At 64.1% G+C, this 55,754-nt stretch carries 55 protein-coding genes and 1 tRNA gene (2 of these 56 running past the window's edge); 33 read left to right on the plus strand and 23 right to left on the minus strand.

Annotated features, from left to right (window positions below; translation table 11 throughout):
• Positions 1-299: the end of a ComEC/Rec2 family competence protein gene (locus tag HJO_RS03450; protein ID WP_162173764.1), read on the plus strand. It extends 1,654 nt beyond the left edge of the window; 299 of the gene's 1,953 nt are visible here — the last part of the coding sequence; its start codon lies off the left edge, out of view; its stop codon occupies positions 297-299.
• On the opposite strand, the gene lexA is transcribed toward HJO_RS03450, so the two are convergent.
• The 7 genes from lexA to HJO_RS03485 form a co-directional block, all read right to left on the minus strand.
• Positions 296-979 (minus strand): transcriptional repressor LexA, encoded by a 684-nt coding sequence (gene lexA / locus HJO_RS03455; RefSeq protein ID WP_035613514.1) that lies wholly within the window; start codon positions 977-979, stop codon positions 296-298. The two genes, HJO_RS03450 and lexA, sit on opposite strands and share 4 nt — an antisense overlap.
• Before the next feature lie 62 nt (positions 980-1,041).
• Positions 1,042-1,845, minus strand: coding sequence for an indole-3-glycerol phosphate synthase TrpC (gene trpC / locus HJO_RS03460; protein ID WP_035613515.1), 804 nt, complete (start codon positions 1,843-1,845; stop codon positions 1,042-1,044).
• Positions 1,842-2,873 carry an anthranilate phosphoribosyltransferase gene (trpD, locus tag HJO_RS03465; protein WP_035613517.1) on the minus strand — a complete coding sequence of 344 codons (1,032 nt, stop codon included), beginning with the start codon at positions 2,871-2,873 and terminating at the stop codon, positions 1,842-1,844. The genes trpC and trpD overlap by 4 nt, the downstream gene beginning before the upstream one ends.
• A 71-nt stretch (positions 2,874-2,944) precedes the next feature.
• A complete protein-coding gene (locus tag HJO_RS03470) occupies positions 2,945-3,706 on the minus strand; it encodes an alpha/beta fold hydrolase (protein ID WP_035613519.1) in 762 nt (253 codons plus the stop codon).
• A gap of 9 nt (positions 3,707-3,715) precedes the next feature.
• Positions 3,716-4,285, minus strand: coding sequence for an anthranilate synthase component II (locus HJO_RS03475; protein ID WP_035613521.1), 570 nt, complete (start codon positions 4,283-4,285; stop codon positions 3,716-3,718).
• Positions 4,282-5,709: an anthranilate synthase component I gene (gene trpE / locus HJO_RS03480; protein WP_051618106.1), complete on the minus strand. Its 1,428-nt coding sequence runs from the start codon at positions 5,707-5,709 to the stop codon at positions 4,282-4,284. The genes HJO_RS03475 and trpE overlap by 4 nt, the downstream gene beginning before the upstream one ends.
• Complete coding sequence (locus HJO_RS03485; protein WP_084141405.1) at positions 5,706-7,619, minus strand: peptidylprolyl isomerase; 1,914 nt, start codon at positions 7,617-7,619, stop codon at positions 5,706-5,708. Before HJO_RS03485 ends, trpE begins: the two co-directional genes overlap by 4 nt.
• 85 nt (positions 7,620-7,704) lie before the next feature.
• On the opposite strand from HJO_RS03485, the gene tpiA reads away from it, so the two are divergent.
• The 3 genes from tpiA (at position 7,705) to HJO_RS03500 (ending at position 10,689) form a co-directional block, all read left to right on the plus strand.
• The gene (gene tpiA, locus HJO_RS03490; protein ID WP_035613526.1) at positions 7,705-8,451 is read left to right on the plus strand and encodes a triose-phosphate isomerase; all 747 of its coding nucleotides are present in this window, start codon (positions 7,705-7,707) and stop codon (positions 8,449-8,451) included.
• A gap of 81 nt (positions 8,452-8,532) precedes the next feature.
• Positions 8,533-8,991 (plus strand): preprotein translocase subunit SecG, encoded by a 459-nt coding sequence (gene secG, locus HJO_RS03495; RefSeq protein WP_035613528.1) that lies wholly within the window; start codon positions 8,533-8,535, stop codon positions 8,989-8,991.
• A gap of 63 nt (positions 8,992-9,054) precedes the next feature.
• Positions 9,055-10,689: a CTP synthase gene (locus HJO_RS03500; protein WP_035613531.1), complete on the plus strand. Its 1,635-nt coding sequence runs from the start codon at positions 9,055-9,057 to the stop codon at positions 10,687-10,689.
• An 87-nt stretch (positions 10,690-10,776) separates the two neighbouring features.
• Here the strand turns inward: HJO_RS03500 and HJO_RS03505 are convergent, their stop codons facing one another.
• Genes HJO_RS03505 through HJO_RS03520 form a run of 4 tightly spaced genes read right to left on the minus strand, consistent with a single transcriptional unit; the run spans position 10,777 to position 15,603 of the window.
• Positions 10,777-12,000: an SAM-dependent methyltransferase gene (locus tag HJO_RS03505; protein WP_035613533.1), complete on the minus strand. Its 1,224-nt coding sequence runs from the start codon at positions 11,998-12,000 to the stop codon at positions 10,777-10,779.
• Positions 11,997-12,803: a DUF1365 domain-containing protein gene (locus HJO_RS03510; RefSeq protein WP_051618108.1), complete on the minus strand. Its 807-nt coding sequence runs from the start codon at positions 12,801-12,803 to the stop codon at positions 11,997-11,999. Before HJO_RS03510 ends, HJO_RS03505 begins: the two co-directional genes overlap by 4 nt.
• Complete coding sequence (locus HJO_RS03515) at positions 12,800-14,116, minus strand: NAD(P)/FAD-dependent oxidoreductase (RefSeq protein WP_035613535.1); 1,317 nt, start codon at positions 14,114-14,116, stop codon at positions 12,800-12,802. The genes HJO_RS03510 and HJO_RS03515 overlap by 4 nt, the downstream gene beginning before the upstream one ends.
• Positions 14,113-15,603 (minus strand): cryptochrome/photolyase family protein, encoded by a 1,491-nt coding sequence (locus tag HJO_RS03520; RefSeq protein ID WP_338390240.1) that lies wholly within the window; start codon positions 15,601-15,603, stop codon positions 14,113-14,115. The genes HJO_RS03515 and HJO_RS03520 overlap by 4 nt, the downstream gene beginning before the upstream one ends.
• 174 nt (positions 15,604-15,777) lie before the next feature.
• Here HJO_RS03520 and rfaE2 point away from each other — a divergent pair, with 174 nt between their 5' ends.
• Positions 15,778-17,244: a D-glycero-beta-D-manno-heptose 1-phosphate adenylyltransferase gene (gene rfaE2, locus HJO_RS03525; RefSeq protein ID WP_035613539.1), complete on the plus strand. Its 1,467-nt coding sequence runs from the start codon at positions 15,778-15,780 to the stop codon at positions 17,242-17,244.
• Positions 17,245-17,250: 6 nt separating this feature from the next.
• Here rfaE2 and hspQ read toward each other — a convergent pair whose 3' ends face one another.
• Positions 17,251-17,703 (minus strand): heat shock protein HspQ, encoded by a 453-nt coding sequence (gene hspQ, locus HJO_RS18090; protein ID WP_084141407.1) that lies wholly within the window; start codon positions 17,701-17,703, stop codon positions 17,251-17,253.
• A gap of 51 nt (positions 17,704-17,754) precedes the next feature.
• Here hspQ and HJO_RS03535 point away from each other — a divergent pair, with 51 nt between their 5' ends.
• The 6 genes from HJO_RS03535 (at position 17,755) to guaB (ending at position 22,818) form a co-directional block, all read left to right on the plus strand.
• Positions 17,755-18,885: a Ppx/GppA phosphatase family protein gene (locus HJO_RS03535; protein WP_035613541.1), complete on the plus strand. Its 1,131-nt coding sequence runs from the start codon at positions 17,755-17,757 to the stop codon at positions 18,883-18,885.
• A complete protein-coding gene (locus HJO_RS03540) occupies positions 18,875-19,579 on the plus strand; it encodes an RlmE family RNA methyltransferase (RefSeq protein WP_035613544.1) in 705 nt (234 codons plus the stop codon). Before HJO_RS03535 ends, HJO_RS03540 begins: the two co-directional genes overlap by 11 nt.
• A 29-nt stretch (positions 19,580-19,608) precedes the next feature.
• A complete protein-coding gene (locus HJO_RS03545) occupies positions 19,609-20,016 on the plus strand; it encodes a GFA family protein (RefSeq protein WP_035613545.1) in 408 nt (135 codons plus the stop codon).
• Positions 20,013-20,426: a hypothetical protein gene (locus HJO_RS03550; protein ID WP_051618110.1), complete on the plus strand. Its 414-nt coding sequence runs from the start codon at positions 20,013-20,015 to the stop codon at positions 20,424-20,426. Before HJO_RS03545 ends, HJO_RS03550 begins: the two co-directional genes overlap by 4 nt.
• 173 nt (positions 20,427-20,599) lie before the next feature.
• Positions 20,600-21,292: a hypothetical protein gene (locus tag HJO_RS03555; RefSeq protein ID WP_156945399.1), complete on the plus strand. Its 693-nt coding sequence runs from the start codon at positions 20,600-20,602 to the stop codon at positions 21,290-21,292.
• A gap of 68 nt (positions 21,293-21,360) precedes the next feature.
• The gene (guaB, locus tag HJO_RS03560; RefSeq protein WP_035613549.1) at positions 21,361-22,818 is read left to right on the plus strand and encodes an IMP dehydrogenase; all 1,458 of its coding nucleotides are present in this window, start codon (positions 21,361-21,363) and stop codon (positions 22,816-22,818) included.
• Between the two features lie 138 nt (positions 22,819-22,956).
• Here the strand turns inward: guaB and HJO_RS03565 are convergent, their stop codons facing one another.
• Positions 22,957-23,562 (minus strand): GNAT family N-acetyltransferase, encoded by a 606-nt coding sequence (locus tag HJO_RS03565; protein WP_035613551.1) that lies wholly within the window; start codon positions 23,560-23,562, stop codon positions 22,957-22,959.
• 9 nt (positions 23,563-23,571) lie between these two features.
• Entirely contained in the window at positions 23,572-23,874 is a 303-nt protein-coding gene (locus tag HJO_RS03570) for a DUF1330 domain-containing protein (RefSeq protein ID WP_035613554.1), read from the minus strand.
• Between the two features lie 122 nt (positions 23,875-23,996).
• Here HJO_RS03570 and HJO_RS03575 point away from each other — a divergent pair, with 122 nt between their 5' ends.
• Positions 23,997-25,313 carry an RsmB/NOP family class I SAM-dependent RNA methyltransferase gene (locus HJO_RS03575; protein ID WP_035613556.1) on the plus strand — a complete coding sequence of 439 codons (1,317 nt, stop codon included), beginning with the start codon at positions 23,997-23,999 and terminating at the stop codon, positions 25,311-25,313.
• On the opposite strand, the gene HJO_RS03580 is transcribed toward HJO_RS03575, so the two are convergent.
• Positions 25,310-25,516 (minus strand): DUF2842 domain-containing protein, encoded by a 207-nt coding sequence (locus tag HJO_RS03580; protein ID WP_035613557.1) that lies wholly within the window; start codon positions 25,514-25,516, stop codon positions 25,310-25,312. The two genes, HJO_RS03575 and HJO_RS03580, sit on opposite strands and share 4 nt — an antisense overlap.
• Before the next feature lie 87 nt (positions 25,517-25,603).
• Between HJO_RS03580 and HJO_RS03585 the strand changes: the two genes are divergently transcribed.
• Positions 25,604-26,674, plus strand: a complete 1,071-nt coding sequence (locus HJO_RS03585; protein WP_035613559.1) for a COX15/CtaA family protein — start codon at positions 25,604-25,606, stop codon at positions 26,672-26,674.
• On the opposite strand, the gene HJO_RS03590 is transcribed toward HJO_RS03585, so the two are convergent.
• Positions 26,626-27,399: a hypothetical protein gene (locus HJO_RS03590; protein ID WP_156945400.1), complete on the minus strand. Its 774-nt coding sequence runs from the start codon at positions 27,397-27,399 to the stop codon at positions 26,626-26,628. The genes HJO_RS03585 and HJO_RS03590 overlap by 49 nt on opposite strands.
• A 230-nt stretch (positions 27,400-27,629) precedes the next feature.
• Between HJO_RS03590 and rplM the strand changes: the two genes are divergently transcribed.
• The 4 genes from rplM to argC all read left to right on the plus strand — a co-directional run bounded on the left by rplM (position 27,630) and on the right by argC (position 31,965).
• Complete coding sequence (rplM, locus tag HJO_RS03595; RefSeq protein WP_035613564.1) at positions 27,630-28,094, plus strand: 50S ribosomal protein L13; 465 nt, start codon at positions 27,630-27,632, stop codon at positions 28,092-28,094.
• Between the two features lie 5 nt (positions 28,095-28,099).
• Positions 28,100-28,585: a 30S ribosomal protein S9 gene (gene rpsI, locus HJO_RS03600; protein ID WP_035613566.1), complete on the plus strand. Its 486-nt coding sequence runs from the start codon at positions 28,100-28,102 to the stop codon at positions 28,583-28,585.
• A gap of 279 nt (positions 28,586-28,864) precedes the next feature.
• The gene (locus HJO_RS03605) at positions 28,865-30,880 is read left to right on the plus strand and encodes an acyltransferase family protein (protein WP_156945401.1); all 2,016 of its coding nucleotides are present in this window, start codon (positions 28,865-28,867) and stop codon (positions 30,878-30,880) included.
• Positions 30,881-31,017: 137 nt separating this feature from the next.
• Complete coding sequence (gene argC / locus HJO_RS03610; RefSeq protein WP_035613568.1) at positions 31,018-31,965, plus strand: N-acetyl-gamma-glutamyl-phosphate reductase; 948 nt, start codon at positions 31,018-31,020, stop codon at positions 31,963-31,965.
• A gap of 10 nt (positions 31,966-31,975) precedes the next feature.
• Here the strand turns inward: argC and HJO_RS03615 are convergent, their stop codons facing one another.
• A complete protein-coding gene (locus HJO_RS03615) occupies positions 31,976-33,805 on the minus strand; it encodes a PHA/PHB synthase family protein (protein ID WP_035613570.1) in 1,830 nt (609 codons plus the stop codon).
• Between the two features lie 71 nt (positions 33,806-33,876).
• On the opposite strand from HJO_RS03615, the gene HJO_RS03620 reads away from it, so the two are divergent.
• The 9 genes from HJO_RS03620 to HJO_RS03660 all read left to right on the plus strand — a co-directional run bounded on the left by HJO_RS03620 (position 33,877) and on the right by HJO_RS03660 (position 44,235).
• The gene (locus HJO_RS03620) at positions 33,877-34,311 is read left to right on the plus strand and encodes a hypothetical protein (protein ID WP_035613572.1); all 435 of its coding nucleotides are present in this window, start codon (positions 33,877-33,879) and stop codon (positions 34,309-34,311) included.
• Positions 34,308-35,516: an LL-diaminopimelate aminotransferase gene (locus HJO_RS03625; RefSeq protein WP_035613573.1), complete on the plus strand. Its 1,209-nt coding sequence runs from the start codon at positions 34,308-34,310 to the stop codon at positions 35,514-35,516. The genes HJO_RS03620 and HJO_RS03625 overlap by 4 nt, the downstream gene beginning before the upstream one ends.
• Before the next feature lie 184 nt (positions 35,517-35,700).
• Complete coding sequence (locus HJO_RS03630) at positions 35,701-37,995, plus strand: nitric-oxide reductase large subunit (RefSeq protein ID WP_035614433.1); 2,295 nt, start codon at positions 35,701-35,703, stop codon at positions 37,993-37,995.
• Between the two features lie 191 nt (positions 37,996-38,186).
• Positions 38,187-39,461 carry a homoserine dehydrogenase gene (locus tag HJO_RS03635; protein WP_241764655.1) on the plus strand — a complete coding sequence of 425 codons (1,275 nt, stop codon included), beginning with the start codon at positions 38,187-38,189 and terminating at the stop codon, positions 39,459-39,461.
• A 55-nt stretch (positions 39,462-39,516) separates the two neighbouring features.
• Positions 39,517-40,470 (plus strand): class II fructose-bisphosphatase, encoded by a 954-nt coding sequence (gene glpX / locus HJO_RS03640; RefSeq protein WP_035613576.1) that lies wholly within the window; start codon positions 39,517-39,519, stop codon positions 40,468-40,470.
• Between the two features lie 69 nt (positions 40,471-40,539).
• Positions 40,540-42,333 carry a single-stranded-DNA-specific exonuclease RecJ gene (gene recJ, locus HJO_RS03645; RefSeq protein ID WP_035613578.1) on the plus strand — a complete coding sequence of 598 codons (1,794 nt, stop codon included), beginning with the start codon at positions 40,540-40,542 and terminating at the stop codon, positions 42,331-42,333.
• Positions 42,334-42,413: 80 nt separating this feature from the next.
• Positions 42,414-42,488, plus strand: a tRNA-Glu gene (locus HJO_RS03650).
• Positions 42,489-42,825: 337 nt separating this feature from the next.
• The gene (locus HJO_RS03655; RefSeq protein WP_035613579.1) at positions 42,826-43,335 is read left to right on the plus strand and encodes a GNAT family N-acetyltransferase; all 510 of its coding nucleotides are present in this window, start codon (positions 42,826-42,828) and stop codon (positions 43,333-43,335) included.
• 30 nt (positions 43,336-43,365) lie between these two features.
• A complete protein-coding gene (locus HJO_RS03660) occupies positions 43,366-44,235 on the plus strand; it encodes a substrate-binding periplasmic protein (protein ID WP_035613582.1) in 870 nt (289 codons plus the stop codon).
• A gap of 3 nt (positions 44,236-44,238) precedes the next feature.
• On the opposite strand, the gene HJO_RS03665 is transcribed toward HJO_RS03660, so the two are convergent.
• Positions 44,239-45,183 (minus strand): NAD(P)-dependent oxidoreductase, encoded by a 945-nt coding sequence (locus HJO_RS03665; protein WP_051618114.1) that lies wholly within the window; start codon positions 45,181-45,183, stop codon positions 44,239-44,241.
• A gap of 352 nt (positions 45,184-45,535) precedes the next feature.
• Between HJO_RS03665 and HJO_RS03670 the strand changes: the two genes are divergently transcribed.
• From HJO_RS03670 to HJO_RS18340, 6 genes are all read left to right on the plus strand, one after another.
• Positions 45,536-46,066: a cold shock domain-containing protein gene (locus HJO_RS03670; RefSeq protein WP_051618116.1), complete on the plus strand. Its 531-nt coding sequence runs from the start codon at positions 45,536-45,538 to the stop codon at positions 46,064-46,066.
• A 57-nt stretch (positions 46,067-46,123) separates the two neighbouring features.
• On the plus strand, positions 46,124-46,579 hold the full coding sequence (locus tag HJO_RS03675) for a DUF192 domain-containing protein (RefSeq protein ID WP_035613588.1): 456 nt from the start codon (positions 46,124-46,126) through the stop codon (positions 46,577-46,579).
• On the plus strand, positions 46,572-47,006 hold the full coding sequence (locus HJO_RS03680; protein WP_035613591.1) for a PaaI family thioesterase: 435 nt from the start codon (positions 46,572-46,574) through the stop codon (positions 47,004-47,006). The genes HJO_RS03675 and HJO_RS03680 overlap by 8 nt, the downstream gene beginning before the upstream one ends.
• Positions 47,007-47,097: 91 nt before the next feature.
• Positions 47,098-48,510, plus strand: a complete 1,413-nt coding sequence (locus HJO_RS03685) for a cytochrome ubiquinol oxidase subunit I (protein ID WP_035613594.1) — start codon at positions 47,098-47,100, stop codon at positions 48,508-48,510.
• A gap of 10 nt (positions 48,511-48,520) precedes the next feature.
• Positions 48,521-49,570 (plus strand): cytochrome d ubiquinol oxidase subunit II, encoded by a 1,050-nt coding sequence (gene cydB / locus HJO_RS03690; RefSeq protein WP_035613597.1) that lies wholly within the window; start codon positions 48,521-48,523, stop codon positions 49,568-49,570.
• Entirely contained in the window at positions 49,563-49,724 is a 162-nt protein-coding gene (locus HJO_RS18340) for a DUF2474 domain-containing protein (protein ID WP_156945402.1), read from the plus strand. The genes cydB and HJO_RS18340 overlap by 8 nt, the downstream gene beginning before the upstream one ends.
• Here HJO_RS18340 and HJO_RS03695 read toward each other — a convergent pair.
• Positions 49,721-50,896, minus strand: coding sequence for an alpha/beta hydrolase family protein (locus HJO_RS03695; protein ID WP_035614436.1), 1,176 nt, complete (start codon positions 50,894-50,896; stop codon positions 49,721-49,723). The two genes, HJO_RS18340 and HJO_RS03695, sit on opposite strands and share 4 nt — an antisense overlap.
• Before the next feature lie 81 nt (positions 50,897-50,977).
• Between HJO_RS03695 and HJO_RS03700 the strand changes: the two genes are divergently transcribed.
• A complete protein-coding gene (locus tag HJO_RS03700; RefSeq protein ID WP_035613600.1) occupies positions 50,978-51,673 on the plus strand; it encodes a VOC family protein in 696 nt (231 codons plus the stop codon).
• On the opposite strand, the gene HJO_RS03705 is transcribed toward HJO_RS03700, so the two are convergent.
• From HJO_RS03705 to HJO_RS03720, 4 genes are all read right to left on the minus strand, one after another.
• A complete protein-coding gene (locus tag HJO_RS03705; protein WP_084141517.1) occupies positions 51,670-52,836 on the minus strand; it encodes a CaiB/BaiF CoA transferase family protein in 1,167 nt (388 codons plus the stop codon). The genes HJO_RS03700 and HJO_RS03705 overlap by 4 nt on opposite strands.
• A 21-nt stretch (positions 52,837-52,857) precedes the next feature.
• Positions 52,858-53,283, minus strand: a complete 426-nt coding sequence (locus HJO_RS03710) for a CC0125/CC1285 family lipoprotein (protein ID WP_035613603.1) — start codon at positions 53,281-53,283, stop codon at positions 52,858-52,860.
• A 33-nt stretch (positions 53,284-53,316) separates the two neighbouring features.
• A complete protein-coding gene (locus HJO_RS03715; RefSeq protein WP_241764656.1) occupies positions 53,317-54,936 on the minus strand; it encodes an acyl-CoA synthetase in 1,620 nt (539 codons plus the stop codon).
• A gap of 99 nt (positions 54,937-55,035) precedes the next feature.
• Positions 55,036-55,754: the 3' portion of an SDR family oxidoreductase gene (locus HJO_RS03720; RefSeq protein ID WP_035613608.1), read on the minus strand. It continues 67 nt past the right edge of the window; only the last 719 of its 786 coding nucleotides appear in the window; the start codon falls outside the window, past its right edge; its stop codon occupies positions 55,036-55,038.

The following is a 55,754-nucleotide window of genomic DNA, read 5'->3' on the forward strand; positions in this document are numbered from 1 at the left end:
ATCTCGACGCCACGGCGTGCAGCGACCAGACTTGCCGGTTCGGGACACAGGTCGGCACCGTGGTGCTCAGCCAATCCGGCGCGGACCAGGTGGCTTGCGAAGCAGGGGTCGTGCTCGTCCTGTCACTGGAAACATCCGGGCCGGCCGAGCGCCGGGATGGCTGCGCACCCATACATGACTGGGCATCGATCCAGGCCGCAGGCGGCTTTACGGCGCATGCAACCGGCAAGACCCTGGAACCGGATCCATCCGTCGGGTGTGTGCGGCGCCCGTGGCGGGGCTGCAGCACGGATTCCTAGTCGTAGCGGCGTACAAGCGCGACCAGCCGTCCCTGGACCTGAACCCGGTCCGGCCCGAAGATGCGCGTCTCATAGGCCGGGTTGGCCGCTTCCAGCGCAACCGATGCGCCCTTGCGGCGCAGGCGTTTCAGGGTCGCTTCCTCGCCGTCGATCAGGGCCACGACAATGTCACCGGTATTCGCCGCTTCGGTGCGGCGCAGGACGACGATATCGCCTTCAAGGATGCCGGCGTCGATCATGGAATCACCCTGGACTTCGAGGGCAAAGTGCTCGTCGCCCTCGCTCAGCCCGTCGGGCGCGTTGACGTGGCCATTATCCTGCTGGATCGCCGAGATGGGAATACCGGCCGCGATCGTCCCGACAAGCGGAATGGTGCGGGCCGAGGGCATGGCGGCCGGCCTGCCGGTCGATACGAGTGACGGCTTGAAGTCCTTCCGCCCGCGCAGGCTCTGCGTCGGAATGGCGGAGTCAGGCAATTTCAGCACTTCAAGGGCCCGGGCCCGATGCGCCAGACGTCGGATGAATCCGCGTTCTTCAAGCGCCGAGATCAGGCGGTGAATACCGGACTTTGACGCAAGATTGAGCGCCTCTTTCATTTCATCAAAGGACGGGGAAACACCGGTATCCTTGATCCGCTCGTTGATGAAAAGCAGCAGCTCTCTCTGTTTACTGGTCAGCACGGGAATATTCCTTCCGTCCGAATCTATGTTCACTTATGTTCTACATGTGTTCATGGTTCGGGTCAATCAACCCGGGCGCGCCTTAACCGGGTCACAGCAGTTTCGCGTCCGGTGTTCACTTTCATCAGGCTTTCACCGATCAGAAAACGCCGCGCCCCCACGTTGCGCAGTCGTTGCACGTGTTCCGGCGTCGATATCCCGCTTTCGGCGATGATGTGGCGGTCGCCCGGAACCAGCGGCGCGAGGCGCTCTGTGGTTGCGAGATCGGTGATCATCCGCTTGAGGTTGCGGTTATTGATACCGATCAGCGGCGATGGCAGTTCCAGGGCGCGCGCCAGTTCGGATTCATCGTGGGTTTCGACCAGGACATCCATGCCGAACCCCGTCGCGCAGTCGGACAATTCCCGGGCCAGCGAGTCGTCGACGGCGGCGAGAATGACGAGGATGCAGTCGGCGCCATAAGCGCGGGCTTCGGCCACCTGGATCGGGTCGACGAGGAAGTCCTTGCGCAGCATCGGAAGGCTGACGGCGTTGCGAATGGCCGTGAAGTCGGCGAGCGACCCGCCAAAGCTCGGCCCATCCGTCAGGACCGAGAGGCATGCTGCGCCACCCGCCTCATATTCGCCGGCGATGGCGACGGGGTCGGCGCCGGGCAGGATTTCTCCCGCAGACGGGCTCTTGCGCTTCAGTTCGCAAATCAGGGCGTTCTCGCCGGTGGCGGCAATCCGGTCCATCGCGGCGGCAAAGCCGCGGACCGGCCCGGCCGCCTCTGCCCGGCGCGTCAGGCTGTCCAGTGTCTCCGCCCGCTTCAGCGCGGCGACTTCGTCATGCTTGTACGCAATGATGTGGTCGAGGGCGGTGGTCATGCCGGGGCCTGTCCGTTCGACAGCGCCACCAGCTGGCGCAGCGTGTCGCGGGCTTTGCCGCTGTCGATCGCCTCGGCGGCCATCGCAACGCCGGTTTTCAGGTCTGCCGCTGTGCCGAAGACGTGCAGGCCGGCTGCCGCATTCAGCAGGACGGCATCCCGGAACGGGCCTTCCTGGCTGTCCAGCAGGTCGGTGATTGCCAGGGCGTTGTCTGCGACACTGCTGCCCTCGAGGCGAGAGAGCGGATGCGTGTCGAGCCCGGCATGGGATGGATGGAATTCGAACTCCCGGATGGTGCCGCCGGCCACCTCGCAGATATGCGTGGTCCCGGCGACGGATATTTCGTCGATTCCGTCGATCCCGTGCACGACCCATGCTTTTTCCGTGCCGAGTGCGGCCAGGGCTTCGGCCATGGGCCGCGTCCATTCCGGGGCGAAGACGCCGAGAACCTGGTATTGCGCGCCTGCCGGATTGGACAGGGGGCCAAGCAGGTTGAATATGGTGCGGATGCCCAGCTTTGCGCGGACCGGCGCAACATGGCGCATGGCGCTGTGATGTGCCCGCGCGAACATGAAGGCGACGCCGGCACCGTCAAGGCAGGCGCGGAACTCGTGCTCGTCGGATTCCAGATTGACCCCGAGTGCTTCGAGCACATCGGCAGACCCCGATTTCGGCGGGACAGACCGGTTGCCGTGCTTGGCGACGCGGCCGCCCGCAGCGGCGATGACAAGGGCGCTGGCAGTCGATGTGTTCAGGCTTTTCCATGTCAGGCCGCCTGTGCCGCACGTGTCGAGGACGGGGCCGTCGACATGCACGGTGCGGGCGTGCTGGCGCATGATGCGCGCACCGGCAACCAGTTCGGCCGCGGTTTCGCCGCGCACGGCAAGGCCGGTGAGAAAGGCGCCGATCTCTTCCGGCGCGGCCTCGCCGGTCAGCAGCAGGTTGAATGCGCCTTCGAGTGTATCGCCGTCCAGCGTCTCGTGCCGGGCAATCGCCTTGATGGCGGCGGTGAGGGCTGTGTCAGTCATGTCTGTGCTTCCGGCTAAAGGCAGACACCGATAGCTGCCTTGGGCGACGGGTTCAATGTGCGAAACCGGCTTCAGTAGCCGAGAAAGGTGATGATCTCGGCCAGGATACGCGGGTCGAGCGCGAGGTCGCGGTGGCTGAGCGTCTCGTCCTCGACGAGGCGCGCGCCGGGCAGGGCGCTGGCCAGGTCACGGATCAGGCCGAGCGGGGAACTGGCGTCGGCGGCCGATCCGACAAACAGGACGGCGCCCTTGTAATCTGCCAGCGCGGCGCGGAAATCGGTCCGCGTCATGTCTGCGCCGGTGCGGGCCCTGTGGAGTTCGAGCGCCCGCGTGATGACCGCGTCGGCATGGCCTTTCTGGCGCTGGTAGTCGGCCCAGTCGAGCAGCGGCGGCGCAATCAGCACCAGATAGGCCGGGTTCGCCCCGTTCGCGATGGCGCGCACGCTGGCTTCACAGCCGAAGGAATGGGCGATGATCGTATCGATCGGGCCTTCCGCGGCGCAGACGTCGGCGACCGAGGTGGCCGCAGTCTCGGGTGTACATGGCTCGATTTTCGATGCGCCGTGGGCGGGCAGGTCCATCATCAGGACGGGCCGCGTATTCTGCAGGAAATCCTGCGCGAAGCGGCGCCAGACGCGATGCGTGTCGTCCCAGCCGTGCACGAACAGCGCGGGCGGACCTTCCCCGGCGCGCCAGACGGGCGTCGTGCCGAAGGCGCCCGGAATGTCGCGGCGGGTGTTGGGCGGCAGGAAGTTCTGGCCGGGTGCGGCGCTGGGGCTCGTCGGCTTCATGTCGGCGAGCAGGGCTCCGGCCGCCGCATCCAGATCGCTCATGGCGGCCTCCTATCCGACCCGCTTCAGGAAGTTCGTCAGCAGGGCATGGCCGTGTTCGGTCTTGATTGATTCCGGGTGGAACTGGACGCCGTATATGGGGCGGGTCTTGTGGTGCAGGGCCATGATCTCGCCGTCGTCGGTGAAGGCGTCGGCGACGAGGCAGTCCGGCAGGTCGGCGTCGCGCACGGAGAGGGAATGGTAGCGGACAACGGCGTAGCGCTCGGGCAGGCCCTCGAACAGGTCGCCGCCGGTCTGGTGAATCTCCGACAGTTTGCCGTGGCGGATTTCCTTCGCCGTGATCACCGCCCCGCCAAAGGCCTGGCCGATGGCCTGGTGGCCGAGACAGACGCCGAGGATGGGCATGTCGTCAGGCGCTGCCTGGATGAGCCCGATGCAGATGCCGGCTTCGGTCGGCGTGCAGGGGCCGGGGGAGAGCAGGAGCGCATCAGGCTTCAGTGCCAGCGCTTCGGCGACCGTCAGCTCGTCGTTACGGATGACCTTCGTGCGGGCGCCAAGGTCTTCAACATAGTGGACGAGGTTCCAGGTAAAGCTGTCATAATTGTCGACGACGAGGATCATTGGTCAAACTCATAGGTGGCGGCGAGTTCGGCAGCGCGCCTGAGGGCGCCCGCCTTGTGAAGGGTCTCGTCGAATTCGGTTTGCTGCACGGAGTCGAGCACGATGCCGCCACCGGCCTGGACATGCAACTGGCCGTCCTTGATGACGGCGGTGCGCAGCGCGATGCAGGTATCGAGGTCGCCGTTCCAGCCGAAATAGCCGACGGCGCCGCCATAGATACCGCGCCGGGCCGATTCCATCTCGTCGATGATCTGCATGGCGCGGATCTTGGGCGCGCCCGACACGGTGCCGGCCGGGAATCCTGCGAACAGGGCATCGACGGCGTCGAGCCCCTCGCGCAGGTCGCCTTCGACATGGCTGACGATATGCATCACGTGGCTGTAGCGCTCGACGATGAAGCTTTCGGTCACTTCGACACTGCCATAAGCGGCGACGCGGCCGACATCATTGCGGCCAAGATCCAGCAGCATCAGGTGTTCGGCCATTTCCTTCGGGTCGGCCAGCAGGTCTTCGGCGCGGCGGGCATCCTCGACCGGATCACCCGAAACGGGGCGCGTCCCGGCAAGCGGCCGGATGGCAACGCGGCCATCGCGCAGGCGGACCAGGATTTCCGGGCTGGAGCCGACGAGGCGCACGGTGCCGAGGTTCATGTGGAACATGAAGGCCGACGGATTAAGACGGCGCAGCGCGCGGTAATAGCTGATGGATTTCAGGGTGAAGGGCGCAGACAGCCGCTGGCTGGGCACGACCTGGAATATGTCGCCTGCCTTGATGTAGTCGCGGCACTTCTCGACAATCTCGAAATAGCGCTCCTTGGTCGTGTTCGACGTCAGCGTGACCTCTGTCGGCTTCTGGTCCTTGGGCGGGACGATGGCCATGCGCTCAAGCCGCGCCTCGACGTCGTCGAGCAGCCCATTGATCTCGGCTTCATTGTCGCCCTGGACGCGGCCGATCAGCAGGATTTCCTGGTAGATGTGATCGAACACGATGACGACGCGCGGGATGACGAGCAGCGCTTCGGGCACGCCGAGCGTATCCTCGCTGGTGATCGCGACCGGTTCGACATGCTGGATCATGTCATAGCCGACATAACCGAACGCGCCGGACGCCATCGGCGGCAAAGGCGTATCGGTCCGGGCCTGTGCCTGCTTCACGAATGCCCGCAGGGCGGCGACAGGCTCGTCGGATGTGCTGAGGATGTCACTGAACGCGGCATCGGCCGCGACTTCGGCAACGCCGTCCTGGATGCGGAACCAGCGCTCCGGCTCCAGCCCGATGAAGGAATACCGGCCCAGGCGTTCGCCGCCGGCGATGGACTCGAACAGGAAACTGCCGGGCGCATCCGTGCCCAGTTTCAGCATGGCGCCGACAGGGGTCTCGATGTCCCCGATGCGCCTGCGGACGATCAGACGGGCAGGCGTCATTGATCGGTTGCGACGGATGCCTTGTAGGCATTCACCGCACCGGCGTTGACCTTCAGCTTGGTGGCCTTGCTGACTTCGTAGTCAAGCGCCACGCGAAGGTCATCTTTCAGTGCCTGGGTGAGGGACGCAGCGGCAGACGAGCCGAGCACTTCCAGCTGTTCCTCGCTGGGCGGCGTGATCGTGTCGAGGCTGACGATCATGAAATGGTCGCCCTGGCGGTTGGGATAGCTGGCCACGTCGCCTTCGCGGCCCGAGAAGATTGCGGCAATGGCGGCGGACGGCAGGCCGCTCTGTTCCGCCGTGGAACGGCTGATCGGGCCGGGCGGGGTTTCGACTGTCGCGCCGGCGGCCTTGGCGGCGTCTGCCAGCGTGGTTTCGCCTGACTTGATCTTGTCGACGACCGACGCGGCATAGGTCTGCATGGAGGTTGCCGCGCGTGATGCGACAAGCGACTCGCGGATGTCGTCTGCCAGGGTTTCAAATTCAGGTGTGTAGGGCGCGATGATCTCGCGCGGCGACGTGATGTACACGGCATCGTCGCCATCGAAGCGATTGCTGACATCGCCGGGGTTCAGCTGGAACGCAGCGCTGAACGCATCGCCTGCGGCGGTGAGGCCGATCATGGAGATGCCATCCTCGGTCATGCCCGTCTGATCGACCGGCACGAAGCTGATCATCGGCACGCCCACTTCGTCGGCGATCTTGCTCAGCGGGTAGCCTGCCGCGATTTCACGCTCGAGGTCGTTGAGCTTTTCGTAGAACAGGACCTGCGCCCGTTCGCGCGCCAGTTCGTCACGGATCACTTCGGAGACGTCTTCGATCGGGTAGACATTGCCCGGCTGGACCGAAACGAGACGGGCAACCATCCACTGGCCACTCACGTCCTTCGGGCCGAACAGGGCGCCGCTCTGCTTGCCGGGGCCGAACATGGCTTCGCGCAGGGCCGGATCGGTGACCGTGTCCCGGGTGCCGGATTTCATTTCGCGGGACACGACGCCCTGCAGGTTTGCCGGATCCGCGCCGCCGGCAAGCAGGCCAAAGGCTGCCCGGGCCGCGTCACGGTCCGCGAATTTCAGTTCAAGAAAGGTCCGCTGGTCAGGTTCCGAGAAACGTTCCGACTTGGTGGCTTCGTAAATCGTCGCGATTTCCTGTTCGGTGACCGTGATGTCCGAGAGGAAATCGTCGGCAGACATGCGCAGGAGGTCGATACCGCGCCGCTCGGGCTGCTTCAGCGCTTCGAGGTTGTCGTCATAGAACGCCCTGATATCGTCATCGGTCGGTGCTTCGGGCTTTGGTGCCTTGGTGGCGTCCAGGATGAACCAGGAGACGTTGCGGGTCTCGCCGATGAAACGGGCCTGTATCCGGGCAAGCGCCTGCGGCGGGTAGATCGCTGCCGAAGCCGCATCGCTGAGTGTTTTCAGCGTCAGGTCGTCGGAGACCTGCTGCTCGTATTCTTCCTTGGTGAACCGGTTCTGGTAGAGGACTTCGCGGTACGTGTTCAGGTCGAGTTCGCCGGTCAGCGGGTTCTTGAATGCGTCGACCGTCTTCAGCTGCTCGACAACGGCGTTGGCCGATGGCTTGACGCCGATCATGCCGGCATAGCCGAGATTGACGATTTTCGACTTTTCGACCTCGAATACCTGGTCCACGAGGCCCTGGTCGACCGCTTCGGATTTCGTGATCGGCTTGTCGGCATTGGCATTCAGGTTGCGCAGCAGGTTCTCGACCCGGCGATCCAGCCCTGTCACGTCGATCGATCTGGAGCCCGCTGCAGCAAGGTCGGAGCCGAGGCCGCTGCGCATCTGGGCGACCATCGTGTCGACGCCCCAGAACGCCATACCGGCGATGATGATCATGATAACGATCTTTCCGAAGATCGAATTCATCAGGCTTTTCATCAGGGCTAGCATATGGGCGCGGTCTCTCTAGGATTTGCGGGATGGCTCAGTGCTTGCTAGGCGACACTGCTTGGTCTTGCAAGATGGGGATGGCTGCATGTCACGGACGTTGATCGCTGGAAACTGGAAAATGAACGGGCTGCGGAGCGGTCTCGCGCAGGTAGAAGCAGTGCAGACTGCTATTGGTGATGGTAATCAAGGCGTTACGGCGCTGCTGTGTGTCCCGGCCACACTGGTATACCTCGCCAGCGAGGCGGCCAGCGGCTCTGCGCTGAAAATTGGCGGGGAAACCTGCCATCCGGCCGAGAAGGGCGCCCATACTGGCGACATTTCCGCTGAAATGCTTGCAGATGCTGGCGCCAGCCATGTCATTGTCGGCCATTCGGAGCGCCGCGCCGACCATGGCGAATCGGATGAAATCGTCGCGGCGCAGGCCTCGGCGGCCGTTCGGGGCGGCCTGACCCCGATCATCTGCGTCGGCGAAAGCCTGGCCGAGCGCGAAGCCGGCCAGACCCTTGAGCGGATCACGCAACAGCTTTCCGGGTCGATCCCGCAGGGCATGTCGGCTGACGCCTTTGTGATCGCCTACGAGCCGATCTGGGCGATCGGAACCGGCAAGGTGGCCAGCCCGGAGCAGATCGCGGAGGTTCACGGTGCGATCCGGAACTGGCTGTCAGGAAAATTCGGGCCGGACGGTGCCAATGTCCCGATCCTCTACGGCGGCAGCATGAATCCCGGCAACGCACCGGAAATCCTGGCGATCGATAACGTCAATGGCGGCCTGATCGGCGGCGCAAGCTTGAAGGCGGACGACTTCCTCGCCATTTACAACGCAGCTATTTGATCAAGACTGACGCCAAAGGCTTGGCGTTCGCCCACATTGGCGATATGCGGGCCCCTTGATTTGAGGAAATCCAGGCCCACCATGCAGAATCTCATCCTTGTCGCTCATATCCTGGTCTGTATCGTCATGACCGGACTGGTATTGCTGCAGAAGTCCGAAGGCGGCGGTTTGGGCATGGGCGGCGGCGGCGGGAACTCGCTGATGTCGGGCCGCGGCGCGGCCGGCGCGCTGGTGCGCACGACCATTCTGCTTGGCGGCATTTTCTTCCTGACCAGCCTGACCCTGACATCGATCGCCAATCGCGAGGACGATTCCCGCACGGATGTCGAAAAGGCGCTTGGCGCCAGCGAGGACACGGACGGGTTCACCGCGCCGACCGACCTGTTCGATCCGTCGGCCCCGCTCCTGCAGGGCCAGGACGGCGGCGCGACCGGCACCACGACGCCGGATGCAACGCCGCCCGCAGAGCCTGCGCCTGCTGCGCCCACTACGGATGAAACACCCGCACCGGCCGAGCCGGATTCGGGTAATCCCCAGTAATTTTGCCGCGCGGGCATTTTGTTCGCGCTTCCCGTCAACGAATCAGGGCATCGGGATAGTCCCATGATCCGCTATATCTTCATTACGGGCGGCGTGGTGTCTTCCCTCGGCAAGGGCATTGCGTCAGCCGCGCTCGGCGCATTGCTTCAGGCACGTGGCTACAAGGTCCGCCTGCGCAAGCTCGATCCCTATCTCAACGTCGACCCCGGCACGATGAGTCCACGCCAGCATGGCGAGGTCTATGTCACCGATGACGGGGCCGAAACCGATCTCGACCTTGGCCACTATGAGCGCTTCACCGGCGTCTCGGCGCGCCAGTCGGACAACATCACGACCGGGCGCATCTACCAGCGCATCATCGAGAAGGAACGGCGCGGGGATTACCTCGGCGCGACGATCCAGGTGATTCCGCACGTCACCAACGAGATCAAGGATTTCGTTCTGTCCGATCCCGGCGAAGACGTGGAATTCGTGCTGTGCGAAATCGGCGGCACGGTCGGCGACATCGAGGGCCTGCCCTTCTTCGAGGCGATCCGCCAGCTCGGCCAGGAACTGGGGCCGGAGCGGGCCTGCTTCATCCACCTCACCCTGCTGCCCTATATCCCGGCAGCCGGCGAGATGAAGACCAAGCCGACGCAGCACTCGGTCAAGGAATTGCGCTCGATCGGCATCCAGCCGCAGATCCTGCTGTGCCGCTGCGACCGGCCCATCCCGGAAACGGAAAAGGGCAAGATTGCAAGCTTCTGTAACGTGCGCCCGTCCTCGGTGATCGAGGCGCGCGATGTCGGACACATCTATGACGTGCCGGCGGCCTACCACCATGAAGGGCTGGATTCCGAAGTGCTCGCGCATTTCCGGATCGATGATGCACCTGCGCCCGACCTGACGGCGTGGAACACGATCGCGCACACGATCCGCCATCCCGATGGCGATGTCTGCATCGGCCTTGTCGGCAAGTACACGGACGTGCCGGACGCCTACAAGTCGGTGATGGAAGCGCTGGTGCATGGCGGCCTTGCCAACCAGGTGAAGGTCGATGTGCGCCTGATCGATTCAGAGCAGTTCGACGACGAGCATGCACCCCTGGACATTCTCGAAGGCGTGCATGGCGTGATCCTGCCGGGCGGTTTTGGCGAGCGCGGGGCACACGGCAAGATGCGGGCGGCCCGGTTTGCGCGCGAACGCGCGGTGCCCTGCTTTGGCATCTGCTATGGCATGCAGCTGTCGGTGATCGAGGCGGCACGCGAACTGGCGGGTATCAAGAACGCCTCGACCAGCGAATTCGGCCCGACCAAGGCGCCGGTCGTCGGCCTGATGGAAGAGTGGACCAAGGGCAACGAGAAGGTCGTTCGTGACGAGACCACCGACAAGGGCGGCACTATGCGCCTCGGGGCCTATCCGGCGCGCCTGAAGGAAGGCAGCAAGGTTGCCGAGATCTATGGCAGTCTCGATATTTCCGAACGCCACCGTCACCGCTACGAAGTGAACGCGAGCTATATCGCCAGGCTTGAAAAAGCCGGCCTGTTGTTCTCCGGCATGTCGCCTGACGGCAGGCTGCCGGAGATTTTCGAACTGCCGAGCCACCCCTGGTTCATCGGCGTGCAGTTCCACCCGGAACTGAAATCACGCCCGTTCCAGCCACACCCGCTGTTTGCGAGTTTCATCGGCGCGGCCGTGAAGCAGAGCCGGTTGGTTTAACAGCCTTGAAGCTGGCTCGCCCCGCGTTGCCGAAGCTGACGATTCCTATTTAGATGCGGCCTCGGCAGATGACGTCGTCGAGATGGTTCAGGCCTTGGAGACTTGGAACTGGCCGACATTGATGCGGCCGTCGAGGAATCCGGCTTCGCAATAGGAGAGATAGAAGTTCCACATCCGCTTGAACGGCTCGTCGAAGCCGAGCTGCTGGATGTCGCTCCATTTGTCATTGAAGGCGCGGGCCCATTCATGGCAGGTGCGGGCATAGTCCTGGCCGAAATAGTGGACGCCGTCATGGCGCAGGCTGGCCTTGGCGAACTGGTCCTTGAGGGCGCTTTCGCCGGGCAGCATGCCGCCGGGAAAGATGTAGCGCTGGATGAAGTCCACCCGCTTGCGATAACTTTCAAACAGCGAGTCCTCGATCGTGATGATCTGCAGCGCCGCCTTGCCGCCCTGTTTCAGGCTGTCGAATATCTTCGCGAAATAGCTCGGCCAGTAGGATTCGCCGACGGCCTCGAACATCTCGATCGAGGCGACACCGTCATACACGCCCTGATGGTCGCGATAGTCCTCGAGCCGGATCTCGACACGCTCGCCAAGGCCTTCGCGTTGCATGCGGGCCTGCGCATAGTCGCGCTGGGAGGGGGAAATCGTCAGGCAGGTAACCTTGCTGCCGCGCTGGCTGGCCGCGTATTCGGCGAACCCGCCCCAGCCACACCCGATTTCGAGGATGGAGCTCGACGGGCCTGCCTCGATGCGGTCGCAGATGCCCTTGTACTTGGCCTGCTGGGCGTGTTCGAGCGACTGGTTCGGGCTTTCGAACATGGCGGAGGAATAGGTCATGCTGGGATCGAGCCAGAGGCTGTAGAAGTCGTTCCCGAGATCGTAGTGCGCCATGATGTTGCGTCGGGCGCCAGCCTTGGAGTTCCGGTTGAACAGGTGGCGCACCATGTTGGCCCAGCGCACGACGGCGCCGCCTTTCGCAAGCCGCCCGGCGGCTTCGAAATTGGCCGAGAAGAATTGCAGCACGCGGGTCAGGTTCGGTGTCGACCACTGGCTGTCCATATAGGCTTCGGCGAACCCGACATCGCCGCTGGCAAGGGCGCGTTTGACGAAGTCGTAGTCGTGCACGATCACTTCGGCCCGCGGCCCCGGCTCGGCATTGCGGAACAGCAGCGCCCGGCCGTCGGGAAGGGTGAATAGGAGTTCGCCCCGCTGGGTGCGCAATATCGCGAGCGCGGCCAGCCTGAATGTGGTCGGGATGCCCTTCAGCCGGCTAACGGACTGGGCGGTGGCGATGATCGGATCGGTCATGCGGCGTCCTTCTCAACATGGGGAATATCGCGTTTCGATTCAACGGCGATCGTGGCGCAGGGTTCCGGCGGGGCCGGTTTCGACCGGTATTTCGCTCCGCGAAGCCAGATTTTCGCCGCCTGCCAGTGGATGGCGAGTGCAACGCCCAGGGTGGAAAAGGGGGCCGTGAGGGCGATGCGCAGGAAGGCGGAGGTGGTGGCCGGGCGGCGCCGGGCCGTGATGTTCGCCATGTGCAGGCGCTGGCCGTCCTTCAGGCTCTCGACCACGACGCCGAGGCGGTCTGACGGTGCACGGAGGGTAAAGCGGTAGGCGCCGGTGACATCGAAAAAGGGTGAGACATGGAACGCCTTGCCCGCTTCGTGTTGTGACCGGTCACTGGTCACGGCAGCGACATAGGAATGGGTCTCGCCGAATGTGTTGTTCACCTCGTAAATGATCCCGCGCAGGGCACCGTCCGGGCCGTAGCCGTACCAGAGCGAAATCGGCGCGAACTTGTAGAACATGTGGCGCGGAAACGTGACGAGACGGATTGCGCCGCCTGCGAGGTACACGCCTGCGCTCGCCAGGGTCTCCTCCGCCCAGCGCCGCAGGGGCACGTCCGCCCGGGCGCCATGATCCCTGCGGTGAAAGGAGAACAGGCCGGGGGCGTCAACCGCGAACAGGGCGCTCTGCGCGCCGGCTTCGTCCAACCGGTCGATGTCGATGTCGATCAGGGCGAGCTTGTAGGCAAAGCGGCGTTCGAACGGCACGTATCGCGCGTGTGCCGTCTGGCCCAGCCACAAATTGAGCGCCGGAGCCGTCATACGGACACCTCTGCTGCAACTTCAAGAACCGGACTTTTGCGCGCAGGGGCCAGAATGTCCACGTCTTTTGCGTTCCATGGCACGCGCCCGCCCAGTGACAGGGCGGCCGACAGGCCGGATTTGAGGCCGTCCTCGTGGAAGCCGCGCCCCATCCAGGCGCCAGCCATCCAGAGGCCGTCCTGCCCCTGGATCCGCGCCAGCCCGCGTACGGCGGCCTCGGCGGCCGCATCGAACTGCGGATGGTCGAACTCGTACTGATGGAAGGTCAGGTCATCCCGCGGCGGCGTTTCCGGATTGAGTGTGACGAACAAGGGCCGCTTGTCGTCCATGCCCTGCAGGCGGTTCATCCAGTAGGTGAGGCAGATGTCGTCGCCGGGTTGCTTCAGGACGTTCCAGCTGGCCCAGGCGTTGCGACGCGCCGGCATCAGGGCGGGGTCGCGGTGCAGGTAGATCGTGTTCGGACGATAATGCACCGACCGCAGGAGGAAGGCCTGGTCGTCGTAACTGTTCTCGATCATCCGCAGGGTCTGGTCGGAATGCGTGGCGAGGATGACGTCGTCGAAGACGTGGGACTTTCCGTCATCCGTAACGACGCTGGTATGGTCGCCGAACGGGAACAGGCGGGTGACGCCGGTGCCGGTGCGCAGGCGCGGGCCGAGCGCTGCGGCAGCCTTTGCGACATAGGCCTGGCTGCCGCCGGTCACCGTGCGCCATTGCGGGCGCTCCTTGTGCATCAGGCGGTGGTTCTCGAAGAACTGGAAGAAGCTCATCGCCGGATAGTCGAGCATGCAGGCTTCCGGCGATGACCAGATCGCCGCGCCCATCGGCAGGACGTAATTGTGCCGGAACGCAGCAGAGAAGGCGTGCCGGTCGAGCCAGGCACCCAGCGTCGCGTCCTTGATCAAGCCGCGCTCCAGTTCGGACCGGGCAATGTCGTTGAAGCGCAGGATGTCGCGCCAGAAGCGATGGAATCTGGGGCTGAGCAGGTTGCCGCGCTGGGCAAACATGCCGCGCAGGGTGGACGCCCATTCCCATCCGTCCGGATCCGACACGCCAAAGCTCATGTCCGATGCCTGCGTCTCGACGCCGAGCGCGTCGAAGAAGCCGATCAGGTTCGGGTAGTTCAGCGCGTTGTAGACAATGAATCCGAGGTCGACGGACGTTTCGTGCCCGTCATAGTCAAACACATGCGTGCAGGCATGGCCGCCTGCGCGCTCGCGTTTTTCGAACACGGTGACGTCGGCGGTGTCTTTCAGGGCATAGGCCGCACCGAGGCCCGATATGCCAGATCCGATAATGGCGATGCGTTTCATGCGGCGCTCCGTCTTTGCTTGAGGGTATCATAGGCGTCGAGCGCGCGCAGGCGGGCCAGCGCATGTTCAATGATGGGATGGGGGTAGGTGTCGCCGAGCGCGACGCCTGCGACCTTGAGGGTTGCGGCATCCGCCTCCCACGGCGCATGGAGATACTTGTCCGGCAGGTCTTCCAGTTCCGGGCACCAGCGGCGGACATAATCGCCGGATGCGTCGAACTTGCGCCCCTGCGTGATCGGATTGAATATCCGGAAATAGGGCGCTGCATCCGCGCCGCTGCCGGCCGTCCATTGCCAGCTTGCCGGGTTCGATGCCGGGTCTGCGTCAACCAGCGTGTCCCAGAACCAGGCTTCTCCCATTTGCCAGGGCAGCAACAGGTGCTTGGTCAGGAACGAGGCCACGATCATCCGTACCCGGTTGTGCATGAACCCGGTGTGCCAGAGCTGGCGCATGCCGGCATCGACGATCGGATAGCCGGTCCGGCCTTCCGACCAGGCATCGTAGGCGTCGCGGTCGCTGCGCCACGGCATGTGCCGGAAAGCGGGATTGTAGTTTTCGTCTGCCAGGTCCGGGTTGTGGTAGAGCAGGACGTAGGAGAATTCGCGCCAGGCGATCTCGGACAGGAAGGTCATGGCTCCGCTCTCGTCGAGGTGGCCCATGTCGATACCATGCCGGGTGGCGCGCCAGACCTGCGCCGGGCCGATCTCTCCGAAGCGCAGGTGCGGTGACAGCCGTGACGTGGCCGATTCCCTGTCGGGCCGGTTGCGCAGGTCAGGGTACTGGCTGACGGGCCCGTCGAGGAATTCGGCCAGGCGGTCGGCGGCGCCCTGTTCGCCCGGCACCCAGGCTTCGGCGAGTCCACCGGCCCAGTCCGGGCGCGTCGGGTGCAGCCCCCATTCGGACAGTGAATCGGACTTCACCTTCGGCCCAGAGAGGGAGGCTGGCCGGGGCAGCGGATCAGGCGGAACATAGGCCGCGCGCAATGCGCGCCAGTAGGGTGTGAACACCTTGTAGTACCCGCCAGCGCCCGTCCGGATATCCCAGGGCTCGGTCAGCAGGCGCCCGCCACGGCTCGCCACGGTCAGCCCGCGGGCGGTGAGGTCTGCCTTGATCCCGGCGTCGACGTCACGCTCGGCCTTGTCGTAGCGGCGGTTCCAGAACACGCAGTCGGCCCCGGTCTCTTTCAGCACCTTGTCGAGCGCCGGGCCGGATGCGCCGGACCGGAGGGTCAGCTGCCCGCCGAGCGCCTTGATATCCGCCGCCAGCGCGGCGAGAGACTTGTCGAGCCACCATTTCGAGGCACCGCCCGCACGGCGCAGGCTGGCCGTCTCCTCGTCGAGGATGAACAGCAGGACCAGCGGCTTTCCGGTCGCGGCAGCGGCATGCAGCGCGGGATTGTCAGCCAGGCGGAGATCTTCTCTAAACCAGACGAGGGCGGGGGCAGGTGAGGGCAGGTGCAGACTCCGGATCGTTTCGGGTGAACATATGCTTCTCTTACGGAGCCGGGCGCGATCTGGATCAGCGCGGATGCGCGGATGGCTTTCACCGAGGCCCCGGCCCGGCTATATCCAAGGCAACAAGGGAGTCGGCCACATGACCGCCACGACACGCGCCAGCGCCGGATGCGCTGAACTCACGTCATCTTCCGGCGGGCACGCCTGATGGGAACCGGGGCACTGAGAGACCTGGTCAAGGCCGGGGCCGGCAAGCGCGTGGTCTGCGTCGGGGACGTCATGCTCGACCGCTTTGTATATGGCCACGTGATGCGGATTTCGCCGGAAGCGCCTGTGCCGATCATGAAGCGCACGCGGGAAGCCGCCATGCCGGGCGGCGCGGGCAATGTCGCGCGCAACCTGTCTTCGCTCGGCCTGTCGACGTCGCTGATCGGTGTTGTCGGAGATGATGCAGAGGGCCGCACGCTGGCGGAACTGCTTGGCGACCTGCGGGATATCGATACGGACCTGATCGTGATGCGCGACCGGCCGACGACCCTGAAAACGCGGTTCGTGGCGGCCGGCCAGCAATTGCTGCGGGTTGATGGCGAGGATTCGCGTCAGATCGACCTCTCGGCAGAGGCCGATATCGTAGTGTCGCTGGAGCATGCTGCGCGGCAAGCCGACCTGATCATCCTGTCCGACTATGCCAAGGGCGCAGTCACGGATGCCGTGATTGCCGCCGCCATCGCAGCCGGCAGGGCGCACGGCATTCCGGTGATCGCAGACCCGAAAGGGCGAGACTTTGCCCGCTATGGCGAAATCGACCTGCTGAAACCGAACGCCTCCGAACTGGGCCTCGCGTTCGGGCTGTCGGTGGAGACCGACCGGGACGCCGTCGAGGCGCTGTCGGTCGCGCTCGATACGCTGCCGGCGCGTGCCATCGTCGTGACCCGGGCCGCCAAGGGCATGTCATTCCAGACAAGGGGCGGACCCGTCATGCACCGGTCGGGTGAGGCACGTGAAGTCTACGACGTGTCCGGCGCAGGCGACACCAGCATCGCAGCGCTTGGCCTCGGCCTCGCAGCGGGCGGCAGCCTCGCGGAAGCCGTGGAGCTGGCAATTGCCGCCTCCGGCATTGCGGTCGGCAAGTCAGGCACGGCCACCGTGTCTGCGGCCGAGTTGCAGGCGGCGCTGCAGATGGGCCTCAAACAGGGGGGCGTCTCGCATATCCCGCTGGAAACACTGGTCGACCAGACGCATGTCTGGCGCGACGCCCAGCTCACGGTCGGCTTCACCAATGGCTGTTTCGACATCCTGCATCCGGGCCACCTGCGCGTGCTGGAAGAAGCAAAGGCCCGGTGCGGCCGGCTGGTCGTCGGCCTCAACTCCGACGCCTCCGTGCGCCGCCTGAAGGGCGCCAATCGCCCGGTCAATGACGAAGAATCCCGCGCCCGCGTGCTCTCCGGCCTGTCGGCGGTCGATGCGGTTGTCGTGTTCGACGAGGACACGCCGGAAGAGCTGATCCGCGCCCTGCAGCCCGACCTGCTGGTCAAGGGCGGCGACTATACGATCGAGACGATTGTCGGGGCAGACATTGTCACCGCGCGCGGCGGAACCGTCCACATCGTGCCGCTGGTCGACGGCCAGTCGACAACTGCCGCCATCGCCCGCGCGAACGCCAAGGCGGATTAGCGGACCCTAGTTCGCCACGCCCTTTTTCAGCTCGTACGTGCCGGGGCCGGTCAGGACGAACCAGTCCAGGATGTCCGGGTGCGTCAGCGGCGCGACTGAATCGTCGGGCAGCAGGTTCTGTTCCGACACATAGGCGACGTAATGCGTGCGGTCGTTTTCGGCGAACAGGTGATAGAATGGCTGGTCCTTGCGGGGCCGCACTTCCTCCGGAATCGACTCGTACCAATCCGATGTATTGGCGAATTGCGGGTCGACATCGAAAATGACGCCCCGGAACGGGAACATGCGGTGCCGGACAACCTGTCCGATCTGGAATTTCGCGACGTGCTTGGAAATGGCGTTGTAACGGCGGTGTTCATCGATCGGGTGGTCGAGGAGAAGCAGGCGTTTCGGCAGGGCTTTTGCCCTGTTGCCAAAGGGGTTTTTCAACCATCCCAAGAGTTTTGGTCCACTAGCCATTTCCAGCTCCTGTGATACACAATGCCTCAAGACAGAAATTTGGGCCACACCATGGCTGATAAAAAAGCGCCGGGTGTCCGACCGAGACGGACCCCTCAGCGCAACGGGAAAACGGGGCCGCTGTTCGCGGCGGTCGATCTTGGCACTAATAATTGCCGCCTGCTGGTCGCCGAACCGCGCGGGAAGACATTTCGCGTGGTCGATTCACATTCCCAGATCGCCCGCCTTGGCGAGGGCCTGCATGAGACCGGGCGCCTGTCGGACGCGGCCATAGACCGGGCCATCGACGCCCTCCAGAACATCCGGAAAAAGATCAAGCAGCACGGCGTCGGCCGGGTGCGTTGCATCGCCACCGAAGCCTGCCGCAAGGCCGACAATGGCGCGGAATTCATCCGCCGCGTGCACGCGGAAACCGGCCTCACATTCAAGATCATCGGTTCGAAGGAAGAAGCCCGGCTGGCCACGATCGGGTGCCATGACCTGATCGAGCCGGATGCGGCTTCCGTCCTCGTCGTCGATATTGGCGGCGGGTCGACCGAACTCTCCTGGGTCAATGCGGACATGGCACGGGCCAACGGGTTCCGCGGCCTCCTGGAACAGGCGCCGATCCTCAGCTGGACCAGCCTGCCGCTGGGCGTGGTGACCCTGTCGGAAGCCTTTTCCCATTTTGACGAGGGGGAGGGGTATCCCCACATGCTGGACCATGCCCGCAAGGTACTGAACGCCTGGACCGGCATCGAGCAGGTGCGCGAGGCGATGGGCGCGACCGGTGCCCACATGATCGGCACGTCCGGCACGGTCACCTGCCTCGCCGGCGTGCATCTCAAGCTCGACCGTTACCGGCGCGACCGGGTCGACGGGTCCTGGCTCAGCCGGGAGGAAAGCGCGGCGACCATCCAGCTGCTGCGCGACCTTGGCCTTGATGGCCGGGCCACATTGCCGACAATCGGCGAGGAACGGGCCGGGCTGATGCTGTCAGGGTGTGCCATCGTCGAGGCCGTGTGGGAGGCCTTTCCTGCCGGCCGCCTCCGGGTGGCCGACCGCGGACTGCGTGAAGGACTTCTCCTGTCAATGATGTATGGTCCGAAAAAGTCGAAGACCCGCCGGCGCGGACGCCGGGGCCGCAAGCCGGCAGCCGGCAGCGCGACAGGTGACCATGAAGGCGACCACAATGACGGATGAGGAAAAACGCCGCTGGAAAGGGCCGACCGGCAAGGAAGGCTCGTCGGGCCGCCAGACCGGTGAACGGAAGATCCATGCCCACCGCGCGAAGTCTGACAGTTCGAAGAAATGGCTCGAGCGGCAGCTGGCCGATCCCTATGTGCGCAAGGCGAAAGACGCCGGCTTCCGCGCCCGTGCCGCCTACAAGCTGCTTGAGATCGACACCAAGCTCGGCCTGCTGAAGCAGGGGCAGCGCATCGTCGACCTTGGCTGTGCGCCGGGTGGGTGGCTTCAGGTTGCGGTTGCAAAAGGGGCAAGGGAAGTCGTCGGCATCGACCTCCTGCCCGTGGACCCGGTCGAGGGCGCGCATATCGTTCAGGGTGACGTCAACGAACCGGCCGACGTGGCACGGATGATGGCCGGCCTTACCGCCAAACCGGACCTCGTGCTGTCGGACATGGCGGCCAACACGACCGGCCACCGGCAGACCGACCACCTGCGAACTGTCGCGCTGGTCGAACTGGCGGTCGGGTTTGCAATCGAACACCTCTCGCCCGGCGGGGCCTTCTGCTCGAAGGTCTTCCAGGGCGGTGCAACGAAGGATGTACTTGAATCGCTCAAGGCACACTTCACCACAGTCAAGCATATCAAGCCGCCCGCCAGCCGGGCCGGCAGCCCCGAGATTTTCGTGGTTGCCAAGGGCTTCAAGGGGTAGGGTCTCTCCAGACCATAGCGGAGGGAACGATGAAGATTACAGGCGGATGCTATTGCGGCGCGGTGCGCTACGAGGCCGAGGGCGACCCCGTCATGAAGGCGCAGTGCCATTGCCGCGAGTGCCAGTACTTCACCGGCGGCCAACCGAATGACTTCCTGGCCATGCCGGAAGCGGGCTTCAAGTTCACGCAAGGGGCCACGAAAGCCTATACAAACCCCGACCTGGCCGGCGCGGCGACACGCGAGTTCTGTGCCGCGTGCGGCGTGCATATCCTGACCCGTGCGAAGGGATTGCCGGGGGCGGTGATCCTGAAGGTCGGCACGCTCGATGAGCCTGCCGTGTTCGGGCAGCCGCAAGTCGTCATGCAGACGGCAGATGCCCAGAGTTTCCATCACATCCCGGACGGCATTCCGGCGTTTGAAAGGTTCCCGGGATGATCCGCCACTGGACAATTGCGTGCGCCGCCATGGCGCTGCTAGCAGGCTGCACCACACCCGTCACACCCGGCGGCGGGGCTGAGACGGCTGAACCCGCCGGGCATGTGAAGATCCAATTCGAAGGGCGGCGCGCGACACGTGCCGAGCATGCCAGCTGCAAGGCCGCCGGCGGCCGGGTCGTTCCCGGCGGCATGATGGGCAATGACGAATGTGTCCGGCCCTACGCGGATGCCGGCAAGGCCTGCATGGGGGCCGACGACTGCCTCGGCAAATGCCTGCTGCCGGACACGTCTGATGCCGGGATGGGCGACAGGACTGCCGCAGGCCAGTGCGAAGCCGATGACAGCCCGTTCGGCTGCATGACCACGGTCGAAGGTGGCCGCGTGCAGGCCGCCCTCTGCATCGACTGATCCCCGGGCCAGGCGCCGTGCTTCCTGGCAGGTGCAATTGTTCGCGATTGCACCTGCCACAAGGATGATTCCCTGTGGCGCGCCGATATCCGGCCCTGCCTTGCACGCGAACTTCCTCACCGGTTATTCCTCTGATAGGGTACATGGACGCTTGATAGTTGGGGGACTGATTGGTGGACACTTTTTTCGGATTCGGGGCAGCGTTTGGCGACTTTTTGGGAATACCGGACGACCTGACATTGTGGGAACTCGCCAATAGCGAATTCATCATCGCCGCAGCGACACTGGCCATCGGCCTCGTGATCAACCGGCGGGTCGGACGGATCGGCGAGAAGGTCGATGACGGGCGGCTCAAGGCAGACCTGACCCACGAACTCGAGAACCGCGCACCGGACCCCGAACCGGAAGTGATGGCCGCGCCTGCCCCTGCGCCAAGCGTGCCGCAAGCGCGTTCCAGGACCGGGATTGCCGAATCGGACGCGGAAGAGGCCGTCGGCGGGGGGGGATTGCGCAAGCCCGGCGCGACCTATTTCGAAAAGCGCGCGAAAGTTGTGGGCGGCGCCCATACGCTGGAAAAGCTCAAGGAAGACCTGGATGCGGTAGCCGAAAACGTCTCCGCCGGCCGGCTGAAGCGCAAGTACAGCAATCTCGGCAAGCAGGACTATCGCGTCAGGATCCTGGCCCTGGAAGACGATGGCGTGATTTCAGCCCCTGTTGCAGCCGAACTGCTGGCCGCTTTCGAGACATGGCAGCCCTACAGCAAGAATGCGGTCGAGGTGCCTGACAGCGTGATTGCACAGATCGAGCGGGCCCGTGAGATCCTCGCCCGCAGCTCGGGAAGTGTCCGCAGCCGACGGCGCCGCTGAATTGTGTGAATTGGCCACTTCACAACACGTCACGACTCCCTTACTAGGCCAAAAAGGGAGCTCCCCACATGAAAATCCGACAAGCTATCACTTTTGACGACGTGCTCCTGCAGCCCGGCGCAAGCGAGGTTTTACCTGCCGATGTGAATGTCTCGACATTCCTGACCAAGTCCATAGGCCTGAATATCCCCCTCATCTCGGCGGCCATGGACACGGTCACCGAAGCCCGGCTGGCCATTGCCATGGCCCAGGCAGGCGGCATTGGCGTCATCCACCGCAACCTGTCGATCGAGGAACAGGCGGGCGAAGTGGCGATGGTGAAGAAGTACGAGAGCGGCGTGGTGATGAACCCCGTCACCATCGCGCCGACCGCCACGCTGGGCGAACTGCGCGAACTGAAGGCGCGCACCGGCTTTTCCGGCATTCCCGTGGTCGAGAAGAACGGCAAGGTTGTCGGCATCATCACCAATCGCGACACTCGTTTCGCCGATGACTTGAACGAGAGCATCGCCAGCCTGATGACGCGCAATATCGTGACCGTGAAGATGGACACCGATCCGGCCGAGGCACGCGCGCTGTTGCACAAGCACCGGATCGAACGGTTGTTGATCGTCGACAAGGACGGCAAGTGCCTTGGCCTGCTGACGGTCAAGGACATGGACAAGGCCGCCGTCAACCCGAACGCCGCCAAGGACGCGGCCGGGCGCCTGCGGGTCGCCGCCGCCTCGACCGTGGGCGACGCGGGTTACGAGCGCACGATGGCGCTGATCGAGGCGGGCGTCGACGCGATCGTGATCGATACCGCGCATGGCCATTCGATCAGCGTGGCGGACGCCGTGCGCCGGGCCAAGAAGATTTCGAACGCGGTGCAGATCATCGCCGGCAACGTGGCGACCGCTGAGGCGACCAAGGCATTGATCGACGCCGGTGCGGACGCGGTGAAAGTGGGCATCGGGCCAGGCTCGATCTGCACGACGCGGATCGTGGCAGGCGTCGGCGTGCCGCAACTGACGGCAATCGAGCAGTGCGCGAATGTCGGCGCGAAGTCCGGCATCCCGATCATCGCCGATGGCGGCATCAAGTTCTCGGGCGACTTTGCCAAGGCGCTGGCGGCGGGTGCGGCAACCGCCATGATGGGCAGCATGTTTGCCGGCACCGAGGAAGCGCCGGGCGAAGTGTTCCTCTACCAGGGACGCAGCTACAAGGCGTATCGCGGCATGGGCAGCCTGGGCGCGATGGCGCGCGGTTCGGCCGACCGCTATTTCCAGAAGGACGCGGCGGCCGACAAGCTGGTGCCGGAAGGCATCGAGGGCCAGGTGCCGTTCAAGGGGCCGATCGGCCCGATCGTGCACCAGATGGTCGGCGGCCTGCGTGCCGCGATGGGCTATGTTGGCGCCAAGGATATCGACGAGCTGCACAAGAAGGCCGAATTCGTCCAGATCACCGGCGCCGGCCTGCACGAAAGCCACGTCCACGACGTGATGATGACGCGCGAAGCGCCGAACTATTCGGTCAGCCGGGGGTAGGGCTCGCGTGCAGCTCATCCTGAGCGAAGTCGAAGGATGGGCGGGATGAGTTGAGGGTGCCGGCCGCACGGACCTCGTCCTTCGACTTCGCTCAGGATGAGGCCCTTTCAGAGCGCCCTCCGAATTCGGATGAGGTTCCTAAAGGGCCTTTGGCTTCCGCCACATCGCTTCCAGCGGGGGCGCGCCGTCGCCAACATGGAACAGCTTCATCCGTTCGAAGCCTTGGCTGATGTAGAAGCCGGTATTGTCGGGGTTCGAATTTTCGAGATAGGCGGGCAGGCGGTCGCGGTCGCAGGCCTCCAGCACCGGCCGGAGCAGCGCCTTGCCGATCCCCTTGCCGCGCGCGGCCGTCCGTGTGCCGATGGTGAACAGGTACATGTGCGGTTCGTGCGGGTGGTTGGCGTCCATCACGTCGCCGGCCTTGAGCGTGCGTCCCACGGCGCCCTTGCTGCCCCAGCGGGCAACGCCGGCAGCGAGGCCGAGCATGGCCAGGGGTGGTATGGCGCGGATGCTCTCTGACCGGCACCACATGGTTGCGCCGCCATCGCCGGCCAGGAAGCACATGCCCCGTTTCAGGTAGACGTCACGCGCCAGGGTGGTGAAGACCGACCGGATGGCGCGGGGCGTGCCGAACATCCACCTGTTCACCGGATCGTCGAAAAACGCCTCTGCGGTGATGTCGCCCAGCTGGCGCCAGTCGGCGCGTGTGGCGGTGCGGATCCCTTCGGGAAGGTCGATCTGCATGGCGTGCCCTCAGCCGGGATTCGCGGCGAAGGCATCCAGCAGCACGACATTGCTGACCGAGGCGGCATGGCGAAATGCGGCCAGCGCCTGGTATTCGTGGCAGTCATACCATTCCAGGGCCGCCGGCTTGCTCGGGAATTCAGCGAGAACGGTGCGGGTGTAGGACCAGTCGCCCTCGAGAACGTGCACGTTCTCGTCGACGGACAGCAATCTGCCCCCGAATCGCGTGAACGCATCCATGAACCGCGCCTCGTATTTCGAGTAGGTTTCACGGTCGGCGATGTTGATCTGGGCGATAATGTAAGCGGCCACGGCAAGCCCTCCCTTCCTGTGGAATACAACTGTAAGATTACCCGCTATGCAGTGTCTATGAGTTTCCTTGCCGGCAAAGCCAGCGTAAGGCGTCCAGTCCAGACGATGAACGAGGCAGACCTATGCGTAGTGGTGGCAAGATTTCGGCGGCAATTGGTGTCCTGACGGACGTGCTGGAGCGGCACCAGCCGGTCAAGACGGCGATGCGCGACTGGGGCAAGAGCGCGCGCTATGCCGGCAGCAAGGACCGGGCCTGGGTGTCAGGCCTCGTGCTCGACGCGCTGCGCCGGAAGAATTCGATCGGCTACCGGATGGGCGAAGACAGCCCGCGGGCGCTCGTGCTGGGGGCGCTGGGCTTTGCCTGGGGCTGGGATATCGCCCAGATCGAGGCGGCGATGGACGACGAGCATGCGCCCGAGGCCCTGACAGCGGCTGAGCGCGAACGCCTGGTCGGTGCGCCCGACCCGGCCGCGCCGGCCCATGTTCAGGGCGATTTCCCCGAATGGATGACGCCGATGATGGCCCGCGTGTTCGGCGCAGACGCGGTGGAAGAAGTGCAGGCGATGGCCATGCGGGCGGATGTCGATCTCAGGGTCAACACGCTGAAAGTGGATGCCGAGAAGGCTGCCTTTCCGCTGAAGAGCGCAGATGCAGAGCCGTCACGCCTGCTGCACAACGCATTTCATATTCCGGCAAAGGACCCGAGCAAGCGTGAGGCCTCGCTGGAAAGCATCCCGGCCTATTCCAAGGGCTGGGTCGAAGTCCAGGACGCCGGCAGCCAGATCGCGGCAGCCGCAGCGAACGCGCAGCCCGGCGAACAGGTACTGGACTATTGTTCCGGCGGCGGTGGCAAGACGATCGCGCTGGCCGCCCAGATGAAGGGCAAGGGGCAGATCTTCGCCTATGACATTGACGGCAAGCGGCTCAGCGCGCTGATCCCGCGCCTCAAGCGCTCCGGCGCGACCAATGTGCAACTCGTGCATCCGAGCGAGGCGGTGCAGCTGGATACGCTGACCGGGCTGATGGACTGCGTATTCGTGGATGCGCCGTGCACCGGAACGGGCACGTGGCGGCGCCGGCCGGATTCCAAGTGGCGGATCAAGCAGGGCCAGCTTGAAAAGCGCATGGCCGAGCAGACCCAGATCCTGGCCAGCGCCAGCGCATTCGTGAAGCCGGGCGGCCGTCTCGTCTTCGCCACCTGTTCCTTCCTGATGGAAGAGGGCGAGGACCGGGTCGAGGAATTCCTCGCCGCGCATCCGGAGTTCACCGAGGAAGACGCCGCTGCGGCGGCCGCCGCGTCGGGCCTGCTGACGGACGAGGGCGCCAATGTCGTGCAGCGTTTCCGCATGCCGGCCGGCAGCGTGCGCCTGACGCCGCGCCGTGCCGGGACGGATGGGTTCTTCTTTGCCGTGCTGCGGCGCGCCGGTGCGGACGCCTAGTCGTCCACTTCCGGCTGCGGGCCGCTGTTCATCCACCTGAACAGCGGCCGGATCGGCAGGATCCAGCCAAACCCGGCGACGATGTAGAACAGCGGCAGGGTCCAGCGCGGCCAGGCGGACGTCGCCGATCCGACCGTTGCGGCAACGAATATCCAGACCGCGATGAAGGCGAGCAGGACGAGGCTGGCGACTATTTTTCTCATCGGGTTCCGGGCTTTCTCGGGTCAAGGCAGGCGGCATGCGACATGGTCGCCTCTTGCCGGTTCGGGTGAATAGGCCATTTAGGCGGCATGTCCGCGACAGGTAAATCCCCCCAGGCCATGCTGTGGATGCGCCGCTGGCTCATCCTTACGGGTGTGATGGTGTACGCCATGATCCTGATCGGTGGCGCCACGCGCCTCACCGACAGCGGCCTGTCGATCACGGAATGGGACCCGATCAAGGGCTCCCTGCCACCGCTTGGCGATGCGGCCTGGGCCGACCTGTTCGGCAAGTACCAGCAGACCGCCGAATACAGGCTGCAGAATTCCGGCATGTCATTGGGCGAGTTCCAGCACATCTTCTGGTGGGAATGGAGCCATCGCCTGTTCGGGCGGCTGATCGGCCTCGTCGCCGTTGCCGGTCTTGCGGCCTTCGCGATCCTGAAATGGCTGGACCGGTCGCTGGCGACGCGGTTCATCATCCTCATCCTGCTCGGCGGCCTGCAGGGCGCCATTGGCTGGTGGATGGTGTCCAGCGGCATCGGCGAGACCAGCCGCGTCGACGTTGCGCCCTATCGCCTGGCGACGCACTTCATGCTGGCCCTGTTCATCATCGCCTACACGGCCTGGCTCTGGCTCGATCTCGGCGGAAAGCCGCGAGAGGCGGTCAGCCCGGCGATTCGCACCGTCACGCTGGTCCTGCTCGCGCTCGTCTTCCTGCAGATGGCGGCTGGCGCGCTCGTCGCCGGGCTCGATGCCGGACGCAGCTACACCGACTGGCCCCTGATGGCAGGCGAACTGGTGCCGTCGCATTATGTCGAAGACGGCCTCGGCCTGCGCAGCCTGTTCGAAGGGCGCGCGGCGACCCAGTTCAACCACCGCCTCCTTGCCTATGCTATCTGGATACTCTCGCTCGGCGCGGCCTGGGCCTTCCGGCGGTCGGCGCTCAGGGGTGCCTTTGCAGGCCTGGCCGTGCTGGTCAGCCTGCAGGCTTGCTGGGGCATCCTGACACTGATGCATGCCGCCCCGATGGACCTGGCGCTGGTGCACCAGGCGATCGGTGTCGTGGTGACGCTGGCCGCCGTGCGGCTGGTCTGGCTGGCTCGCCCGCCTCAATTGGTGGCGAGTGTCACCGAACTCGGGTCGACGAACACGGCGTGATGCTCACCGGGCTTGGTCTCGCCCGCGATCACGATCAGCCCGCCCGGATAGCCGCCTGACAGCATCGTTCCCATCGCCGCCATCGCATCCGGCGTATCCGGCGCGATCACGGTAATCCCGTCCCGCACCGCGATTTCGGCATTCGTCATGCCCAGGTCCGTCGAAATGCCGAGCTTGCCGTCCTCAAGCGAAACCAGAGCGTCGAGCTGCCCGCGGACCAGCGAGGCCGCATTTTCCGCGCGGGGCGAGGCGACCAGCGTATCGCTGGTGAACGCACAGGACTTGACCGGGAAATCTGTGAAGGTCGACGCGCCGGCCGTCCATGCGAGGTCGCCGTCATTGGCCCGCACCACGCCGTTCTGCAGCACGCGGTTATTGGTCGTCGTCCAGAAGGCCAGGCGCATCAGGCCGGTTCCGGGGGCAGGGCCTGAACAGACGCCCTGGATATGGTCGGTTTCGCCGATCGGCAGGTCGACCTGTGCGGGCCCGACCAGTCCGTCGCCATAGACATAGGCCTTCAGGTCGCCGTCACGGGTGATTCCCGGGAAAACGGTGATGGTGCGGTCTTCGACCACGGCAGATTGGCCACCGGCCAGCGCCTTGACGCGGAAAATGGCCCGTTCGCCCAGTTTTTCCGCTTCCATGTCAAAAAATTGCAGGCCGCCCTGGTCATATGCGACCGCCAGGATGCCGCTCATGCCGCCTGACAGCGCGATGGACGCCACTTTGCCCTCCAGGGGCCGTGTGGACCAGACTGCGGGGAACTCCGTGCCTGCAGCAATCACAGGGGCTTCAGCCCCGGATTCAGCCGACTCCGTTTGCTTCGAGCAGGACGCCGCGGTAAAAAGCAGGGCAAGGCCCAGCCCCGCGTTGACAAAGGGGGAAGCGGCGCTTAAACGCCAGCGCTTGAATTGCATTCCATGAACTCCGAAAGCGAGAGGCTCTGATAAGAGCGATGAAAACCTATAACGCACCAGCAGATGTGGAGCACAAGTGGGTCGTGATTGACGCGACCGACGTCGTCATCGGACGCCTTGCTTCATATGTCGCCAAACGCCTTCGCGGCAAGCACCGGCCTGACTTTACTCCGCATATTGATACCGGCGACCATGTCGTCATCATCAATGCCGAGAAAGCCAAGTTCACCGGCAAGAAGCTTACCGACAAGATCTATTACCGGCACACCGGTTATCCGGGCGGCATCAAGTCGACAACGCCCGGGAAGATTCTCGACGGCAAGTATCCCGAGCGCGTCATTGAAATGGCCGTCAAGCGGATGATGCCCAAGGAAAGCACGCTGGCCCGGACCCAGTTCGGCAAGCTGCGCGTCTACGCCGGCGCCGAGCATCCTCACACGGCTCAACAGCCTGAAACCGTCGACTTCAAGTCGATGAATCGCAAGAACATCAAGGCGGCCTGAACCCTATGACCGATACTGCAAATTCCCTCCAGGACCTCGGCGCCGTCACCGGCGCGCCAGCCGCAGAAGCGCCTGCCGTCAAGATCGAACCGAAGATCGACGCCCAGGGCCGCGCCTATGGCACCGGTCGCCGCAAGGAAGCCACCGCCCGCGTCTGGATCAAGCCGGGTTCCGGCAAGATCACGATCAACGGCCGTGACCAGGAAACCTATTTTGCGCGCCCTGTTCTGCGCATGGTCATCGCCCAGCCGCTGATCGAAGCCGGCCGCGAAACCGAATTTGACGTCATCGCCACGGTCAAGGGCTCCGGCCTGATGGGCCAGGCTGGCGCCGTGCGTCACGGGATTTCCCGTGCCCTCGTCAATTACGAACCCGGCCTGCGCGCCGTTCTGAAGCCGTTCGGCTTCATGACCCGCGACCCGCGCGTCGTCGAACGCAAGAAGTACGGCAAGGCAAAAGCCCGCCGCAGCTTCCAGTTCTCGAAGCGCTAAAGCCGCATTCCGGCCTATTGAATTCAGGCGGGCGCTTCGGAAACGGAGCGCCCGTTTTTCATGGGCTCGAGGTCTGCGCACAGGCCTGAGCGGGCCTGGCGGCAGTGCCTGCGGGCGCTTGACCCTGCCGGTAATCTATCCGCAATCTCGATCAGGATAAGGAGAATTCGTCCGGTTAGCGGAGCGGGTGACTGGAATTTAGTGACGCGATTCAGGGTTTTGGCACCGTATTTGCGTGCCTGCACGGGTTGCTTGCCCCGTTGGGGCTTGGAAGGCGCCATGAAGTATCGTGCTGAAATTGATGGACTAAGAGCCATCGCGGTCGTGCCTGTCATGCTGTTTCACGCCGGTTTTGGCCTGTTCAGCGGCGGGTTCATTGGCGTTGACGTGTTTTTCGTGATCAGCGGCTATCTTATCACTACGCTGATCATCAACGATCTCGACGCCAGCCGGTTCAGCCTGTTGCACTTTTACGAACGAAGGGCGCGGAGAATTCTTCCCGCACTCTTCCTTGTCGTCCTGTTCTGCATCCCCGCAGCATGGTTTCTGCTCCTGCCGGAAGACCTGACGGAGTTTTCCCGCAGCCTCGTGGCTGTCGCTACCTTCTCCTCGAACATCTTCTTCTGGAAAGAGAGCGGCTATTTCTCGACCGCGATCGAACTCAGGCCGCTTGTCCACACGTGGAGCCTGGCCGTCGAAGAGCAGTTCTACATTTTCTTCCCGCTCTTGCTGATGGCGGTGTGGCGCTTCGGCAAGCGGGCAGCCGTCTGGATACTGATTGCCGGGTTCATTGCCAGCCTGGCGGTGGCGCAGTGGGCCGCCTACAACAAGCCCGAGGCGGGGTTCTACCTGTTGCCGACGCGCGGCTGGGAACTTCTGGTCGGCACGTTTGCCGCCTTCTACCTCCAGCGCGGACCTGTCAGGACGTCGACGCGCATCAACAACCTGATGTCGGCCCTGGGCCTTGCCGCCATCATCTTCTCGGTACTGATGTTCGACAAGATGACGCCATTCCCCAGCCTGTATGCCCTCGTGCCCACCGTCGGGGCGGTCCTGATCATTCTTTTCGCGTTGCAGGGAACGCTGGTGCACTGGCTGCTGTCGCTGAAGGGGGTCGTTGGCGTTGGCCTGATTTCCTACAGCGCCTATCTCTGGCACCAGCCGCTCTACGCCTTCGCGCGCCAGTACACGCTGGGCAAGCCGGGGGTGGCCGTCTTCCTGCTGCTCGGATTGCTGTCGCTGGTGCTGGCATACCTGTCATGGCGCTTCGTGGAGGCCCCGTTCAGGAAGCGTTCGAGTGCCGGCATGAGCCGGACCGTCATTTTTGGCACTGCGCTGAGCGGCATTGTCGTGATGATGTCGCTCGGGATCGGCGGGCATCTGGAACGCGGCTTTCCGGGCAGGTACCCGGCATTCCAGACCGTCAGCCAGAGCCTGGGCGACTGGGGAGATCACGATGAATGCTACCTCAACGGCGCGCAGAGTGATGCGCGGATCAGGGCGTGCGTGAACAGGCAGCCGTTCGTCTACCTGATCGGAGACAGCCATGCCGATGCCATTTCCGCGTCCGTCCGCGCGAGGATGCAGGCCGAGGGGGTCAACATGGTGACCTGGGCCTATCCGGGCTGCCTGCCTATCCGGGGCACCCTGGAGCGCCCGCGGAACAAGCAGCAGGCGTGCCAGAAATACAAGAAACAGTTTGCCAGGTACTTCGCCGAATATCCCGCGCCGGTCATCCTGTCCGCGCGCTGGCGCGCGTACATGTATGGAACGGGCTTTGACAATGGCGAAGGCGGCATCGAGTTCAGCCGGAACAATACGCAGAGCATCGTGCTGGGTGATCCGGACGGCGATCTGGATCGTCTGATCGAGAAGGAACTGATAGAATTGCGGTCGCTGGCCCCGGTGATCGTGATTGACCAGATCCCGGAAGCCGGGTGGGACGTCTACCGCAAGGTGGTCAGCCGGTCGCGCTGGAAGGGCGCCTATGACGAGATCACCACCTCCTATGACGTCTACAGGCACGCGAACGCCAGGGTGAACGCCCTGCTGGACCGGGTCGAACCCGGCATAGATGTCGTGCGCACCGCGGCGATTGTCTGCAGCGATGACACCGGACGGTGCCGCGATACAATGAACGGCTTGCCGCTCTACCGGGATGACAACCATCCGGCGCCGATTCTCGCGCACATGATCGCCGACGAAGTCTGGCACAAGCTGGAATCCCATGTCGTGCGCAAAAGTCCGGCAGACACGGGGCAGGCGGGCCTGCAGCCCATTGACGGCTTCTACTGACGCCGCGCGCACCAGCCCAGGTGTGAATTATTGGACATTGCCGACCTGAGGTGCTTGAGACAGATCCGGACTGTGGCTGCCGGCTGGCGCTCCAGCGGAAGTCCACCCGAATTGTTGTTCTGAGGCAGGAGACATACATGTCGCCGAAAGTGTTCATTGATGGCGAGGCCGGCACGACCGGCCTGCAGATTGCCGACCGGCTGCGCCAGCGCGCCGATCTTGACCTGGTCTCGATCGACCCGGCCAGGCGCAAGGACATCGACGAGCGCGCCCGCCTGATGAACATGGCCGACGCGGTCATCCTCTGCCTGCCGGATGATGCCGCGCGCCTTGGCGTGTCGCTGGTGACCAGCAAGAACACGGTCATCATCGACGCCTCCACGGCCCACCGCACGGCGGCTGGCTGGACCTATGGCTTTCCCGAAATGGACAAGGGCCAGCGTGCGGCGATCCAGGCCTCCACCCGCATCTCCAATCCCGGCTGCTATCCGACCGGCGCCATCGCCCTGGTGCGCCCGCTTGTGATGCGTGGCCTGCTGCCGGCCACCCACCCGGTCACTATCAATGCGGTGTCGGGCTACTCGGGCGGCGGCAAGGCGATGATCGCCGAATTCGAGGACGCCGATGCGCCCAATCACACCAGCGACAATTTCCGCATCTATGCCCTGTCGCAGAAGCACAAGCACCCGCCGGAAGTGATGCGTCATTGCCGGCTCGCCAACCTGCCAATGTTCACGCCGGCCGTCGGCCGGTTCGCGCAAGGCATGATCGTGGAAGTGCCGCTGCCGCTCTGGGCCCTGCCGGGCAAGCCGAAACGGGCGGACCTGCACGCTGCGCTGGCCGAGGCGTTCGATGGCGAGCGCTTCGTGCGCGTCGTGCCGCTGGCCGAGTCCGACGCGCTGACCGGGCTGGAGCCGGAAGGCTGCAACGGCACCAACCGGCTTGAACTCTATGTCTTCGGCTCGGACGAGCAGGCGCGTCTCGTTGCCCGCCTCGACAATCTCGGCAAGGGGGCGTCCGGCGCGGCGATCCAGAACCTCAACATTGCGCTGGGGCTGGACGAGTGGACGGGGCTTGAAGCCTAGGGCCTGGCGGCTATTCCAGCGGCAGCTTGATGTGCTGCAGGCGCACGCGGACATAGGAGCCCGGCGCGTCGCCAAGGCCCATGTCCTTGGGCGGGGCAGCTTTCTTCCTGGAGCCGGATTTCGGTTTCAGCCAGTCCCACCAGTAAGGCCACCACGAGCCGGGATGCTCCTCGGCCGTTTCCAGCCATTCCTCGCCGGTCGGCGTGATGTCGCCGCCGGTCCAGTGCTGGTACTTGTTGCTGTCCGGGTGGTTGACCACGCCGGCAATGTGGCCCGAGCCTGACAGGACGAACTTGGTGTCGCCGCCGAACACGGTGGCGGTGCGGTAGACGCTCTCGAACGGGCAGATATGGTCGTCGCGGCTGGCCTGGACCATGACCGGGATCTTGACGTCCTTGAGGTTCACCTTCTCGCCGAACAGCTTGAACTTGCCGCGCGACAGCTTGTTCTTCGAATAACAGTCCCGCAGGTAGCGCTTGTGCACCTTGCCCGGGATGTTGGTCTGGTCGGCGTTCCAGTACAGCAGGTCGAACGGGCGCGGTGTCTTGCCCAGCATGTACTGGTCGATCACGTAGCGCCAGACGAGGTCGATGGGGCGCAGCCAATTGAACGTCTCGTACATCATGGCGCCGGGCATCACGCCGCCATTCTCTTCGATGACACTGTCAATATAGCCGCGGCCGGGGCCGTCGGTGAACACCTTGAGGTCGCCCGCCAGTTCGAAATCCGATTGCGAGGCAAAGAAGGTGGCCGCCGCGACGCGGTCGTCGCCATTGGCGGCCATGTGCGCCAGCGTGCCCGACAGCAGCGTGCCGCCGATGCAATAGCCCACTGCGTTGAGCTTTTTCGAGCCGGACGCCTGCAGCGCCGCTTCGACAGCCGCGTAGACACCATTCTTGCTGTAATCGTCCCAGGTATAGTCCTTGGTCACCTCGTCGGCCGACCGCCACGAGACGACGAACACGGTGAGGCCCTTGTCGACCAGCCACCGGATCATCGAATTCTCTTCGCGCAGGTCGAGGATGTAGAACTTGTTGATCCAGGGCGGGAAGATCAGCAGGGGCCGCGAGTACACGGTTTCCTGCGTCGGCGCGTACTGGATCAGTTCGATCAGGTCGTTGCGGAACACGACCTTGCCGGGCGCAGTCGCGATGTTCTTGCCCAGCTCGAACGGCGTTTCGTCCGTCTGGCTGATATGCAGCTTGCCGCCGGCCTTCTTCACGTCGGCCCGCGCGAGGCGGATGCCGTTCAGCACGCTCTCGCCGCCGGTTTCGATGAAGGCGCGCAGGGCCTGCGGGTTCGTGCCCAGGTAATTGGTCGGTGACAGCGTATCGGTCAGCTGCTGGGTGAAGAACTTGGCGCGCAGGTGGATATTGTCGGGAATGTCGGGCGCATGGTCGGCCAGGCCCATCAGCCACTTGCTGTTGACCTCATAGGCCTTGCGAATGAACTTGAAGCTCGGATTGTTCTCCCATTCGGGATCGGCAAACCGCTTGTCGCGCACGGGTGGCGTGTCGCCTGACAGGGCCTCGGTCGCCATTTCCTGCCACAGCTGCATCCAGCCTTGCATCAGTTCCATATTGGCATTCATTAATGCCGTCGGGTTGCGGGCAAGGCTGTTGCCGACTTCGCGGAAGGCTTCACCGGCGCCCATCGGGTCGCCTTGTGATACCGTCCCGATCGGGCCGGAGCCTCTCAACACATCGCTGATCAGTGCATTCGACTCGGAATTGGCCAAGGCCAGCGTCGCCATCAGAACCTGCATTTGCAGGGGGTTCTGTGTCGCCATCAACTGTTTCAGCGAGGGAAGTGCAGCCTTGTTTGTGTTTTTGCCGCTCATTGGTCCCAATATCGCCTGTTTATGGTTGCGTAACTATCCTGCAGAATGTTTGTGATTTAATGAGTTTAACCATGAAAAACACGACGATTCCCCTCATAGGCGTGTCTTGTCTGCTATTAGTTGGCTGCACGAGTTCCTTTTCGAAGGCTCGGCAGGCGATTAACCAGGCACCTGACTGGTATGATGCCCGCCGCGACGAAATCGCCGGCGAAGGATACCCGCAACTTGTTGATATCCCGACGATCGCACCCGGCGCCAAGCCGGGCAAGACGCTCGCGGCCAGCGAAGAGCGCGTGGCGGCCCTCGGCAAGGAATTCGCTGCCAATGCGCGCGCCGAGCTGCCACCGGTCGGCGGCGCCGAGATCGCGCGCGTCGCCGGCGAGATCCGCCAGCAATTCGCCGGCCTCGACATGGAGTCAAATTTCCTGACGGATGCGGAAATCGCCGCCATTCGAGACAGTTTCGACGTCCCCCGGGTCACCCAGGGTCTGAAAGGCCAGAGATGAATACCGAATTCCACAAGATCCGCCGCCTGCCGCCTTATGTGTTCGAACAGGTCAACCGCACCAAGGCGGCCCTGCGGGCTGAGGGCGCCGACATCATCGACCTCGGCATGGGCAACCCCGACATGCCGACCCCGACGCACATCGTCGACAAGCTGGTCGAAACCGCTCGCCGACCAGACGTCAACGGCTATTCCGCCTCGCGCGGCATTCCCGGCCTGCGCCGCGCCGTGACCGACTATTACAAGCGCCGGTTCGGCGTTTCGCTCGACAAGGACCGGGAAGTCATCGTCACGCTCGGCTCCAAGGAAGGCTTTGCCAACCTCGCCCAGGCGATTTCCGCCCCGGGCGATGTCATCCTGTCGCCCGACCCGTCCTATCCGCTGCACTCGTTCGGCTTCATCATCGCCGGCGCCTCGATCCGCGCCGTGCCCGCGCCGTCGCCGGAAGACTACCTGCGCAACCTCGAAAAGGCCGTGAAACACTGCGTGCCGCCGCCCACCGCGATGGTGCTCTGCTATCCGTCCAACCCGACAGCAGACGTCTGCGATCTCGAATTCTACAAGGACGCGGTCAAGTTCGCGAAAAAGCACGATCTCTGGATCCTGTCGGACCTCGCCTATAACGAAATCTATTTCGAGGAGCCGACGCCCTCGATCCTCCAGGTCAACGGCGCCAAGGACATCGCGGTGGAATTCACCACCATGTCCAAGACCTATTCCATGGCCGGCTGGCGCATGGGCTTCGTCGCAGGCAACGAGACGCTGATCTCGGCCCTCGCGCGGGTCAAATCCTATCTCGATTATGGTGCCTACACGCCGATCCAGGTGGCTGCCGTGGCCGCTCTTGACGGCCCGCAGGATTGCGTCGACGAGTTCCGCCAGATCTACAAGCAACGCCGCGACGTTCTGGTCGAAAGCTTCGGCCGGGCCGGCTGGGCCATCCCCAGCCCCAAGGCCTCGATGTTCGCCTGGGCACCGATCCCGGAACCGCTGCGTGATCTTGGCAGTCTCGAATTTGCACTGATGCTGATGAACGAGGCGCATGTCGCCGTCGCGCCGGGGGCCGGGTTTGGCGAGCATGGTGACGGCCATGTCCGCATCGCCCTGGTCGAAAACGAGCAACGCATCCGCCAGGCCGCGCGAAATATCCGCAAGTTCATGGCCCGGCACGGTGTCACCGAGCAGGTGACGGCCGCCGCCGAATAGGCGCTCCCTGAGGGCAGGTCCGGGCGCTGACATGTCGCCCCTTCCGCCTGCCGCGGGTCCTTTCCGGGGCCCGCCACCCCTTCTGCCAATCAAATGCATGGAACTTGACGGCGCCCAGATTGGCGCTCAGGAATGCTGGTGGGCGGTCGCCCCGGTGGGTGGCCGATTGCGGGAGGGCAACCGGATGGACACCTATAAATCAACATTCTCGATCAAGCGGCTCTGGATCATTTTGACCGTCGGAATGGTCGTCATGTTCGGGGTGCTCTTGTATCTCGGCAAGGAAATCTACCACGAAAAGCCGCCCATCCCGTCAGCCGTCATATCCGAGGACGGAACAACCCTTTATACCAAGGACAATATTCAGAACGGCCAGAATATCTGGCAGTCGATCGGCGGCATGCAGCAAGGCTCGATCTGGGGACACGGTGGCTACCTTGCGCCCGACTGGAGCGCCGACTGGCTGCACCGCGAAGCCGAAACCCTGATCGCCATTTCCGGGCAGGCTGATACCGGCGCGGCGGGTAACGTCAGCGACGACACGATCAGCGCCATGCACAAGCTGGCCGTGCAGCAGGAAATGCGCCGCAATACCTACGACCCGGACACCGGCGTGATTTTGGTCAGCGCCAACCGGGCGCAGGCAATCAATGCCGTGGAAGCCCATTATGTCAGGCTGTATGTCGGTGCGGACCAGGAAGCCCTCGACCTGCGCCGCGAATATGCGTTCCCGCTGAACGCCGTCCTGACCGAAGCCGAGGCGCATGATCTCTCGGCCTTCTATTTCTGGACATCGTGGAGCGCCGCGACCAACCGGCCCGGCAAGGACATCACCTATACCAGCAACTGGCCGCACGAGCCCCTGGTCGGCAACACGCCAACCACCGGCACGCTGATGTGGAGCCTTGCGTCGATCATCATCCTGCTCGCCGGGGTCGGCGCGCTGGTCTGGTATTATGCCAAGCAATTCACCGTATGGGACGCCGATCAGGAACCCGAAACCGGCTTTGCCGAACACGACATCATGGACTCGGCCACGATCACGCCGTCCATGCGGGCAACCGCCAAGTATTTCTGGCTCGTCTGCGCCATGTTTGCCGCGCAGGTCCTGCTGGGCATTCTCACGGCGCACTATGCGGTTGAAGGGCAGGGCCTGTACGGCCTGCCATTTGCCGACTACCTGCCATATGCGGTCACCCGCACGTGGCACACCCAGCTTGCCGTGCTCTGGATTGCCACGGCATGGCTGGCGACCGGGCTGTATGTCGGGCCGATGCTGGCAGGCAAGGATCCCAAGTTCCAGACACTTGGCGTCAATTTCCTGTTCGGCAGCCTGTTCGTCATCGTGGTCGGCTCGTTCGCCGGGCAATGGGCCGCCGTGCACCGGTTCTTCGACAACCTGACGGCCAATTTCTGGTTCGGCCACCAGGGCTATGAATATGTCGACCTTGGCCGGTTCTGGCAGATCTATCTGACCATCGGCCTGTTCCTGTGGGTGGCGCTGGTCCTGCGCGCCCTCTGGCCGGTCCTCACCCGCGAAAAGAACCGTTCACTGATCTTCCTTGTCCTGATTTCGGCGATTGCCATCGGCCTCCTGTATGCGGCCGGCCTGCTGTGGGGCGAACATACGCATATTTCGATCATGGAATACTGGCGCTGGTGGGTGGTGCATCTGTGGGTCGAGGGCATCTTCGAGGTCTTCGCCACGGCAATCATCTCGCTGCTCCTCGTTCGCATGGGATTGCTGCGCAGCATGACAGCCACCGTCATGGTCCTGTTCGCGACGATCATCTTCCTGTTCGGCGGGGTGCTGGGCACGTTCCACCACCTCTATTTCAGTGGCACGCCGACATCGGTGATCGCGGTCGGCGCGGCCATCTCGGCCCTGGAAGTCGTTCCGCTCCTGGTCGTCGGGTTTGAGGCCTACAGCCGGGCCAAGATCGAACACGAGCGCGCGTGGGAAGAGAATTACCGCTGGCCGTTCATGTTCTTTGCCGCAGTTCTGTTCTGGAACCTGGTCGGGGCAGGCCTGTTCGGCTTCCTGATCAATCCGCCGATTGCGCTCTATTACATGCAAGGCCTGAACACGACGGCCAATCACGGCCACGCGGCCCTGTTCGGCGTCTACGGCATGCTGGGGCTTGGCCTGATGCTCTATTGCCTGCGCGGCCTCACCGATGTCAGGCAGTGGAACCACAAGCTCCTGAAAATTGCGTTCTGGTCGCTCAATATCGGCCTGGGCATGATGACATTCCTGTCACTCCTGCCCCAGGGCATCTGGCAGACCTATGCCAGCGTGGAACACGGCTATGCCTACGCCCGCACGGCCGAATTCATGCACAGTCCCCTCATGGAGGGCCTCGTGTGGATGCGCGTGCCCGGAGACATCGTGTTCAGTGTCGGCGTCGGCTATTTCTGCTACTTCGTCTTCAAGGCGACAATCGCCAAACGCTTAGTGGCGACGGAGGTTCAGGCCTGATCCTGCGGTAAAAACCACAGCAAGACCCACCGCTGCCGCGCCCCGCCACCACGGGCCGGCGCGGTGTCCGATCCTGTGCACCAGCACCCGCCAGACCGGGGAACCGGGGCGGGGGGCCTTCCCCCGGCGCGGCAAACCCGCTAGGCACCTGCCCGCACACACAGTAATTGAAGGGGCCAGTCTTGAGGCCGTTGAAAATAGGTATTGCAGGTCTCGGCCATGTCGGCTGCGGGTTGATCGAACTGGTCGAGCGCCAGGAGCGCCTGCGGCTGCCCGGACAGGTCGAGATCACCGGCGTCAATGCGCGCAGCCAGAATCGCAACCGGACGGTCGATACCAGCAAGTATCGCTGGTTCGATGACGCCGCGACGCTGGCCCAGGACGAGAATGTCGATGTATTCGTCGAACTCATCGGCGGCTCCGACGGCCCGGCCAGGGTCGCCGTGGAATCCGCGCTCAAGGCCGGCAAGCATGTCATCACGGCCAACAAGGCCCTGATGGCCAAGCATGGCATGGCGCTGGCCGCCCTGGCCGATGAAAAAGGCGTCGACCTCCTGTTCGAAGCCGCTGTCGCGGGCGGCATCCCCGTGGTGCGCGTCCTGCGCGACAGCCTTGCCGGCGTGGAAGTGACCCGCGTTGCCGGCATTCTCAACGGCACCTGCAACTTCCTGACGACGACCATGCTGCAGACCGGCCGGTCGTATGACGAGGTGCTCGAAGAGGCGCAGAAGCTCGGCTATGCCGAGGCCGACCCGACGCTCGACGTCTCCGGCATGGACGCGGCCCACAAGGCCGCCATCCTCTCCGCCATCGCGTTTTCCGCCGATCTCGACTTCTCCAAGGTCAGCGTCTCCGGCGTCGACCAGATCGACCTGCTGGACCTCAAGCTCGCAGACCGCCTTGGCCTGCGCATCAAGCTCATCGCCGAAGGCCTGCTCACCGAGGACGGTGTCGTCTGCCGGGTCGAACCGATGGCCCTGTCGGCAAACCACCCGCTTGCCCGCGTCAATGGCTCGCTCAACACGGTCCGCATCGAGGGCGACCCCGTCGGGGCGATCACCCTGACCGGACCGGGGGCAGGCGCCGGGCCGACTGCCAGCGCCGTCATGGGCGATGTGGCGAAACTGTTCCGGCCGGCCATCCGTCCGGCCTTCGGCCGCGCCGAACACCACACGGCCCGCCCGTTCGTGGCCGCCAGCGGGGACGAAACCTCCGCTTTCTTCCTGCGCGTCCGCCTTGCCGACAAGTCGGGTGCACTCGCTGCGCTGACCGAGGCGCTCGCGGCCGAAGGTGTATCGGTCAACCAGTTGCTGCAGGATTCGGCGGATGACAGCGGGGCCAGCCCGGTCGCGATTGTCACCCATCGCTGCCCGCGCAGCCATATGCGTGCCGCCCTCGTGCGGCTCGAAAAATTGACTATGCTGATTGACGCGCCGCGTCTGATCCGTATCGAAACAGCTAGCTAATTGGTAGAAAACATTACGCCAGACAGGATTCTGGCGTGTCAGGGGATACTAAACCATGGAAAATAACGTTCTGACGCCAGGTCTCGCCGACGCAATGGTTCGCGTCACCGAACTCGCCGCGATTGCTGCGGCCGGGGAAGTCGGTCGCGGAGACGAGAAAAAGGCAGATGCCGCCGCCGTCGATGCCATGCGCACCGCGTTCAACGCCGTCGACTTCAAGGGCCGCGTCGTCATCGGCGAAGGCGAGCGCGACGAAGCGCCCATGCTGTACATCGGCGAGGAAGTCGGCACGCGCACCGGCCCGGAGATCGACATCGCCCTGGACCCGCTGGAAGGCACCACGCTGACGGCCAAGGCCATGGCGAACGCGCTGGCCGTCCTTGCCATCTCGCCGCGCGGCGGCCTGCTGCACGCACCTGACACCTATATGGACAAGGTCGCCATCGGCCCCGGCTATCCGGAAGGCATCATCAACCTCGAGGCGACGCCCGCCGAGAACATCACCGCCCTCGCCAAGTTCAAGGGCGTGCCGGTTTCGGAAATGACCGCCATGGTCCTCGACCGGCCGCGCCATGAAGACACGATCGCCAGCCTGCGCGATGTCGGCGCCCGTATCGCCCTGATCACCGATGGCGACGTGGCCGGCATCATCGCCACGACCAACCCGCAGGCCGGTGTCGACTTCTATGTCGGGTCCGGCGGCGCCCCTGAAGGCGTCCTCGCCGCAGCTGCCCTGAAATGCGTTGGCGGCCAGATGTACGGTCGCCTCATCTTCCGCAATGACGACGAGCGCAAACGCGCCAGCCGCGTCGGGATCACGGACTTCGACAAGACCTATTCCCTGAACGAACTGGCCTCCGGCGATACAGTCTTCTGTGCAACCGGCGTCACCAATGGCAGCCTGCTCGATGGCGTGAAGCATGGTGGCGGCCGCGTCCACACGCACACGCTGGTGATGACCTCTGCCGATGGCATGGTCCGCTACGTGCGCTCCGACCGGCGGTCCTGAAGCCGAGACCACCCGCCCATCCCTGTGTTAAGCTGGCCTTCCTGATTCTCTCGAAGGACACCGCCACGCATGGGCCAAGCCGCGCGCCAGACCAGTTCCCGCCTGTTTTCCGTCGATTCCTCGGCGACCGGGCGATTCTGGACGATGGAGGAGACTGACGAGGCCCTGGTCCGGCGGCTCGCGCCCAGTGTCGGCGGCTCGGACCTGCTCGCCCGCCTGCTCGCCACCCGCGGCGTCGACCCCGCGCATGCGGCCAGCTATCTCGCCCCGACCCTGCGCGACTTCTTTCCGGACCCGTCCAGTTTTGCCGACATGGACAAGGCCGTCGCCATCATCCTCGACGCCATCCTGGAAAAGAAGCGCGTCACGGTCTTCGCCGACTATGACGTCGACGGCGGCACCTCGTCAGCCATCCTCGCGCGCTATTTCCGCGCCTGGGGTCAGGATCTCGGCCTCTATGTGCCCGACCGGCTGGAAGAGGGCTACGGACCCTCACCCGCCGCCTTCCGCCACCTCAAGGAGACCGGGTCAGACCTCGTCATCACCGTCGACTGCGGCGCGGCAGCGACGCTGGCGCTGGAAGAGGCGGCGGCCATCGGCCTGCCGGTTGTCGTGATCGACCACCACCTGATGTCCGGGGCGCACCCGCCGTCGGCGGCGCTGGTCAATCCGAACCGGCCTGACGACACGTCCGGCTGCGGCCACCTTGCAGCGGCCGGCGTCGTTTTTGTCTTCGTTGCGGCCCTGAACCGGCTCGCCCGCGAACGCGGCATCGCGCCGGATGGCGGCCTGCCCGACATCATGCCGCTGCTTGACCTCTGCGCCCTCGGCACGCTGTGCGACATGGCCCCGCTGCACGGCGTCAACCGCGCCTTTGTCCGCCAGGGCCTGACGATGATGGCCCGCGACCAGAATCCCGGCCTGCGTGCCCTTGCCGACGTGGCCGGCATCGGCAAGACCGAGACCGTCTACCACGCGACCTTCATGCTTGGCCCGCGCCTCAATGCCGGGGGCAGGGTGGGCGACCCCTGGATCGCCGCCAAGCTGCTGGCCACCGACGATCGCCGCGAAGCGATCGATCTCGCCGAACGCCTCCACGCGCTCAACGACGAACGCAAGGCCGTCGAAAGCGCCATTCTCGACCAGGCCATGACCCAGGCCGAACAGGCGCTGGCCAGCAATCCGGAGCGCGGCATTCTCGTCGCCAGCGGCGAAGGCTGGCATCCGGGCGTGATCGGCATCGTCGCCGGCCGCCTGAAGGACCGCTACCACCTGCCCACAATCGTCATCGGCTGGGGCGAAGGCCTTGGGCCGGTCGCCAAGGGCTCGGGCCGGTCGGTGCCCGGCGTCAATATCGGCGACGCCATCTCCACGGCTGCCCGCGAGGGCATCATCCTTTCCGGCGGCGGCCACGCCATGGCAGGGGGCCTCAGCCTCGAGCCGTCCCAGATCGCGGCCTTTGACGCCTGGATGGTCGCCCACATGGCGCAATTCTCTGCCGAGCGCACGGCGGCCCTCGAGTTCCGAATCGATGCTGTCCTCTCGCCGGGCGCTGCCAGCCCCGCCCTGGTGGACCAGATCGCCCAGATCGGCCCCTTCGGTGTCGGCTCGCCGGAACCGGTTTTTGCCCTGCAATCTGTGCATGTCACGGGCGTCAGGCAGGTCGGCGTGAACCATTTGCGCTTCATCGCGGAAGACGCCAGCGGCCGCATCGAATGCATCGCCTGGCGCAGCGCCGACGCCCCTCTTGGCCATGTCCTGGGGCAGGGCGGCCGGGTGCATGTCGCGGGGCGGCTGAAGGCCGACGAATGGAATGGCCGGCGCCGCGTGCAGCTTGATGTGGCCGATGCCGCGCCGGCATGACTTATCTGCAGGTCGCCGACCAGATGCGGGTTGCCCAAGTCTGAAACAGCCGCTATATCGCCTCTTCGCAAAGCCGGTGCGGTCCCTTCGTCTATCGGTTAGGACGTCAGGTTTTCAACCTGAAAAGAGGGGTTCGACTCCCCTAGGGACTGCCACCGCTTTGTTTTCCTCAGAAATCGTCGCGCAATTGTTTCGCCTGCAGCGGAATTCCGAACAGCCATAACAATACAATCCAATGGGTTGGGAGGCGGGCGCCTCCCGGCGGCCTCGTCGTTTGGCACTGGGCCTGCGATGTGATGAAAAGCGGATGCTGCGCCACTGCAGCAGCGGCATCGGTGGCATCAGGTGAGGGTGCGCGACTGGCGGCCCAGCCGTTGCGCCGCTAATGTGGGTTGAGGGAAAACCGGAATTTCGATGCAAAAAGGGATTTGATAATCCGCGCGATACAGGAAAGCTGTGCCCTGATTCCCCCGGACCTTGAGGATAGAGCCTTTGAAACTGCAAAAAGCGACCTTCGAAGCACTGACAACGGCGAGAAGCTGGTGCCAGTCCGAAGAGGAAGTCCAAAATTGGGCCGGCAATGTGATTCAGCAGTCGGCCGGCCCCGAGGAATTGCGCCAGTACTGGGATTCAGGCGTCGAGAACGTGGCCAACAAGGAGGCGTGGGCGCTGGTTTCGGACAAAGGCGACCTCGCCGGATATGCAGAGATTGCATCCATTGATCCCGTCCACAGGTCATGCCGATTGGAGAAGTTCATCATCGGCCCGAAGGAGCTGCGCGGCCAGGGGCTGGGCTTCGGATTTCTGGACCTTCTCAAGAATCACGTATTTTCTGAGTTGGATGCTCACCGGTTTGAGCTGCTGGTGATCGAACGCAACGCTGGCGCCAGACACCTTTACGAGAAGTCGGGGTTCGAGGTTGAGGGCAAGCTGAGAGACGCCAGATTCTACGCGGGGGAATTTCACAACATGGAAATGATGGCCTGCATCAGCATGACGTAGGCACATCCGAAACAGGGCAGGGGGAGTGCCATGGAAGTTATTGTTACGATTATTGTCGCCTTGATCAGTCTGATCGTGGGGTGGCCGCAAATTCGGAAACAATGGAAGGAATACCGGAACGACAAGAAAAAGAAGCAAAAGGGCCGCCAGTCAAAACTTGAGACGGTTCTGGGCGCAAACAGGTTGAAGGTTGGCGTCATACCGTTTCCGCCGCTTGCCGACTATGACCGCCTTGGCAAGGGCGCGTGGACCTATTCAGGCCTGTACAAGGCCGTTTTCGATGACATCGGCAATCGGCTTGGGCTCGATGTCGAATACTGCCCGGCTCGCAATGACAAGGCTTTTGACCTGCTCAATGGTGACAAGGTCGATGTCATCGCCTGCCTCATTCGAAATTCCCAGCGTGTCCGAAAGGCCGACTTCGCGCTTCTGCGTCACACGCTGTCGCTCAATGGCCTGTGCCGAAGTGGCGATGAGCGGCTCCTGACGATGAGCGGTATTCGGGATCACGACGTCCGGATCGTGACGGTCAGCGGCGAGATAGGCAGTACGGCAATTCTGGATTTCGGGATTGATGAGAGCCAGCTCACCGTCATGCAAACCGATGAAGTATCGGACATTTTTCATCTGGTCGAAAACAATGCCGCAGACGTCGCAATCACGGACGGCATTACGTGCAAGCAGTACCTTGATGACAACACCACCCAGACAAACCTCGAGTTTGCATTCAGGGGAACGCCCCTGCTTGTCGATGCGTGCGGCCTGATGACTAAGCAGGCGCAGCCCAGGTTTTCCGAATGGCTGAAACGGGAAGTCGAGATCTCGTTTTCGAACAAGGATCTTGCCGCGATGGAAAATGCCCTGCTCGAGCAGTTCCCGGGCGTCCTGAACCGTATGTGATGCCTAATAGCCGAGGGACACGGTGACCATCGAGTCAGGGAGCTGATGGACCCGCAGAACCTCGTCCAGCAGCGTGCACAAGGTTGACGCGGCATCGGTTGGCTGCGTCAGGCCGGAAACGTGTGGCGTGACGGTGACGCGGTCATGCGTCCAGAACCGGTGTTCCGGCGGAAGCGGCTCCTGGCGAAAGACATCAAGCACGGCGCGACGCACACATCCGCTGTCCAGGGCCCGCAGGAGGGCGTCTTCGTTGAGCGTGGACCCGCGCCCCACATTGATGAGCAGCGCATGCTTCAGCTGCGAGAAGACAGTCTCGTTCAGCAACTGGTCCGTCGCTGCCGTCGCGGGCAGGGCCGAAACCACGGCGTCCACATGGCGCAACGCATTCAGGTCGTCCAGCGTATGGACGGCATCGAAGCCGGTGGCGCGATTGCCTGAGCGTGAAAAGCCGATGGTCCTGATGCCGACCGAGGAAAGGGTGCTGGCTATGCCCTGGCCGATTTCGCCAGTGCCAAGAATGGCAACCTGCTTGTCAAAGCAATAGGTCGGTGCCGACGCGGTCCGGTCCCACAATTTCCGGGCCTGCTGGCTCCGGCGTTGCGCCAGCCTTTGTGCGTCTTCCAGAATGTAGGCGAGGCAGTATTCACCGATCTGCTTCGGCATTGTCCCGATGGTTCGGGTCACGATCGGCGGGTGCTGTGTGGTTCCCAGGCGGCGGCAGATTGCGTCGACACCCGCGCCGGTCGAGTGAATCCAGTCGTAGGAAGCGATGTCTTCATCTTCGGGCGGACGGAACGTGACCAATATCCTCAGATCGTACGAAGGCGCGAGCGGCGTCCGGGTGACCTGCATCGCCGCAAACCTGTCTCGAAGGGCGCCTTCGATGACGTCAGCATTGCTGTCATGCAGGCGAATGCCGACCTGGCTCGCATCGCGTATGGGTTTCATCTGTGCACCATTTATTCTCTAGGATTATCAATCGCCTATAGTCACTCGTCGCCGGTTGCCACAAGTCCGGTTGATTACAGGTTGCGCCACGTCCTGCAAATCGTGTCCGAAGGATGGCGGGCTTTCCCTGGGCGGGAAACAGGTCGAACCTGACTGACTCGTGATTGCGGGTCGAGAGCCATCCGGGCCCGGTCATGGCAGAGGACCCAGCCTTCTCGGGGCAACCAGGTTTTTTCTCCAGCTTGATCAATGGCTTAGTCCACAAGGGCTGAAGTTTCGTGCTTTTCGTGTGAAGATCGCGTGACAAGCGTGCCATCACATTTTAGGTTACGCCCTTGGGGAATTTGGGTTGATGAACAGAGCTGTGGCTAAAACCGAATCAGACATGCCGGAGGCTGAGCCTGAGCCTGTAGTCCGTGTAATCGGCCACGTGAAGTGGTTCGACAGCGCCAAGGGCTATGGGTTCATCGTTGCGGAGTCGACGTCCGATGCCTCGCTGACAGGCGATGTCATGCTGCACGTCTCGTGCCTGCGTGACTATGGCGAATCCTATGCCGACGAGGATGCCCGCATCGTGTGTGACGCTGTCCAGCGTGACCGCGGCTGGCAGACCGCCAATATCATCGAGATGGAGCGTCCGCGCGCCGTCGTGGCCCGCGAAAAGGGCCATGATATCACCTACGCGCCGGTCACGTTGAAGTGGTTCAACCGCACGCGCGGGTATGGCTTTGTCCAGCGTCCCGGGGTCGATGTCGACATTTTCGTCCACGCGGTGGTCCTGCGAAAGGCTGGCTATGATGATATCGAGCCCGGCACGGAACTCGAGGTCGTGATCGAGAACGGCTCCAAGGGCGAGCATGTGAGCCTCGTCAAACCGCACTGATACGGCAACAGCCAACAGCGCTTGCCGGTCCGCTTCGGCCCGGCTAAACAAATTCGCATGAACCGTTTGATTATCAGCTTCTTCGCCGCCCTGCTGTGCCTTGTGCCAGCGGCTTTCGCGCAGCTCGAGACCGGCCCGTTGGTCATCGATACCGGCGACTCGATCCACAAGTTCACGGTCGAACTGGCGAACGAGCCGGACGAGATCCGCACCGGCCTGATGGATCGGGCCGAAATGGCGCCGAATGCCGGCATGATCTTCGATTTCGGCCAGCCGCGTGAAGCCAGCATGTGGATGAAGAACACGCTGATCCCGCTCGACATGCTGTTCCTCGATTCCGACGGCAAGATCATCGCCATCGCCCGGAATGCCGTGCCCGGCTCGCTGCGCACGATCGGCCCCGGCGTGCCCGTCAAGGGCGTGCTGGAACTGAATGGCGGGCGCAGCGAAGCGCTGGGCATCGAACCCGGCGACACCGTCAAGCACGCGATCTTCGGAAACCTCGGTGAATGAGCCGCAAGGCGCACTGAAGCCGCCGCCTGCCGGGTTCGCGCCGAACCCGTCGCGCGGCAAGTTCACCCTGCACAATGGCCCCACCTACCGCGCCAGCGCCAGGGGCGACATCCGAACAGGCATGTGGGTGCTCGACCGCCACTGCAACGGCATGGGCTTCCTGCATGGCGGCATGGCGTCCGCCTTTTCAGACAGCGCGCTCGCCTGGGCCGTCTGGAGCGCCACGGGCCGCATGTCCGTCACCATCAAGCTGACTCTCGAATTCATGGACATCGTGCCCGAAGGCACCTGGCTCGAGGCGCATCCTGAAGTGACCGCGATTGATGGCGATCTCGTCCATGTCCGTGCCCGGCTGGTCAAGTCGGACGGCCACATCGCCGCGCGGGCAGACGCGGTGTTTCGCTCGCTGCGGCGCCGCGCCACTTGAGGCAAGTTGGCGCGCGACAACGTCACTGTGCCAAGTTCTGCCAAATTGTGGTATCCGGAGTGGATGACTCGGCCACGGGGATTCGGTACCGATGGAATTTGACGCCCTCCTGCTTTCGCGCATCCAGTTCGGGTTCGTTATCGCCTTCCACATCATGTTTCCGGCCTTCACCATCGGCCTCGCCGCGTTTCTCGCGGTCTGCGAGGGCCTCTGGCTGAAGACAGGCCATGAGACGTTCAAGCGGCTCTACCTCCACTGGGTGAAGATCTTCGCGCTCGCCTTTGCCATGGGCGTCGTCACAGGCATTGTCATGAGCTACCAGTTCGGCACGAACTGGAGCGTGTTCTCCGAGATCACCGGCAGCGTCATGGGGCCGATGCTGGCCTTTGAAGTGCTGACCGCCTTCTTCCTCGAAGCCACCTTCCTCGGAGTCATGCTGTTCGGCTGGAACAAGGTCGGCCGCAAGCTCCACTTCGCGGCAACCTGCGCCGTCGCCATCGGCACCACGCTGTCGGCCTTCTGGATCATCTCGGCCAACAGCTGGATGCAGACCCCAACAGGGTTCGCGGTTGATCCGGCTACCGGCAATTTCTACGCGACCAACTGGATCGAGGTCATCTTCAACCCCAGCCTGCCGACCCGTCTGGGCCACATGCTGCTGGCCGCCTATATCACCACCGCGGCCGTCGTCCTGGCGGCAGGTGCCTGGCAGGTGATCCGCGGACGCCTGACCGAGCCGACGCGCTGGCAGATGCGCATGGCCGCCGGCACGCTGACCCTTCTCCTGCCGATCCAGATCCTCGTCGGCCACCAGTCCGGTGAAATCGCGCATGAATACCAGCCGGCCAAGATCGCCGTGGCTGAGGGCTGGTGCGAAAGCGCGCCCGTGCAGGGCACGATGCTGATCGCCTGGCCGTCCGACACCGAATGCGGCCATTCCGGCATCACCATTCCGGGTACCTCGCCCTACCTGTTTGCCAGTGCGCCCAAGGGCGAAGACCTCAAGGGCCTTGATGCCTTTGCCCGCGAGGACAGGCCGCCCCTGTGGCTGGTCTTCTATTCATTCCGCATCATGGTTGGTGCCGGCCTCGGCATGCTCGGCCTCGGTGTCTGGGGCTGTGTCCTCTGGTGGCGCAAGCGGCTCGACCATCCCGGCCTGTTCCACTGGCTTGCCGTGCCCGGCGGCATGCTGGGATTCATCGCGGTGATCACGGGCTGGATCGTGGCCGAGGTCGGCCGCCAGCCCTACACGGTGTACGGCGCCCTGCGCACGGTCGACAGCGTCTCGCCGATCTCGGCCGGGCAGGTCGCCACCTCGCTCCTCGTCTTCATGGTCACCTATGCGATCATCTTCACCGCCGGCACCGTCTACATGGCCCGCATCGCCACGCGCGGCTTCGACGACGATCCGCCAGGCCAGAAGGATCGCCGGGCGCCCGGTTCACCGCTCGGCGCGGTCGACGATCCTGCCGAAACCAGCGACGACATCGTGGCAGTGGAATAGGAGCGACCCCATGGCACTCGACCTTCCTCTCATCTGGGCCTTTATCCTTGCCGTTGGCGTGATGATGTACGTCCTGCTCGACGGGTTCGACCTCGGCGTCGGCATGCTCACCAACGTCGCGCGCAGCGATGAAGAGCGCAACCTGATGACGGCGACGATCGAACCGGTCTGGGATGGCAACGAGACCTGGCTGATCATTGGCGGGGGCGGCCTGTTTGCCGCTTTCCCAAAGGCCTATGCCATCATCATGCCGGCCTTCTACCTGCCGGTCCTGATCATGCTGGCGGCGCTGATCTTCCGCGGCGTCGCATTCGAGTTCCGGCACAAGGCCGTGCGCCCGACGACCCGCAAGTTCTGGAACGGGGCCTTCTTCGGCGGGTCTGCCACGGCCGCCTTCGCGCAGGGCCTGATGCTGGGCGCCATGATCCAGGGCATCACCGTCGAGGGCGGCGCCTTTGCCGGCGGCGCGTTCGACTGGCTGACCCCGTTCAGCGTTCTCGTGGGGGTCTCGGTCATCATCGGTTACATCCTGCTTGGCGCCTGCTGGCTGGTGCTCAAGACCGAAGGCGACCTGTACCTGCGTGCCCGCAACTGGGCCCGCATCGCGCTGGTCGGCGTCGCCATCTGCTTCCTGGCCGTCAGCCTCGCAACCCTGTCCATCGACGCTTCGATCGGCGACCGCTGGGGCTTCTCGATGGCGCATATCGATTTCGCGCGGCTGCTGCCTCTGGCGCCGGTGCCGGTTGTCGGCATGGTTCTCTGCGCCTGGCTGTGGCGCGACCTGTCGATGACGCCGGGCCAGAATGCGGCGCCTGACTGGCGCCCCTACCTGCTGGCGGTCGGTATCTTCATCAGCGGCTATTTCGGCGTCGGCATCAGCCTCTATCCCTATATCGTGCCGTTCGAATACACGGTGTGGGATGCGGCGGCCCGCGACAATGCGCTGGGGCTGCTCCTGGTCGGGGCGGCGATCATGCTGCCGATCATCCTCGTCTATACGGCGTTCGTGTACAGACTGTTCTGGGGCAAGGTGAAGCCCGGTGACGGCTACCATGCCTGATCCGGTCTTCCGCCCGGTCGAACCCCTGCCTGACGGCCAGCCGGAAGGGCCGCTGCTGAAGCGCCTCGCCTGGTTCGTGGGCATCGCGCTGGTGTCCGTACTGGTCGTCGCCGCCGTGGCCTACACCCTGCGGGCCGCCCTGTTCATCGGCTAGCCCTGCGGGGCCGGTGCACCGAACAGGCGCCGCGCACGCATCCAGTCGGACACGGTCTTCACCGCTGCGGGCAACAGGTCCGGCCGCTCGATATAATAGTGGTCGGCGCCCTTGATCGTCTCGATCTGCTTGTCCTCCGACGCCACCGCCGCGTACAGCCGCTGCGCATGGCTCGGCGTGCAGGCCAGGTCGGCCGAATTGCTGATCACCAGCACCGGGCACGACACGCGCGATGCATTGCCGACACCGTCCGCGCGGCTCTCGTCGAGGCTCCACTGTGACAGCCACGAGCGCAGCGTCGTGAACCGCGCCAGGCCCACCGGCCCGTCATTGGCAATGCGCGGGTCGCCGAGATAGCAGGTGCCGGGCCTGCGGTCGGACGGGTCCTGCGCCGGGTCCAGCCAGCGCACGTCGCACATCGTGCCCTGCACCACGAAGCAGCGTTCGCCGTCTGGCTCGGCGCTCGCCCTGATCTCCGCCAGCTGCTCGAGCGCCCGCGCCGTGATCCGCCGGTTGCGGGCCACCTGCGCCGCGCGGAACTGTTCCACGAATTCTGCCGAATAGGGCGGCTGGTGCGGACAGTCCGCGGCATGGATGTCCAGCTCCGGGTCGCGGTCGAACGGCCGGTCCTCGTCCAGGATGGACGGGTCCAGCCATTCCGTCATCGTCGTCGACCGGCTGACATGCGCAGCCAGCAGCAGGATCGCGTCTGCCGGAATCAGGCCCGCGCCGGCCAGGTCCACGCTGTCACCGGCGGGCGTTTCGGTGATCGTCGGATGCTCGGCCTGGTCCTGGTAGAACAGCGACAGCGAGCCACCGCCAGACCATCCCCCCAGCACGATCTTCTCATAGCCGAACCGCGTCTTCGCGTCGGCGATGCACCCGCCAAGGTCCAGAACGCACTTTTCCATGATCAGGGCGGTGTCATTGCCCCGGTAGCGCGGGTTGCAATAGATCACGTGATGGCCGGCCCGCGCCAGCGCCGACACGAGCGGCAGGAAGCTGCCGCCGCCGATCGGATGGCTGAACACGATGGCGGTCGTGGACTCCACATTGTCCGGACGGATGCGCATGCATTCGACGAACACCTTGCCTGGCGGGCCGCCATAGGTTTCCTTCAGCCGTCCGCCGTCTGCATTCATGAATCCATAGGGTTCCCTTACGATAGCCATCCTGCGTTCCTTGCCCTTGTTTTTTCTCAGGCGCATACTTGCCGAAAGAATGATCAGGGGAAAGCAGGAAAGGCCCGCGGAATGACCCAGCAGTCCCGGCCGCAACCGAGCGGCATACATCACATCGCGATCATGGCATCCGACATCAAGGCGCATATTGCCTACTTCTCGGAGGTGATGAATTTCCCGCTCGTCGCCCTGTTCGACATGCACGGCGTGCCGGGCGGGCTGCACGCCTTCCTGCGCATGAACGATCACAGCTTCTTCTCGATCGTCCAGTTGCCCGATGTCGACAAGATCCCCGTCACGCTCGGTGTCACGCATGCCGGCAATGGCGCCCTGCCCAGTGCGGCCGGCACGATGCAGCACCTTGCCTTCCGCGCCGACGATGAAGCCGGCCTGCTGGCCATGCGCGACCGTATCCGCAGCCACGGCGTCAATGTCATCGGCCCGCTCGACCACGGTTTCTGCAAGTCGATCTATTTTGCCGGGCCGGACCAGCTCACGCTGGAAGTGGCTGCCCCGGTGACCACGGTTGATCCGAAACAGTGGATTGATCCGGCCGTGCTGGAAAAGGCCGGCATCTCGGCCGAGGAGGCCGAAGCCTACAAGGCACCCGCGCCATATGCGGGGCAGGGCAATGAACCCCAGCCAGCCTACGACCCGGCCCAGCCGCACATGGTCTATCCACCGGAAATGTACCAGGCCCTTCTGAAAATGCCGGACGAAGCCATCGCCGCGTCCGCCAAATTTCCGGGCCCGCCCGTGCCAGCCTAGGCCGGCCGGCCCAGCCAGCGCTCGAGGATCGCTGCCGTATCCTCGCCCACCCGTTGCGGTGCCGTCTTGCGGATCGAGCCCGGCGTCGCCGAGAATTTCGGGAACGTGCCCTGCATCTTGACCGGCCCCATTTCCGGGTCGTCCACGGTCACGATGGATTCGCGCGCCGCATAGTGCGGGTCGGCCACCATGTCCGCGGCGGTGTAGATCCGCCCGGACGGGACGGAATGTGCCAGCAGCAGCGCCTCCAGCTCCGCCACGGTCAGCGTGCGGGTCCAGTCGCTGACGATCTCGTCCAGCTCCGCCTGGTGTTCGCCGCGCGCCAGGTGCGTTGCAAAGCGCGGATCTCTCACAAGGTCTTCACGCCCCATCGCGTCGCACAGGCGCCGGAAGATCGGGTCCTGGTTGCCGCCGATCAGGAACTCGCCATCCTTGCACGGATAGGCGTTCGACGGCGCAATCTTCGGCAGGATCGCCCCGGTGCGCGTTCGCATGAAGCCGGACGTCGAATAATCCGCGACATAGCTCTCCATCACCTGCAGCACGCTTTCATACAGCGCGACATCGATGACCTGGCCATCGCCGGTCTTGTCGCGGTGGTGCAGCGCCGCCAGGACGCCCATGCAGCCATAGGTCGCCGCCAGCGTGTCCCCGATGGATATCCCGACGCGCAGTGGCATCCGGTCCGGATCGCCGACAATGCCGCGCAAGCCGCCGAACCCTTCGCCGATCAGGCCGAATCCCGGCCGGTCCGCATAGGGGCCCGTCTGGCCGTAGCCTGACATGCGCGCCACGATCAGGCCCGGGTTGGCTTCGCGCAGTGCCAGTGGATCAAGGTTCCACTTTTCCAGTGCCCCCGGGCGGAAATTCTCGACCAGCACATCGGCCTTTCCGATCAGGTCGCGTGCCAGTTGCTGGCCCTCGTCGGTGCGCAGGTCGACCGCCACCGAATACTTGTTGCGCCCGATTACGCGCCACCAGGCGGGCCGGTCGCCCTGTCCCCATTCGCGCATCGGGTCGCCCTTGCCGGGCGGCTCGATCTTCACCACTTCGGCACCCATGTCGCCCAGCAGCTGCCCGCAGAATGGCCCCGCGATGAGTTGCCCCATCTCGACGACTTTCAGGCCGTGCAGCGGGCCGTTCGGTTTGGACGACTTGGTCATGGTGGTGCCGCCTTTCGGCATTCAGTTCTTCAAGTATTTCTTCCCGAGCCGTTCGGCAACGGCGTTGGCGTCATGGGCATCGGCACCTGGTTCCTGTGTTCGTGCCAGTTTCACGACGAGCCTGGCTGCAGGGCGACCAAACGTTCCGGCTGAGCCAGCCCGTACCAGATCAGTCTTGTTATCGTTGCTTTCTATTTCGAAGAAATCGAATCCTTTTTCGATCGCGAGCTGGGCCGCGCGCAGCATGTTGTGCTCCCCGGGAACGTTCGCTGGCGTAATCGGGCTGGCGTGATTGTAGATTTCATACCTGTTGCCGCCGAGATCCGTGACCCGACTACCATAGCCCGACCAAACGGAATCGTATTCCGCGCGATAGGGCGTGGCTTGTCCGACGGTACATGCCGAAATGAAGGCCACCGACAGAACAAGGAACAGGAATTTGGTCATGCGAGCCCCTGGGCAGTTGCCGCTTTGCCTCCGCTAGGCTTTTCCGGCCTGTTCCAGCGCAAACGCCTTGATCGTCTTGTAGTCCGCCTTGCCGTTCACCGCGCGGCCAAGGTCGGGCATGAAGAACACGCGCTTGGGCGATTTGAACCGGGCTATCTTGGTCGCCACGAAGGCGCGCAGCTCGTCTTCCGACACCTCGCCGTCCAGTGAGACAACCGCCGTCACCGCCTGGCCCCACTTGTCGTCGGGCAGGCCGACCACCAGCGCGTCACGCACCGCGTCGTGCAGCTTCAGCGCCTCTTCCACTTCTTCCGGATAGACTTTCTCGCCCGCCGTGTTGATGCAGTTCGATCCGCGGCCCAGCAGCGTCATCGAGCCGTCGGCCTCCACCGTGCACCAGTCGCCCGGGATGGAATAGCGAATGCCATTGATGGTCGGGAAGGTCTTGGCCGTTTTCTCGGGGTCCTTGTAATAGCCGAGCGGCACCGCGCCACCGCGTGCCACGAAACCGGATTCGCCGCTGCCCGGCAGGATCTCGCGATGGTCCTCGGTGAACACCTTGCAGTTCGGGCCGAGTTCGAATTTCGACGTCTTCACCTCGCCATCGGCGGTCATCGCTGACGAGCCGAAGCCGACCGCTTCCGATGCGCCGAAACTGTCCATCATCGCCGCCTGCGGCATGTGCTTCAGCAGGCCGCGCTTGACCTCGACCGACCACATCACGCCAGACGAAACGATGCCGACAACCGTGGAGAGGTCATACTTGCCGGGGTTCTCGTCCAGTTCCTTCAGCATCGGCTTGCCGAACGCGTCCCCGACAATGGCCATATTGGTCACGCCGTTCTTCTCGACCGTCTCCCACAGGTTCTGCGGGCTGAAATTCTTGTTCTCCGTCAGCGTCACGATGGCGCCGCCATTCAGGATCACGCCCATCGCCGTGAACAGGCCGGTCCCGTGCATCAGCGGGCAGGCGGGAATGAGCCGCGCATGCCGGCCCAGTTCCAGCGCATTGGCAACATGCTCGGCCAGGTCCTTCGGCACCGGGCCGCCAGCCTTGGCCACGCCTTCCATGCCGGCCTGCCGCCAGATGGCGTGAGACCACATCACGCCCTTGGGCATGCCCGTCGTCCCGCCGGTATAGAGGAACAGCATGTCGTCGCCCGACCGCTCGATGCCCAGCGGCGCGGCGTCGCCCCTTGTGGCGAGGTCTTCGTAGGCCACCGCAAAGTCCGGCACGCTGGCGCCGCCAATCTGCACCCAGGCCACCACGTCCGGCAGGCGCGTCCGCACGCGCTCCACCTGCTCGATGAACTCCACGTCGTAGAACACGACCGTGGAATCCGAATTGTCGAAAATGTAGACCAGCTCGTCGTCGAGATAGCGGTAATTGACGTTCACATGGGTCAGGCGGCCCTTGAAGCAGGCGGCCAGCGCTTCGGTATATTCCGGCTGGTTGCGCAGGTAGAAGCCGGCCTTGTCGCCGGTCTTAGCGCCCATCTCGCGCAGGTTCCGCGCCAGCCGGTTCGACCGCGCCGTCATCTCGGGCCACGAGACCACCCGGTCGCCGTGGATCAGGGCCGGGGCGTCCTCACCCAGCACCTCGCCCAGCGCATCCAGCATATCCCCGAAATTCCAGTCAAAAGCCTTTGGCACAGTATTGTCTCTCCCTGATTATTGTTTTGGTCGACTGTAATGCCTTGCCGCCGGGGCAGCAAAGCATCAAACCGTGATCTGCCGGTATCCCGGGACCGCTCAGCGCGGTGCCATCCGGATCGCGCCATCGAGGCGGATCGTCTGGCCGTTGAAATAGCCATTGGTGGCAAACTGCATGGCCAGAGAGGCGAACTCCTCCGGATTGCCGAGCCGCTTGGGGAAGGGCACCGACGCGGCAAGGCTGTCCAGCACGTTCTGCGGCGCGCCCAGCATCAGCGGCGTGGCGAAAATGCCCGGCATGATCGAGTTCACCCGGATGCCCAGGTCCATCAGGTCGCGTGCCAGCGGCAGCACCAGCCCGTTCACGCCGGCCTTGGCAGACCCGTACACAACCTGGCCGATCTGCGCGTCCATCGCGGCAACCGACGCCGTCAGCGTGATTACGCCGCGTTCGCCATCCTCGGTGATCGGTTCGGCATTCGCCATGCCCAGCGCCGAGATCGACGCGACCCGGTAGGACGCAACCAGCACGCCCTGCACGCCGAATTCGTAATCCTCGGTCGGCAGGCGTTTGAAGCCGTGGCTGGCCTTGTCGAAGCGCAGTGTCTTGCCGCCCTTGGCGGTCATCGCGCAGTGCACGGTCACGCGCTCCTGCCCGTGGGCCGCGCGGGCCTTCTCGAAGCCATCGAGCACCGACTGCTCGTCCAGGATGTTCACATTGCAGAACAGGCCGCCAATCGCCTTGGCAACCGCCTCGCCCTTCTCCTGGTTGATGTCGAAAATCGCGACCGGCGCGCCCGCCTTGGCAAAGGCTTCCG

Origin of the sequence: Hyphomonas johnsonii MHS-2 (assembly GCF_000685275.1) — a bacterium.
Classification (GTDB): Bacteria; Pseudomonadota; Alphaproteobacteria; order Caulobacterales; family Hyphomonadaceae; genus Hyphomonas; species Hyphomonas johnsonii.

Excerpts from the sequence above, each read along its gene's own strand:
- rplM (WP_035613564.1), top strand. The coding sequence starts at position 27,630 with ATGAAAACCTATAACGCACCAGCAGATGTGGAGCACAAGTGGGTCGTG.
- HJO_RS03505 (WP_035613533.1), bottom strand. The coding sequence starts at position 12,000 with ATGACCGATCCGATCATCGCCACCGCCCAGTCCGTTAGCCGGCTGAAG.
- HJO_RS03625 (WP_035613573.1), top strand. The coding sequence starts at position 34,308 with ATGAATACCGAATTCCACAAGATCCGCCGCCTGCCGCCTTATGTGTTC.
- HJO_RS03580 (WP_035613557.1), bottom strand. The coding sequence starts at position 25,516 with ATGAGAAAAATAGTCGCCAGCCTCGTCCTGCTCGCCTTCATCGCGGTC.
- cydB (WP_035613597.1), top strand. The coding sequence starts at position 48,521 with ATGGCACTCGACCTTCCTCTCATCTGGGCCTTTATCCTTGCCGTTGGC.
- HJO_RS03535 (WP_035613541.1), top strand. The coding sequence starts at position 17,755 with ATGGCTGATAAAAAAGCGCCGGGTGTCCGACCGAGACGGACCCCTCAG.
- HJO_RS03620 (WP_035613572.1), top strand. The coding sequence starts at position 33,877 with ATGAAAAACACGACGATTCCCCTCATAGGCGTGTCTTGTCTGCTATTA.
- glpX (WP_035613576.1), top strand. The coding sequence starts at position 39,517 with ATGGAAAATAACGTTCTGACGCCAGGTCTCGCCGACGCAATGGTTCGC.
- HJO_RS03675 (WP_035613588.1), top strand. The coding sequence starts at position 46,124 with ATGAACCGTTTGATTATCAGCTTCTTCGCCGCCCTGCTGTGCCTTGTG.
- argC (WP_035613568.1), top strand. The coding sequence starts at position 31,018 with ATGTCGCCGAAAGTGTTCATTGATGGCGAGGCCGGCACGACCGGCCTG.
- HJO_RS03630 (WP_035614433.1), top strand. The coding sequence starts at position 35,701 with ATGGACACCTATAAATCAACATTCTCGATCAAGCGGCTCTGGATCATT.
- HJO_RS18340 (WP_156945402.1), top strand. The coding sequence starts at position 49,563 with ATGCCTGATCCGGTCTTCCGCCCGGTCGAACCCCTGCCTGACGGCCAG.
- HJO_RS03665 (WP_051618114.1), bottom strand. The coding sequence starts at position 45,183 with ATGAAACCCATACGCGATGCGAGCCAGGTCGGCATTCGCCTGCATGAC.
- HJO_RS03685 (WP_035613594.1), top strand. The coding sequence starts at position 47,098 with ATGGAATTTGACGCCCTCCTGCTTTCGCGCATCCAGTTCGGGTTCGTT.
- HJO_RS03575 (WP_035613556.1), top strand. The coding sequence starts at position 23,997 with ATGCGTAGTGGTGGCAAGATTTCGGCGGCAATTGGTGTCCTGACGGAC.
- HJO_RS03550 (WP_051618110.1), top strand. The coding sequence starts at position 20,013 with ATGATCCGCCACTGGACAATTGCGTGCGCCGCCATGGCGCTGCTAGCA.
- HJO_RS03615 (WP_035613570.1), bottom strand. The coding sequence starts at position 33,805 with ATGAGCGGCAAAAACACAAACAAGGCTGCACTTCCCTCGCTGAAACAG.
- HJO_RS03510 (WP_051618108.1), bottom strand. The coding sequence starts at position 12,803 with ATGACGGCTCCGGCGCTCAATTTGTGGCTGGGCCAGACGGCACACGCG.
- HJO_RS03475 (WP_035613521.1), bottom strand. The coding sequence starts at position 4,285 with ATGATCCTCGTCGTCGACAATTATGACAGCTTTACCTGGAACCTCGTC.
- HJO_RS03585 (WP_035613559.1), top strand. The coding sequence starts at position 25,604 with ATGTCCGCGACAGGTAAATCCCCCCAGGCCATGCTGTGGATGCGCCGC.
- hspQ (WP_084141407.1), bottom strand. The coding sequence starts at position 17,703 with ATGGCTAGTGGACCAAAACTCTTGGGATGGTTGAAAAACCCCTTTGGC.
- rpsI (WP_035613566.1), top strand. The coding sequence starts at position 28,100 with ATGACCGATACTGCAAATTCCCTCCAGGACCTCGGCGCCGTCACCGGC.
- HJO_RS03500 (WP_035613531.1), top strand. The coding sequence starts at position 9,055 with ATGATCCGCTATATCTTCATTACGGGCGGCGTGGTGTCTTCCCTCGGC.
- HJO_RS03705 (WP_084141517.1), bottom strand. The coding sequence starts at position 52,836 with ATGACCAAGTCGTCCAAACCGAACGGCCCGCTGCACGGCCTGAAAGTC.
- HJO_RS03565 (WP_035613551.1), bottom strand. The coding sequence starts at position 23,562 with ATGCAGATCGACCTTCCCGAAGGGATCCGCACCGCCACACGCGCCGAC.
- rfaE2 (WP_035613539.1), top strand. The coding sequence starts at position 15,778 with ATGGGAACCGGGGCACTGAGAGACCTGGTCAAGGCCGGGGCCGGCAAG.
- trpE (WP_051618106.1), bottom strand. The coding sequence starts at position 5,709 with ATGACGCCTGCCCGTCTGATCGTCCGCAGGCGCATCGGGGACATCGAG.
- HJO_RS03700 (WP_035613600.1), top strand. The coding sequence starts at position 50,978 with ATGACCCAGCAGTCCCGGCCGCAACCGAGCGGCATACATCACATCGCG.
- guaB (WP_035613549.1), top strand. The coding sequence starts at position 21,361 with ATGAAAATCCGACAAGCTATCACTTTTGACGACGTGCTCCTGCAGCCC.
- trpC (WP_035613515.1), bottom strand. The coding sequence starts at position 1,845 with ATGACCACCGCCCTCGACCACATCATTGCGTACAAGCATGACGAAGTC.
- HJO_RS03710 (WP_035613603.1), bottom strand. The coding sequence starts at position 53,283 with ATGACCAAATTCCTGTTCCTTGTTCTGTCGGTGGCCTTCATTTCGGCA.
- recJ (WP_035613578.1), top strand. The coding sequence starts at position 40,540 with ATGGGCCAAGCCGCGCGCCAGACCAGTTCCCGCCTGTTTTCCGTCGAT.
- tpiA (WP_035613526.1), top strand. The coding sequence starts at position 7,705 with ATGTCACGGACGTTGATCGCTGGAAACTGGAAAATGAACGGGCTGCGG.
- HJO_RS03660 (WP_035613582.1), top strand. The coding sequence starts at position 43,366 with ATGGAAGTTATTGTTACGATTATTGTCGCCTTGATCAGTCTGATCGTG.
- secG (WP_035613528.1), top strand. The coding sequence starts at position 8,533 with ATGCAGAATCTCATCCTTGTCGCTCATATCCTGGTCTGTATCGTCATG.
- HJO_RS03695 (WP_035614436.1), bottom strand. The coding sequence starts at position 50,896 with ATGGCTATCGTAAGGGAACCCTATGGATTCATGAATGCAGACGGCGGA.
- HJO_RS03515 (WP_035613535.1), bottom strand. The coding sequence starts at position 14,116 with ATGAAACGCATCGCCATTATCGGATCTGGCATATCGGGCCTCGGTGCG.
- HJO_RS03485 (WP_084141405.1), bottom strand. The coding sequence starts at position 7,619 with ATGCTAGCCCTGATGAAAAGCCTGATGAATTCGATCTTCGGAAAGATC.
- HJO_RS03540 (WP_035613544.1), top strand. The coding sequence starts at position 18,875 with ATGACGGATGAGGAAAAACGCCGCTGGAAAGGGCCGACCGGCAAGGAA.
- HJO_RS03605 (WP_156945401.1), top strand. The coding sequence starts at position 28,865 with ATGAAGTATCGTGCTGAAATTGATGGACTAAGAGCCATCGCGGTCGTG.
- HJO_RS03470 (WP_035613519.1), bottom strand. The coding sequence starts at position 3,706 with ATGAGCGATCTGGATGCGGCGGCCGGAGCCCTGCTCGCCGACATGAAG.
- trpD (WP_035613517.1), bottom strand. The coding sequence starts at position 2,873 with ATGACTGACACAGCCCTCACCGCCGCCATCAAGGCGATTGCCCGGCAC.
- HJO_RS03670 (WP_051618116.1), top strand. The coding sequence starts at position 45,536 with ATGAACAGAGCTGTGGCTAAAACCGAATCAGACATGCCGGAGGCTGAG.
- HJO_RS03545 (WP_035613545.1), top strand. The coding sequence starts at position 19,609 with ATGAAGATTACAGGCGGATGCTATTGCGGCGCGGTGCGCTACGAGGCC.